Here is a 57,671-nt window from a genome sequence, read left to right as displayed (position 1 = left end):
AGCGGGCCTGCGGGTCCTTCTGGGCCTCGGGGATGTCGGCGAAGGAGGTCACCCTGTAGGGCGCGAGGAGGCCCTGCTGGGCGGCGCTCAGCGCGAACGAGCTCCCCAGGTCGAGGACGTCGGGCGCGCGGTCCTGGCCCTTCCTGGAGGTGACGGCGTTGATCTCGTCCTGGCTGGTGCCGTCCGGGCTCTCGTCGTCGATCTTGATGCCGTACTTCTTGTGGAAGCCGTCGATGAGGGCGCCGTAGTTCGCCCAGTCACGGGGCACCGCGATGATGTGCAGCGCCCCCTCCTTCTTGGCCGCCTTGACCAGGGCGTCCATGCCGCCGAAGTCGGCGGCGGAGGCGGCGGAGGCGGCGCTCTTGCCGTCCTTGGTGGTGGTCGACGCGTTGTCGGGGGCGGCGCCGCAGGCGCTCAGCGCGAGTGCGGCGACGACGGCGATGCAGCCGCCGAGCACGGCGTTTCTCGGCAGGGACACGGTCACGGTCTCTCCAGGGGACGCAGGAGGAGGGTGGAGAACTTGTCTGAACAAGTTGCGTCACAGTACGCCCGCTCACGGTGTCCTGTCCGTAAACGTGAGCGAAACTCTGGGCCCTGCTCGGCTGCACATTCCAGACCGCTGCAGATCACGCTCAGGTCTCGATTAGGCTGGTCACGCTGTGCACAGCGACCTGAGCAGAGGGGAAGCATGACGGCGCGACACGAGGAGATCGCCGATGAGCTGCGGCGGGCGATCGACCGCGAGCAGTACACGGTCGGCAGTCGCCTGCCCTCGGAGTCGGAACTCGCGACGCACTACGGCGTCTCACGCGGCACGGTCCGCCAGGCCGTCGCGGCCCTGACCGCCGAGGGCCTGATCGGCTCCCGGCAGGGCGCCCGGCGCGTCGTGCTCGCCAGCCGCCGCAGCCAGAGCTTCGGGGAACTGCGCAGCTTCGCCCAGTGGGCCCGCGCGATGGGCCGCGAGGCCACGGGCCACGTGGTGACGCAGGAATACCGCCCGGCCACGCCCGAGGACGCCGTACGTCTCCAACTGGCCACGGGCACACCGGTGTTGCACGTACTCCGGGTACGCGGACTGGACGGCGAGCCGGTACTGCTGGAGCGCACGGTGTACGCCGACTGGATCTCCCCCGCGGTCGAGTCGATCGAGCGGGAGTGTCCCTCGGTCACGCAGCGTCTGTACGACGACACCGGTCTGGTTTTCGCCTACGGGGAGCATGTGATCGATGCCGTGGCGGCGGGCGCGCAGGACGCAGAGCTGCTGGGGGTCCGCCGGACGAGTCCGCTGCTGCGGGTGCGGCGCGTGACGACGACGAGGGAAGGGCGGCCGGTGGAGTGGTCGGACGACCGGTACCGGTCGGATGCGGTGAGTTTCAGCGTGCGCAACTCGATCGGAAACAACGCGCTGGCGCGCAAGACGGCTGAATAGGGCTCGGGGCGCCTTGCCGTCTGCCGGCTGCGGGTGCGCCGTGGTTTCTCGCGCGGTTCCCCGCGCCCCTTCCGGCACGTGCGACTGCAGCATGCCCAGGGGCGCGGGGAACTGCGCGACCAGCCACACCCAACCCGCACCCGGCAACGGCGAAGGCGCCCCGAGCCGGAAGCCGCCTACCCCGGCGCCCCGGAGGAAAAGCGCCGCAGCAACGGCGACAGCACCAGCACCGACTTGGTCCGCTCCACGAACGGCTCACCGGCGATACGCTCCAGGACCCGCTCGAAGTGACGCATGTCCGACGCGAAGACCTGGGCGATCGCGTCCGCCTCGCCGGTGACCGTCGACGCGGCCACCACCTCCTGGTAGCGCTCCAGACCCCGCTGGATGGTCTCCGGGGAGGTGTTGCGGCGGCAGTAGATCTCGATGTACCCCTCGGTCTCCCAGCCGAGCGCCGCCGGATCCACCCGCACGGTGAATCCGGTGATCGCTCCGGTGGCCCGCAGCCGGTCCACGCGCCGCTTCACGGCGGGCGCGGACAGGCCGACCATCTGCCCGATGTCCGCGTAGGAGCGGCGGGCGTCCTCGGCGAGGGCGTGCACGATGCGTTCGTCGAGATCGTTCAGCACAGGGGGTGGTTCACTTCTTCGGTTCGGTCACTTCTCTGCCGTCACCGCGAGACCCTCACCGGTCGCGAGACGGGAACGGCGATAGCCGTACACGAAGTAGAACACGAGCCCGACGGCCATCCAGACACCGAACACGATCCAGGTGACGGCCGACAGGCTGCCCATCATCCAGACGCAGAAGGCGAAGCCCAGCGCGGGCAGCACCGGCGACAGCGGGACGCGGAAGGTGCGCTTCATCGTCGGGCGGGTCCGGCGCAGCACGACGACGGCCACGTTGACGAGACCGAAGGCGAACAGCGTGCCGATGCTGGTGGCGTCCGCCAGCTGGCCCAGCGGGATCGCGGCGGCGAGCACACCGCAGAACACCGACACGATGACCGTGTTGGCGCGCGGGGCACCGGTCTTCGGGTGCACCTTGGCGAAGATCTTGGGCACCAGGCCGTCGCGGGACATGGCGAACAGGATGCGGGTCTGGCCGTAGAGCACGGTCAGGACGACGCTCGCGATGGCGATGACGGCGCAGAAGGCCAGCAGGGTGGCCCAGAAGCTCTGACCGGTCACGTCCTTCATGATCTGGGCGAGCGCGGCCTCGGAGTCGTTGAACTGCCGCCACGGCTTGGCACCGACGGCGACGGCCGCCACCAGCACGTACAGGGCGGTGACGATGACCAGCGACAGCATGATCGCGCGGGGCAGGTCACGCTGGGCGTTCTTGGCCTCCTCACCGGCGGTGGAGGCGGCGTCGAAACCGATGTACGAGAAGAACAGCGTGCCGGCGGCGCCGCTGACGCCCGCCATGCCGAGCGGCATGAAGTGCGAGTAGTTGCCGGACTTGAAGCCCATGAAGCCGATCGCGCAGAACAGGACCAGCGCGGCGATCTTGACGCACACCATGATGGTGTTGGCCCGCGCGGACTCCTTGGCGCCGCCGAGCAGGAAGGCCATCGCGAGGAGCACGACGATCAGGGCCGGCAGGTTGAAGATGCCGCCGTCGCCGGGCGGCGCCGACAGGGCCGTCGGGATGGTCACGCCTATGGTGCCGTCCAGCAGCTCGTTGAGGTACTCGCCCCAGCCGACGGCCACGGCGGCGACCGAGACGCCGTACTCCAGCAGCAGACACCAGCCGCAGACCCAGGCGATGAGTTCGCCCATGGTTGCGTACGCGTACGAGTACGAGGAGCCGGAGACCGGGATGGTGCCGGCCAGCTCGGCGTAGGACAGGGCCGAGAACAGCGCGGTCAGTCCGGCGATCACGAAGGAGAGGGTGACGGCCGGGCCCGCCTTCGGCACGGCGTTGCCGAGGACGACGAAGATGCCGGTGCCGAGCGTGGCACCGATGCTGATCATGGTCAGCTGCCACAGTCCGAGGGAGCGCCGAAGCGATCCTCCCTCGCCGTGGCCGCCCTCCGCGACCAGGCGTTCCACGGGCTTGCGCCGCATGAGGCGCGCGGCGACACCCGGGGACGCGGGGGCGGTCGCTGTGCGGTCGTGCGGGGGTGCGCCTTGGTCGAGCACGCGCTGGCTCCTTAAATCCTGCGGTCATTGCGGGCGGGGACCGGTGGCAGCCCTGCGAGGGCGGAAACTCACCGAGCGGGGTCCCCGCCACACCACGTACAGACGAGCACCCTATGAGGCGGGCCTTCACGGGCGTAATGCAGCAACCTTGCGCGTCCCCGGATGATCATTGCGTTCATCGGACCGGAATGACAAATCGTTGCGCGCAGGCTGTCGACCGTTGCACAGCAGCCTCACGGCCACCCTCTGCCCACCCTGCCGGCCTCCGCATACGCCGACGGCCCCCGCCCTTCCCGGTGGGGGAAGGACGGGGGCCGTGCGGGGCGCGGAAGGGTCAGCTCCAGCTGGCGTGCAGCGGCTTGCCCTCGGCGTAGCCGGCCGCGCTCTGGATGCCGACTATGGCCTTCTCGGCGAATTCCTCCAGAGAGCCGGCACCGGCGTAGGTGCAGGAGGAGCGGACGCCCGCGATGATCGAGTCGATCAGGTCCTCGACACCCGGACGGTCCGGGTCGAGGAACATGCGGGACGTGGAGATGCCCTCCTCGAACAGCGCCTTGCGGGCGCGGTCGTACGCGGACTCGTCGGACGTGCGGTTGGCCACGGCGCGCGCGGAGGCCATGCCGAACGACTCCTTGTACGCACGGCCGTTGGCGTCGTGCTGGAGGTCGCCCGGCGACTCGTACGTGCCCGCGAACCAGGAGCCGACCATCACGTTCGACGCGCCGGCCGCGAGCGCCATGGCCACGTCGCGCGGGTGGCGGACACCGCCGTCGGCCCACACGTGCTTGCCGTACTTCTTCGCCTCGGCGGCGCACTCCAGGACCGCGGAGAACTGCGGCCGGCCCACGCCGGTCATCATGCGGGTGGTGCACATGGCGCCGGGGCCGACACCGACCTTGATGATGTCCGCGCCGGCGTCGATCAGGTCCTTGACGCCCTCGGCGGAGACGATGTTGCCCGCGGCGATCGGCACCTGCGGGTCGAGGGCGCGCACCAGCTTGATGGCGCTGATCATCGACTCCTGGTGGCCGTGCGCGGTGTCGATGACGAGCGTGTCCACGCCGGCGTCGAGCAGCTGCTTGGCCTTGCCCGCCACATCGCCGTTGATGCCGACGGCGGCGGCGATGCGCAGCTTGCCGTTCTTGTCGACGGCCGGGGTGTACAGCGTGGCGCGCAGGGCGCCCTTGCGGGTCAGGATGCCGGCCAGCTTGCCGTCCTTGTCGACGGCCGGGGCGTAGCGACGGTTGTGGTGGTCGAGGGTGTTGAAGGCCTCACGCGGGTCGATGTCCGCGTCGAGCAGCAGCAGGTCCTTGGACATGACCACTTCGAGCTGGGTGAAGCGGTCGACGCCGGTCAGGTCCCTGTCGGTGACGACACCGACGGGCCGCTGGTTCTCGTCCACGACCACACCGGCGTTGTGCGCCCGCTTGGGCAGCAGCGCCAGGGCGTCCGCGACGGTCTGGTGCGGGGCCAGCACGATCGGCGTGTCGAGCACCAGGTGGCGGCTCTTCACCCAGGAGACGACGTCGGTGACGACGTCGATCGGGATGTCCTGCGGGATGACCACCAGGCCGCCGCGGCGGGCCACCGTCTCGGCCATGCGGCGGCCGGCGATGGCGGTCATGTTGGCGACGACGAGCGGGATGGTGGTACCCGTCCCGTCCGGCGAGCCGAGGTCCACGCCCTGACGGGAGCCCACCGCGGAGCGGCTCGGCACCATGAACACGTCGTCGTACGTCAGGTCGTACGCGGGCTGGATGTCATTGAGGAAACGCACGTGCTGCACATCCCAGTCGATCAGAGGTGACCCCCGGACGGGTGCGCCAGGGGGAAAGAGCACGTACTTCATTCTCCCATGCCGGGGCCGCGGTCAGGCCCCGACGGAACCTCCAGGGTGCCCAGTGGATCTTCGGAGGATCCACCGAACGCCTCACCGGGGGGCGCGGAGCGCAGCCTCCACCTCGGTGCCGTAGCGGGCGTTGACGACGATCACGACGAGCCGTCCGCCGTGCGTGAGGGACCAGTTACTGGCGCATCACATGACGAGGCCGTCATTCCATCGCGACGGCGACCGTGAGCAGGTCGGTGCGGTCGGCGGCCTCGGTGAACACCTCCCGCGCCACCCGCCACTCCTCCGGGCGGGTGTCCGCGTACGCCCGCCAGCCGGTGACGACGAGGAGGAGCCCGCGGCCCGCCGCCTCCTCGGGCCAGACCGACAGATCGGAGAGACTGTCGAGGAGCGCGTCCCAGTTGCGGCCGAACCAGTGGGGCAGGGCCAGTGTCCGCGCCACGGCGTCCATCAGCCCGGCCTTGTCCGTGACGCCGTGAAGGTCCAGCGTGACCGTCAGGCGACCCGCGAGGTCGTCGCTCATCTCAGCACCGCCCGGAACGATTGATAATGATCATCGGTGTAGTAGATCTCCCCGCCCTGTCCGGTGACAATGCGCCGGGCCCCGCGATCGTGCGAGCCGGGTGTCCTGACCGTGTACTCGTGGTAGTAGCCGCGCTGGTGCTTCGGCAGCCGTCCCTCGAAGTTCCCGAACACGACGCCGTCCCTGGCGTAAGGGAAGGGGCCGCCCTTGTCGATGAGGGCCAGGGTCCGCCGGGCCTCGGCGGGCAGCCGGGACTCCCTGACCGTGCCCATGCCGTGCGCCCACGCCGGGGCGGAGACGCTCGTACCGGCGGGACTCTGCGCCGTACCCGCGCCGGCACCCGACCCCGATCCGGAACCGGAGGAACACCCCGCGAGCAGAACAGCCAGGAGGAGGCCCAGCAGCCCCACGAGCGCGCGGGGCAACACCGGGGACCTTCCGGTCGAGCGGGGCGGCGTCAGGACGCGTCCGGGCGTTCGGGGGGCTGTCAAAGACCGTCTGTGGGTATGGGGGACGAACCGCGGCGACATGCCGACGATGCTGCCACGGCCGCCCCGCCCCGACGCCGCCCCGACCCGACCCCACCCGCTGGTGCGGACGCGGCCTGCCCCGGCCGCCGTTCCCTGCGCGGAGTCGGATTCGCCCGCCGTGACCTCCGACCACCACGGCCGCCATGCCGCCGGAGAGCCGGACTCACCCCTCCGAGGAGCTCGACCCACAGCCCTGCGCGCCCCGTCGACACCGCCCACGCCACCGCCCACGCCCGGCCGGCCCCTGCAAAACCGGGGCCGCTGCCGGAGCCCGTCGCGCCCGGCTGAGCCCTGGCCTCCTGCCTGAGCCCTCACGCCCCGCCTGAGCCTCACGTCCCGCCACAACCGCCACGCAGGACCCGACCCGCCGTAGAGCCGATGGGGAGCCACCGCAGAGCCGATCCGGACCCGGAGCTGGTCTGGACCCACCGCGCAGTCGGTCGTGATCCGCCGCTGAGGCGGCATCGGACCGCCGAGCCACCCGCGGGGGGCGGACTGCGGTGAGCCCGGAGGGCCTCAGTGGCCGTCGGGGTCCGCGCGGCTGAGCGCGGGCTTCGGGGTCGGTCCTGCCGTCATCAGATAGTCCGCGGCGGAGGTGTCCGTGACCAGGCTGGTGACCAGCCCGGACCGCAGGACCGCGTCGATCGCGGCCGCCTTGCGCTGCCCGCCGGCGATGGCCACGACCTCCGGGATACGGCGCAGCTGGTCGGCCTTGACCGTGATGCACCGCTCCCCCAGGTCCCGCCCGATCCGGCGCCCCTCGGCGTCGAAGAGGTGCGCGGCCATCTCGGCGGCGACGCCGAGCGAGGCGTAGTGTGCCCGCTCCTCGTCGCTGAGCATGTCGTGCACGGTCGAGATGCCCGGCTCCCAGGAGCCGATGGAGACGCAGGCGACCGTGACCTTGTCGAAGTACTCGTAGGCCCGGGCGATCCCGGTCTGGTTGCGCAGGGCCGCCGCGGTGGCCGCGTCCGGCAGCAGCATCGGGGCGTAGATGGGGTGGGCGTCGCCGCCGGACACCTGGGCGGCGCGGCGCACGGCCTCGACCGAGCCGCGCTCCGAGGTCCCGGCGTCGTACACGCCCGTCAGCTGTACCACCGTGCACGGCGGCAGCCGGTCGAGCGCCGCCGCCATGTGGATGGTGGACCGTCCCCAGGCCAGGCCCAGTACGTCCCCCTCGTTGACGAGCTCGCCGAGCAGGTCGGCGGCGACCTCGCCGAGGTTCTCGGGGTCGGGCGTCTCCTCGGCCTCGGCCGGGGACTCGACCACGACGGCGTGCCTCAGGCCGTAGCGGGCGCGGAGCGCGTCGGAGCGCTCGGCGTCCAGCTCGGCCGGGACACGGATCTCGATGCGCACGAGATCCCGTTCGAGGGCCGTCTCCAGGACCCGGGCCACCTTGAAGCGGCTGACGCCGAACTCCTCCGCGATCTGGATCTTGGACTTGCCCTCGAGGTAGAAGCGGCGGGCCATGGCCGCCGCCTGCACCAGCTCAGCGGGTCCCATCCGCATGGCTGACCGGCCCGCCGACATACCCGACACGGCGATCTCCTCACTGCTGTTCACACTCTGGATTCGCCGTTCATCCTTGCAGATTCGGCGCGGCTGATCCGCCCTGAAGGGCGGCGTTCACTTAACCGTTCATGTATCTGTGGCTCAGTGGTCGCATGCCCAGGACGCCTTGGCGGTGGCCGCCTCCGCCTGCGTGCGCAGTGCACGGACGGCTTCCGCAGGGTCCTGCGCCCCGTACACGGCCGAACCGGCCACGAACACGTCCGCTCCCGCGTCCGCGCACTGCTCGATCGTCGAGGCCGAGACACCGCCGTCCACCTGGAGCCACAGCTGCAGGCCGTGCTTGCTGATCAGCTCACGGGTGCGGCGGATCTTCGGCAGCATGATGTCGAGGAAGGCCTGGCCGCCGAAGCCGGGCTCGACCGTCATGATCAGCAGCATGTCGAGTTCCGGCAGCAGGTCCTCGAACGGCTCGATCGGCGTCGCGGGCTTGAGCGCCATGGAGGCGCGGGCGCCCTTGGCGCGGATCTCCCGGGCGAGCCGCACGGGCGCGGCGGCCGCCTCCACGTGGAAGGTCACGGAGGAGGCACCCGCCTCGACGTACTGGGGCGCCCAGCGGTCGGGATCCTCGATCATCAGGTGGCAGTCCAGCGGGGTGTCCGTCGCCCGCGCCAGGGACTCCACGACCGGCACGCCGAGGGTGAGGTTCGGGACGAAGTGGTTGTCCATGACGTCGACGTGGAGCCAGTCGGCGCCCTGGACCGCCTTGGCCTCCTCCGCGAGGCGGGCGAAGTCGGCGGACAGGATGCTGGGGTTGATCTGCGCGGCCATGCCCCTAGCCTGCCATGTCGCCGCGCCGGGCCGTAACGGCGGTCCATTTCCGTTGTGGTTTGTCCGCAGGCCGGTGGGGGCCGAGCGCGCAGTTCTCCGCGCCCGCGGGTTGGCCACCGCCGACGGCGTTTCAGGCGGTTCTGCGGATCAGGGCCAGGTACATCGCGTCCGTGCCGTGCAGGTGGGGCCACAGTTGGATGTCGGGGCCCTCGCCCAGCGCCGGGACGCCTGGCAGGAGCGGGCGGGCGTCGATCAGCTCGGCCTCCGGGCGCTGCTTGAGGATGTCGGAGACGACCGCGCGGGTCTCGGCGAGGTGAGGTGAGCAGGTGGCGTAGCCGACGATCCCGCCCACGCGCACGGAGTCCAGTGCGGTGCGCAGCAGGGCGCGCTGGAGCGGTGCGAAGTTGTCCAGGTCGTCCGGGCGCCGCCGCCAGCGGGCCTCGGGACGGCGACGGAGGGCGCCGAGTCCGGTGCAGGGCACGTCCATCAGCACGCGGTCGAAGGTGCCGGGCCGCCACGGCGGCCGGGTGCCGTCGGCGGCGATCACCTGGTACGGCCCCGGGTTGCCGGCCAGCGCCTTGGCGACGAGGCCCGCACGGTGCGGCTGCTTCTCCGAGGCGAGCAGCGTGGCGCCCCGCTCGGCGGCCAGCGCGCCCAGCAGCGCGGCCTTGCCGCCGGGCCCGGCGCACCCGTCCAGCCACTTGCTGTCGGAGCCGTCGAGGGGCGCGTTGGCGAGTGCGAGGGCGACCAGCTGGCTGCCCTCGTCCTGCACTCCGGCCCGTCCCTCGCGCACGGCCTGCACGGCGCCCGGTTCACCGCCCTCGGCGAGCCGCACCGCGTACGGTGACCAGCGCCCCGGGACGGCGGCCTCCTCGCGCAGCAGCTCCTCGGCGGTGGCCCGCCCCGGCCGCGCGACCAGGGTCACCTCGGGCCGCTCGTTGTCGGCCTCCAGGAGGTCCTCGATGCCGGCGCGGCCGCCGCCGAGCGAGTCCCAGAGCGCGGAGACGACCCAGCGGGGGTGCGAGTGCACGACGGCCAGGTGGTCCTCGGGATCCTCGTCGTAGGGCGGCGCGACCTTCTCCAGCCAGCCGTCGAGGTCGTCCTGAGCCACCTTCCGCAGCACGGCGTTGACGAACTTGGCCCGTCCGTCGCCGAGCACCACCCGCGCCAGTTCGACGGAGGCGGACACGGCGGCGTGCGTGGGGATGCGCGTCCCGAGCAGCTGGTGCACACCCAGGCTCAGCACGTCGAGCACCGGCGGGTCGACCTCGCGCAGCGGCCGGTCGACACAGGCGGCGATCACCGCGTCGTACGTCCCCTGCCGACGCAGCGTGCCGTACACCAGCTCGGTGGCGAGAGCGGCGTCCCGCGCGTCGAAGCCGCCCTTCTCGCGCGCCTTCCTGAGCAGCGGGGGCAGCACGAGGTTGGCGTACGCGTCCCGTTCGTCGACCGCGCGCAGCGCCTCGAAGGCCAGGATGCGGACGGGGTCCTTCTGGGGACGGCGGTAGGGCTTGGCGGGCTTGCGGGGCCGCCGGGACTGCTCGCTCACGAAAAGGTGCTCCGGATGTGAAGAAGAGGGTGCGGTGTCCAGCGTACGTCGGCACACCGTCGCCCCCGCCGCCCGGGGCTCAGCCGCCGAGCGTCTCGCTCTCCGCGATGCGCACGCCGCGGGCCCAGTCGGCGGCGCGCATCGGCTTCTTGCCCTGCGCCTGCACCCAGAGCAGCTCGACGGCGTACGAACCGGTGCCGACGTGCACGCTGTTCTTGCCGACCGCCATCCGCCCCGGCGCGAGGTCCGTGCGCTCGGGCGCGGGCGTGACCTGGATGAGCTTGAGCCGCTCGCCGCGGAAGGTGGTCCAGGCGCCGGGCGACGGCGTGCAGCCGCGCACGACCCGGTCGACGCGCAGCGCGGGCGCGGCCCAGTCCACCTGGGCGTCCTCGACGGTGATCTTCGGCGCGACGGTGATGCCCTCGGCCGGCTGCGGTACGGCCTTCAGGGCACCGTCCTCGATGCCGTCCATGGTCGCGGCGAGCAGCCCCGCACCGGCGAAGGCGAGCCGGGTCAGCAGATCGCCGCTGGTGTCCGTGGACCGGATCTCCTCGGTGACCGTGCCGTACACCGGCCCCGAGTCGAGCCCTTCCTCGATGAGGAAGGTGGACGCGCCGGTGATCTCGTCGCCCGCCATGATGGCGTGCTGCACCGGTGCCGCCCCGCGCCAGGCGGGCAGCAGCGAGAAGTGCAGGTTGACCCAGCCGTGGGCCGGGATGTCGAGGGCGGCCTTGGGCAGCAGGGCGCCGTAGGCGACGACCGGGCAGCAGTCCGGGGCGATCTCCTTCAGCCGCTCCAGGAACTCCGGGTCCCGCGGCCTGAGCGGCTTCAGCACCTCGATCCCGGCCTCCTCCGCGCGCTCGGCCACGGGCGACGCGACCAGCCTGCGCCCGCGCCCGGCCGGCGCGTCGGGCCGCGTGACGACGGCGGCCACCTCGTGCCGCCCGGAAGCGATCAGGGCGTCCAGAGCGGGAACGGCGACCTCGGGGGTACCGGCGAAGACGAGCTTCATGGGCGGGATCGGGCCTCTCGGGCGGGGGTTGACGGGCAGCGCACCAGTCTATGACCACGAATCCATGACCACGAACGGCCGAACGACCACGAACGGCCGGCCGCCGACGGCGAGCAACGCCCTGGGCCGTCCAGCCTCTCGGCCGGGCGCACACCCGACCGCCCGGCGTGCGCATATGCCCGTACGCCCCCACCCCGTGACCCGTGGAGCACACACGCGTTGGTCAAGAAAGAGTTGACCACATAGGGCCTTTTCACGGCCCGATTCCTTTCAACGCCGGTTCGAGAGGCTTGTTCATGGCCGACCACGCCACCCACGACGCCCAGGCCCGGGCCAGCCTGCACTTGCTGGTGCGGGACATCGAGCGGGTCCGCCGGCAGGTGGACGCGCTGCGCACGCTCACCGCCCAGCTGGGCAACGTCTACCGCCCGCGCCGCTCCGGCCCTTCCACGGGCTTCGTCGTCTACGGACGCGCTCCCGCCCCGACGGTGCGCCTCGCCCAGGAACTCCGGGACAGTGTCGAAACCCTGGTCACGGCCGCCGTGGACTTCGACCGCTCGCTGGGCTTCTCGTGGGACGCGGTGGGCTCCGCGCTCGGAGTCACCAAGCAGGCGGTGCACCGCCGTTACGGCGCGCGCCGCGCCGCGGCCCAGGCGGCCGCCGAGGCGGAACGGACCCCGGAGCCGTCCGGTACCCGCACGGTCAATGTGAACACCGGCCTGCCCACTGTCCCCGCGGCCCGCTCGATGCCCACGCAGCCGACCGCGGGCAGCCCGGCCCTGCGCGACGAAGCCCGCCCGACGGCTTTCCCGAGCCCGCGCAACGGCTGACCGTCCTGCCCCTGCCCTCCCTGGAGAGAGTCCGGGAGGGCAGACACACATGGGGAGGGCGCAACCGGATGCGGAGGGCGCGACCGGATGCCGAGGGTGCGGCAGGGGCAATCGCTTCCCCCACCGACTCCCCCACCCGATTCCCTCGCCCGATCCCCTCACCCGATGTCCGCCGGATCGATCCGTACCCGTACCGCCTCCCCGCTCCCCCGTGCCATGCGAGCGGCCTGGGCCGCCTTGAGGGCGGAAGCCAGCGCGGCCCCGCTGCCCGGCGGCACGCGCACCAGCGCCCGGTCCCAGTGCTCACCCGGCGGCGGTGCTCCGGGCCTGCGAGGACTGCCGGGCGGCGTCGGCGGCATCGGCACCGGCCCCAACACCTCCGCATCCTGCGGCAGTTCGACCGAGGACAGGAACTCGGCGACGGCCGCGGGCGGCCCCGACACCGCCGCCATCCGGGACACCGGCGGGAAGCCCAGCTCGGCCCGCTCCGCCAGCTCCCGCACCGCGTGCCCGACGGGGTCCCAGCGCACCAGCGCCTGCACGGGCCGCAGGGTCGGCTCGGCCACCACGACCACCGTGCCCCCCTCGCTCTGCGGCCGCACCAGCGATCCCGCCGCGATCCACCGGCGCAGCGCGTCCTCACCGGCCCGCAGGTCGGGGCGTACGAGCATGGCCCAGCCGTCCAGGAGGAGGGCCGCCGCGTAGCCGCCCTCGGCGACCGGTTCGGCACCCGGTGTGCTCACGACCAGCGCGGGCGTGCCCGGCACCGTGTCCAGCACGTGTTCCCGTCCCGAGGTGCGCACCGGGACGGCGGGAAAGGCGCGCCCCAGCTCCTCGGCCGTCCGCCGTGCCCCCACGACCTGGGCCCGCAGCCGGAAGCCGCCGCACTCCGGACAGTGCCAGGCGCTCTCCTCGCGCCCGCACCAGGCGCACCGCAGCACCCCCGCGTCCTGCCCCTGCAGCGGCCCTGCGCAGTGCCGGCACCTGGCGGGCGCCCGGCACTGGGCGCAGGCCATCCGCGGTGCGTAACCGCGTCGGGGCACCTGCACCAGCACCGGACCGTGCCGCAGCCCCTCGCGGGCCGCCTGCCAGGCGAGGGTGGGCAGCCGGGCGGCACGCGCGGCCTCGTCGCGCGCGAGGTCGTCGTCCCCGACCGTGCGGACCAGGGGCACGGCCCGACGCACCTGCTCCCGCCCGGCGACCAGCGGCCGGGCCCAGCCGTTCTCGACGAGCTGGGCGGCCTCGACGGTGCAGGCGAATCCGCCCAGCAGGAAGGCGCACTTGTCCAGCGCGGCGCGCAGCAGCAGCACGTCGCGCGCGTGCGGCTGCGGGGCGTGCTGCTCGCTGTGGCTGTCGTCGCCGTCGTCCCAGATGGCGACGAGGCCGAGGTCCTGTACGGGCGCGAACATGGCCGCCCGCGTCCCGACCACGGCCCGTACGGACCCCCGTCGCACCGCGAGCCACTGTCCGTACCGCTTCTCGGGCCCGGCGTCGGCCGTGAGCAGCGCGTGCCGGCCCGCGCCGAGCAGTGCGGTGAGGGCGGCGTCGACCCGCGCGGCGGCCCGCCCGTCCGGTACGACGACGAGGGCGCCGCGTCCGGAGGCGAGCGTGGCGGCGACGGCGCGGGCCAGTTCCTCGCTCCACAGGGGACCCGGCAGTGCGTTCCAGACCGCCCTGGGCGACCCTCCGGCGGCCAGCGCCTCCAGGAACGCCGGCCCGTGCTCATACCGCAGCCAGGAGGCCGTCTCGGGGGCCTTGGGCGGCGGCAGTGGCGCGGGCGACGGCCGCTGTTCGGCTCGCGCGCTGCGGGGTGGCACGGCCAGCTGGAGCACATCGGCGAGGCTGCCGGCGTATCGGTCGGCCACGGCCCGTGCGAGGCCGAGCAGCTCCTCGCTCAGCACCGGCTCCGGCGAGACGACCTGGGCGAGGGCGGCCAGCGGCCCCGAGTAGTCGGACTCGGCCCGCCGCTCGACGAGGAAGCCGTCGATGAGTCCGCCGCCTTCGCGGCGCCCCTCGCGCACCCGGCCGCGCCCGGCCCCGAACCGCACCCGCACCCGCACGCCGGGCTGCGCCTGCTCGTCCAGCTCCTCGGGCACCGCGTAGTCGAAGTACCGGTCGAGGTGCAGTACGCCCTTGTCGACCAGGACCCGTGCGACCGGCAGCTCCTTGGCGAGCGCGGCTCCCCGCCAGGTCCGCGGCTTGGCGCGGGGCGTCTTGGCCTGGCGCACGCTCTCCCGAATGAGCGCGAGCTGCTCCGGCGGCGCCCCTGCGGCCCCGCCGTCCCCTGCTGCCCGGGACGCCCCGTTCTCGCTGCTCACGCTTGCATTCTTACCAAACGGCACGGACAACGGGGCCTGCCGGCGGATACCTGGCGGGCCTGGGCTCTCGGCCGTGACCGGGCCTGGACCGAAGCCGCTGGAGCCGTTGGGAGCACGCCGAGGCCCGGCCCCCGCGATGGGGAGACCGGGCCTCGGCGAGCAGAGTGGACTGGCTTACAGGCCCACGGCCTGGCGCAGGGCGTCCACGCGGTCCGTGCGCTCCCAGGTGAAGTCGGGCAGCTCGCGGCCGAAGTGGCCGTAGGCCGCCGTCTGGGCGTAGATCGGGCGGAGCAGGTCCAGGTCGCGGATGATCGCGGCCGGACGGAGGTCGAAGACCTCGTCGATCGCCTTCTCGATCTTCTCGGCCTCGACCTTGGCCGTGCCGAAGGTCTCCACGAACAGACCGACCGGCTCGGCCTTGCCGATCGCGTAGGCGACCTGTACCTCACAGCGGGAGGCCAGGCCCGCCGCCACCACGTTCTTGGCGACCCAGCGCATCGCGTACGCGGCGGAGCGGTCGACCTTGGACGGGTCCTTGCCGGAGAAGGCGCCGCCGCCGTGCCGGGCCATGCCACCGTAGGTGTCGATGATGATCTTGCGGCCGGTCAGGCCGGCGTCGCCCATCGGGCCGCCGATCTCGAAGCGGCCGGTCGGGTTGACCAGCAGGCGGTAGCCCTCGGTGTCCAGCTTGATGCCGTCCTCCAGGAGCGCCTTCAGCTCCGGCTCCACGACGAACTCGCGGATGTCGGGGGCGAGCAGCGACTCCAGGTCGATGTCGGAGGCGTGCTGCGAGGAGACGACGACCGTGTCGAGGCGTACGGCCTTGTCGCCGTCGTACTCGATGGTGACCTGCGTCTTGCCGTCCGGGCGCAGGTAGGGGATGGTGCCGTTCTTGCGGACCTCCGACAGGCGCTTCGACAGGCGGTGCGCCAGGAAGATCGGCAGCGGCATCAGGGTCGGTGTCTCGTCGGACGCGTAGCCGAACATCAGGCCCTGGTCGCCGGCGCCCTGCTTGTCCAGCTCGTCGTCGTCGCCCTCGACCCGGGACTCGTACGCCGTGTCGACACCCTGGGCGATGTCCGGGGACTGCGCGCCGATGGACACCGACACGCCGCAGGAAGCTCCGTCGAAGCCCTTCTTGGAGGAGTCGTAGCCGATCTCGAGGATCTTGTTGCGGACCAGGGTCGCGATGTCCGCGTAGGCCTTGGTCGTCACCTCGCCGGCCACGTGCACCAGGCCGGTGGTGATCAGCGTCTCGACGGCGACCCGGGAGGTCGGGTCCTCGCGCAGAAGCGCGTCGAGAATGGTGTCGCTGATCTGGTCAGCGATCTTGTCGGGGTGACCCTCGGTCACGGACTCCGAGGTGAACAGGCGACGGGACACAACGCTCCCTGTGGTTGCAGCGGCTGCTGGCTGATCATTTGCGGCGACGCGCGGGGCTGCGCCCGGCGTCGACCGTGAACAGTTTATCGGTCGCACTCGGCCGATGGGGCACGTGTCTCGCCTCTCGGGAGCGCTGTGACCTGCGGCACGGGCATTCTGCCCAATGCCGGGCGGCGATGGCCAGGTACCGCCGCACCCGATTTGATCGGTCCCCGGGCGCTCCGTCAACCAGGCATCCGGGGTCCGTACGTCACCCGAGCCGCCGTACCACCAGATCCCAGACGATGTCGGCCAGGGCCTCCTTGGGGCCGTGCGGCACCGGTGTCTCGCTGCCGTCGGCGCCCAGCACCACGGCCTCGTTCTCCTCGGAACCGAAGGTCTTGCGCTCCCCCACCTCGTTGACCACGAGCAGGTCACAGCCCTTTCGGGCGAGCTTGGCGCGGCCGTTGGCGAGGACGTCGTCGGTCTCGGCGGCGAAGCCCACGACCACCTGTTCGGGCCGCGCCCGGTCGGCCGAAACCTCCGCGAGAATGTCCGGATTCCGCACCAGGACGATCGGGTCGGGGTCCTGGCCGTCCTTCTTCTTGATCTTGCCGGAGGCGTAGACCGCCGGACGGAAGTCGGCGACCGCGGCGGCCATGACGACCGCGTCGGCGTCCGCCGCCGCCTTCAGCACGGCCTCACGCAGCTGGACGGCCGTGCCGACCGGTACGACGTCCACGCCCGCCGGGTCGGGCAGGCCGGTGTTGGCCGCGATCAGCGTGACCCGGGCGCCGCGCGCGGCGGCGGTGCGGGCGAGGGCGTAGCCCTGCTTGCCGGAGGAGCGGTTGCCGAGGAAGCGGACCGGGTCGAGTGGCTCGCGGGTGCCGCCCGCGGAGACGACGACGTGCCGTCCCTTGAGGTCGGGCTCGGTGACGCCCCGGGCCAGCACCCGGCGGCAGACCTCGAAGATCTCCGCCGGGTCGGGCAGCCGGCCCTTGCCGGTGTCGACGCCGGTGAGGCGGCCGACGGCGGGGTCGATGACGACGGCGCCGCGGCGGCGGAGCGTGGCCACGTTCTCCTGGGTGGCCGGGTGCTCCCACATCTCGGTGTGCATGGCGGGCGCGAAGACGACCGGACATCGGGCGGTGAGCAGCGTGTTGGTGAGCAGGTCGTCGGCGAGGCCGTGGGCGGCCTTGGCGAGCATGTCGGCCGTGGCAGGCGCGACGACCACCAGGTCGGCGTGCTGGCCGATGCGCACGTGCGGGACCTCGTGGACGTCGTCCCAGACCTCCGTCGAGACCGGGTTGCCGGACAGGGCGGACCAGGTCGCGGCCCCGACGAAGTGCAGCGCGGAGGCGGTGGGCACCACGCGGACGTCATGGCCCGACTCGGTGAGCCTTCTCAGCAGCTCACAGGCCTTGTAGGCGGCGATGCCGCCGCTGACCCCCAGAACGACCTTCGGCTTGTCCACCGTCTCTCCCCGGACTCGAAAACCTGGCACACCCATGAGACACCACAGGCCCGGCAGTCGCGCTGCCGGGCCTGTGGACAAATCAACCGCAGTCTGAAAGTACTCCTGCGTGGTGCTACTGGGCGGGGCCCTCGACGGCCTCGGAGGTCAGCAGACCGGCGTTGATCTCGCGCAGGGCGATCGAGAGCGGCTTCTCGTGGACGTGGGTGTCGACGAGCGGACCGACGTACTCGAGGAGGCCCTCGCCGAGCTGCGAGTAGTACGCGTTGATCTGACGGGCCCGCTTGGCGGCGTAGATCACGAGGCTGTACTTCGAATCGGTGGCCTCAAGCAACTCGTCGATCGGCGGGTTGATGATGCCCTCGGGCGCGGTGATGGAAGAGGACACGCTCTACCTTCCGAAAGAGGGAAAAAGATCAGTCACGATCACACAACGTCCATCAAGGCTAGCAGCTCGCGCGCCACGTCCTCGACGGAGGTGTTGACCAAGGTCGTATCGAACTCCGGCTCGGCCGCCAGCTCGGTCCTGGCCGCCTCCAGGCGGCGCTCGATGACCTCGGGCGGCTCGGTGCCCCGGCCGGTCAGCCTGCGCACCAGCTCCTCCCAGGAGGGCGGAGCCAGGAACACCAGACGAGCCTCGGACATCGACTCCCGGACCTGCCGGGCGCCCTGGAGATCGATCTCCAGCAGCACCGGCTCACCCTTCTCCAGCCGCTCCAGCACGGCCGCTCGGGGCGTGCCGTAGCGGTTGCCGGCGAACTCGGCCCACTCCAGCAGCTCGCCGTTGGCGATCAGCTTGTCCATCTCCTCGTCGGTGACGAAGAAGTAGTGGACTCCGTGCTGCTCGCCGGGGCGGGGCGTGCGGGTGGTGGCCGACACCGAGAGCCAGACCTCGGGGTGTTCCTTGCGCATATGGGCGACGACCGTGCTCTTGCCGACCCCCGAGGGGCCGGAGAGCACGGTCAGCCGCGGACGTTCACTCATGCAGCGATTATTCCAGTAATCCCGGAGTGCCCGGGACTCCCGGTCCGGCGCGGGCCCGGACTCAGGAGCCGGTGCTGCCGAACTCACGCTCCAGGGAAGCGATCTGGTTGGAACCGAGACCACGCACGCGGCGGCTCTCGGAGATGCCCAGACGCTCCATGATCTGCTTGGCGCGGACCTTGCCCACGCCCGGCAGGGACTCGAGCAGCGCGGAGACCTTCATCTTGCCGATGACGTCGTTCTCCTGGCCCTGCTTGATGACCTCGTGCAGGGAGGCGCCGGAGTGCTTGAGTCGATTCTTGACCTCGGCCCGCTCCCGGCGAGCCGCGGCGGCCTTTTCGAGCGCGGCTGCGCGCTGTTCGGGGGTAAGGGGCGGAAGAGCCACGCCTACGTCACCTCGGATGTCGAACTGTCGGATACGGACCGGTGAGGAACCTAGTCGCCCCACACCTGGGGAGCCACGAGCAACACGCTTCGCCCGTTCTCCCCCACTACCTAATGGGTGTGGGGGTGTCCCCACAGCTCGGAGACTAGCGGTCAAGTCCGCCAGAGTCAGCGAGAACAGCGGAAAAGTCCTGGTCAGCCTCCGCCAGGCCGGACATTTCCGACATAATGCCCTCGATTTGAGGATGTATTCACACTCAAGTCGCCGGGACACCGCTCGCCGGAGCGCACATCGGAGGACTCAGGCGCCCGCGACGGCGGCCTGGATCTCCTCCGCGAAGCGCTCGGCGGCCGCACGCAGCGCCCCCGCGTCGGGACCCTCCCGCAGCACACCCCGGCTGACGTTCGGCACGACGTTGCGCAGCGCCGACCCGAACACCTTCGGAAGATCGGCCGGCGTCGCGCCCTGCGCGCCGACGCCGGGCGCGAGCAGCGGACCGTTGATGGCCAGGTCGTACGACGACAGGTCACCGACCGTGGCGCCGACGACGGCACCGAAGGAGCCCAGCGGCTCCTCCCCCGCGTTCTCGGCGGCCAGGTGGGCCAGCATGGTCGCGCCCACGGTGCGGCCGTCGGCGCGGACGGCGTGCTGGACCTCGGGGCCCTCCGGGTTCGAGGTGAGCGCCAGCACGAACAGGCCGGCGCCGCTCTCCCGGGCCAGCGCGACGGCCGGGCTGAGCGAGCCGTAGCCCAGGTACGGCGAGACGGTCAGGGCGTCGCAGAACAGCGGGGCGTCCTTGTGCAGGTAGGCCTCGGCGTACCCGGCCATGGTCGAGCCGATGTCGCCGCGCTTGGCGTCCATCAGGACGAGGGTGCCGGCCGCGCGCGCCTCCTGGACGATCGTCTCCAGGACGGCGACACCGCGGGAGCCGAAGCGCTCGAAGAAGGCGCTCTGCGGCTTCAGCACGGCGACCCGGTCGGCCACCGCCTCGACGACCGTGCGGCTGAACCGCTCCAGCCCGGCCACGTCGTCGTTCAGACCCCACTCCGCGAGGAGCGAGGCGTGCGGGTCGATGCCGACGCACAGCGGGCCGCGCTCGTCCATGGCGCGGCGCAGCCGCGCGCCGAAGGGCTCCACCGGGCTCATGCTGGTCATCGGGGCTTCCTCACGTCGGCGCCGACCGCGTCGGCGAGGGTGGCGTACGGACTGGTGCGCAGGCGGGCGGCGAGGCCCTTGTGGATCGCACGGGCCCAGAAGGGGCCCTCGTAGATGAAGGCGCTGTACCCCTGGACCAGCGTGGCGCCCGCCAGGATGCGCTGCCAGGCGTCCTCGGCGGTCTCGATGCCGCCCACCCCCACCAGCGTGATCCGGTCGCCCACGCGGGCGTACAGACGGCGCAGGACCTCCAGGGAACGCGCCTTCAGCGGGGCGCCGGACAGGCCGCCGGTCTCCTTCACCAGCGAAGGTGCCGACTTCAGGCCGAGGCCGTCGCGGGCGATGGTGGTGTTGGTGGCGATGATGCCGTCCAGGCCCAGCTCCACGGCCAGGTCGGCGACGGCGTCGATGTCCTCGTCGGCGAGGTCCGGGGCGATCTTCACCAGCAGCGGGACGCGCCGGTTCGCGACCGTGCGGTCGGCGGCCTCGCGGACGGCGCTCAGCAGCGGGCGCAGGGCCTCGGTGGCCTGCAGGTTGCGCAGGCCGGGCGTGTTCGGCGAGGAGACGTTCACGACCAGGTAGTCCGCGTACGGGGCGAGGCGCTCGGCGGACTTCACGTAGTCGCCGACGGCCTCCGCCTCCGGGACGACCTTCGTCTTGCCGATGTTGACGCCGACGACGGTCTTGAAGACGGGCTCACGGGTCGCGAGGCGGGCGGCGACGGCCAGCGAGCCGTCGTTGTTGAAGCCCATGCGGTTGATCAGCGCGCGGTCCGCGACGAGCCGGAACAGCCGCTTCTTCGGGTTGCCGGGCTGCGGATCGCCGGTGACCGTGCCGATCTCGACGTGGTCGAAGCCCAGCATCGACATCCCGTCGATCGCGACGGCGTTCTTGTCGAAGCCGGCGGCGAGCCCGAAGGGGCCGTGCATGCGCAGCCCGAAGGCCTCCGTGCGCAGCTCCTTGTAGCGGGGCGCGAGGGCGGCCGCGACGAAGGTGCGCAGCACGGGGATGCGGACGGCGAGGCGGATCCAGCGGAAGGCCAGATAGTGGGCCTTCTCGGGGTCCATCCGTTTGAAAACCAGACGGAAGAAAAGCTCGTACATGTCTCTGTGTCCTCATGAAGAGGGGGACACCGTTTCCGGTGTCCCCCTCAAGGGCTGCTAGTCGCGGGCCGCGGTCAGGTGTTCGGCGTGTTCCTGGAGGGAGCGGACGCCGACGTCGCCGTGGTTGAGGGCGTCGATGCCCTGGACCGCCGCGGCGAGCGCCTGAACGGTGGTCAGGCACGGCACGGAGCGGGCGACCGCGGCGGTGCGGATGTCGTAGCCGTCCAGACGGCCGCCGGTGCCGTACGGGGTGTTGACGATCAGGTCGACCTCCCCGTCGTGGATCAGCTGGACGATGGTCTTCTCACCGTTCGGGCCGGTGCCCTCGGACTGCTTGCGCACCACGGCGGCGTGGATGCCGTTGCGCTTGAGGACCTCGGCGGTGCCGGAGGTGGCGAGCAGCTCGAAGCCGTGGGCGACCAGCTCACGCGCCGGGAAGATCATCGAGCGCTTGTCGCGGTTGGCGACCGAGATGAACGCCCGGCCCTTGGTGGGCAGCGGGCCGTAGGCACCCGCCTGCGACTTGGCGTACGCGGTGCCGAAGACGGAGTCGATGCCCATGACCTCACCGGTGGAGCGCATCTCCGGGCCGAGGACCGTGTCGACGCCGCGGCCGTGGATGTCCCGGAACCGGGACCACGGCATGACGGCCTCCTTGACGGAGATCGGCGCGTCCAGCGGAAGCTCGCCGCCGTCGCCGTTCGCCGGAAGCAGGCCCTCGGCACGGAGCTCGGCGATGGTCGCGCCCAGCGAGATCCGGGCGGCGGCCTTCGCGAGCGGCACCGCGGTCGCCTTGGAGGTGAAGGGGACCGTACGGGAGGCGCGCGGGTTGGCCTCCAGGACGTAGAGGATGTCGCCGGCCATCGCGAACTGGATGTTGATCAGGCCGCGCACGCCGACACCGCGGGCGATGGCCTCGGTGGAGGCGCGCAGCCGCTTGATGTCGAAGCCGCCCAGGGTGATCGGGGGCAGGGCGCACGCCGAGTCGCCGGAGTGGATACCGGCCTCCTCGATGTGCTCCATCACGCCGCCGAGGTACAGCTCGGTGCCGTCGTAGAGGGCGTCGACGTCGATCTCGATCGCGTCGTCCAGGAAGCGGTCGACGAGGACCGGCCGGGAGGGGCTGATCTCGGTCGACTCGGCGATGTAGGCGGCCAGCCGGGTCTCGTCGTAGACGATCTCCATGCCGCGCCCGCCCAGCACGTAGGACGGCCGGACGAGGACCGGGTAGCCGATCTCGTCGGCGATGGCCTTGGCCTCGGCGAAGGTGGTGGCCGTGCCGTGCTTCGGGGCCGGCAGGCCCGCCTCCGCCAGCACCCGGCCGAAGGCGCCGCGGTCCTCGGCGGCGTGGATGGCCTCCGGGGAGGTGCCCACGATCGGCACGCCGTTGTCCTTCAGGGCCTGCGACAGACCCAGCGGGGTCTGCCCGCCCAGCTGCACGATCACACCCGCGACCGGGCCGGCCTGCTGCTCGGCGTGGACGATCTCCAGTACGTCCTCCAGCGTCAGCGGCTCGAAGTACAGCCGGTCGGAGGTGTCGTAGTCGGTGGAGACGGTCTCCGGGTTGCAGTTGACCATCACGGTCTCGTACCCGGCGTCGGACAGCGCGAAGGAGGCGTGGACGCAGGAGTAGTCGAACTCGATGCCCTGGCCGATGCGGTTCGGGCCGGAGCCCAGAATGATGACGGCCGGCTTCTGCCGGGGCGCGACCTCCGACTCCTCGTCGTAGGCCGAGTAGAAGTACGGCGTCTTCGCGGCGAACTCTGCGGCGCAGGTGTCGACCGTCTTGTAGACGGGGCGGATGCCCAGGGCGTGCCGGACCTCGCGCACGACGTCCTCGCGCAGGCCGCGGATCTCACCGATCTGCTGGTCGGAGAAGCCGTGCCGCTTGGCCTCGGCGAGCAGGTCGGCGGTCAGCTCCGGGGCCTGGGCCAGCTCGTCCGCGATCTCCTTGATCAGGAAGAGCTGGTCCACGAACCACGGGTCGATCTTCGTGTACTCGAAGATCTCCTCGGGCGTGGCGCCCGCGCGGATCGCCTGCATGACCGTGTTGATCCGGCCGTCGGTGGGCCGTACGGCCTCGCGCAGCAGGGTCTCCTTGTCGCCCGTCTCGCCGACGAAGGTGAACTGGCTGCCCTTCTTCTCCAGCGAGCGCAGCGCCTTCTGGAAGGCCTCGGGGAAGTTGCGGCCGATGGCCATGGCCTCGCCGACCGACTTCATGGTGGTGGTCAGCGTGGAGTCGGCCTGCGGGAACTTCTCGAAGGCGAAGCGCGGGGCCTTGACGACCACGTAGTCGAGCGTGGGCTCGAAGGAGGCCGGGGTCTCCTGGGTGATGTCGTTCGGGATCTCGTCCAGGGTGTAGCCGACGGCCAGCTTCGCGGCGATCTTGGCGATCGGGAAGCCGGTGGCCTTGGAGGCGAGGGCCGAGGAACGCGACACGCGCGGGTTCATCTCGATGACGATCACACGACCGTCCTCGGGGTTCACCGCGAACTGGATGTTGCAGCCGCCGGTGTCGACGCCGACCTCGCGGATGACGGCGATGCCGATGTCGCGCAGGATCTGGTACTCGCGGTCGGTCAGCGTCATCGCGGGCGCGACGGTGATCGAGTCACCGGTGTGGACGCCCATGGGGTCGAAGTTCTCGATGGAGCAGACGACCACGACGTTGTCGTGCTTGTCGCGCATCAGCTCCAGCTCGTACTCCTTCCAGCCGAGGATGGACTCCTCCAGGAGCACCTCGGTGGTCGGGGAGAGCGTGAGGCCCTGGCCGGCGATGCGGCGCAGCTCCTCCTCGTCGTGCGCGAAGCCGGAGCCGGCGCCGCCCATGGTGAAGGACGGGCGGACGACGACCGGGTAGCCGCCGAGGGTCTCGACGCCCTTGAGGACGTCGTCCATGGAGTGACAGATGACCGAGCGGGCGGACTCGCCGTGGCCGATCTTCTTGCGGACCTCCTCCACGACCTCCTTGAACAGGTCGCGGTCCTCGCCCTTGTGGATCGCCTCGGGCTTGGCGCCGATCAGCTCGACGCCGTACTTCTCCAGGACACCGTTCTCGTGCAGCGAGATGGCGGTGTTCAGCGCCGTCTGGCCGCCCAGGGTGGGCAGCAGGGCGTCGGGGCGCTCCTTGGCGATGATCTTCTCGACGAACTCGGGGGTGATCGGCTCGACATAGGTGGCGTCGGCGATCTCCGGGTCGGTCATGATCGTCGCCGGGTTGGAGTTCACCAGGATGACGCGCAGGCCCTCGGCCTTGAGCACGCGGCACGCCTGGGTGCCGGAGTAGTCGAACTCGGCGGCCTGGCCGATGACGATCGGGCCGGAGCCGATGACCAGGACGGACTGGATATCGGTGCGCTTAGGCACGCTGGCCCTCCATCAGGGTGACGAAGCGGTCGAACAGGTAGGCGGCGTCGTGCGGGCCCGCAGCCGCTTCGGGGTGGTACTGGACGGAGAAGGCCGGCTGGTCGAGCAGCTGCAGCCCCTCCACGACGTCGTCGTTCAGGCAGACGTGCGAGACCTCGGCGCGGCCGAACTTGGTCTCGCTGACCTTGTCGAGCGGCGCGTCCACGGCGAACCCGTGGTTGTGCGCGGTGACCTCGACCTTGCCGGTCGTACGGTCCTGGACCGGCTGGTTGATGCCCCGGTGGCCGTACTTCAGCTTGTAGGTGCCGAAGCCGAGCGCACGGCCGAGGATCTGGTTGCCGAAGCAGATGCCGAACAGGGGCGTCTTCCGCTCCAGGACGGCGGTCATGAGCGCGACGGGGCCGTCGGCCGTGGCGGGATCACCGGGGCCGTTGGAGAAGAACACGCCGTCCGGGTCGACCGCGTAGATCTCGTCGGCCGTGGCGGTGGCGGGCAGCACGTGCACCTCGATGCCGCGCTCGGCCATGCGGTGGGGGGTCATGCCCTTGATGCCGAGGTCGATCGCGGCGACGGTGAACTTCTTCTCGCCGACGGCCGGGACGACGTACGCCTCCTTGGTCGCGACCTCCTCGTAGAGGCTCGCACCCTTCATGTGCGGCTGGGCCTGCACACGCGCGAGGAGCTCGGACTCGGGGGCGATCGCCTCACCGGAGAAGACGCCGGCGCGCATGGAACCGCGCTCGCGCAGGTGGCGGGTGAGGGCGCGGGTGTCGATGCCGGAGATGCCGACCACGCCCTGCCGCTCCAGCTCGTCGTCCAGGGAGCGCTTGGCCCGCCAGTTGGACGGCACGCGCGCGGGGTCGCGCACGACGTAGCCGGAGACCCAGATGCGGCTCGACTCGTCGTCCTCGTCGTTCCAGCCCGTGTTGCCGATCTGCGGGGCGGTCGCGACCACGATCTGGCGGTCGTACGACGGGTCGGTCAGGGTCTCCTGGTAGCCGGTCATGCCGGTGGAGAACACGGCCTCGCCGAAGGTCTCCCCCACGGCCCCGTAGGCACGGCCGCGGAAGATGCGGCCGTCCTCCAGGACGAGTACGGCGGGAACCCTGGCAGCTCCCCTTGTGGAGGTCGTCATCGTGCGCCTTCCGTGTCGTTGGTCATGTGGTTCAGGGTGTCGGCCCACTCGGTGTGCTCGGCCGCGTGGTCGGAGCGGAAGCCGGAGTCGATCAGCTTGTCGCCGAGTGCCCAGGTCACCACCAGCAGGCCGCCCTCGGTGAGGACCTTGCCGGCGATGCCCTTGTCCAGCCGGGCGCCGCGCAGCGCGGCGGTCGGGATGAAGAAGTCGCTCGCTCCGGGACGCTCGACCTCCAGCCCTTGGTCGGTCAGGGTGAGCTCGGCCCGGCTGCGGGTGCCCAGGCCGTGGGCCACGATGCGGTCCAGCCACTGCCCGGCGGTGGTGGAGCCGTGGTAGCGGCCGCTCATGCTCAGTCTCACCGGGCCGGTCTCGTCCGGCGCGCTGGGCGGCTTGGGCAGGTCGCCCTGGAGGGTGCCGCGCCACTTCCAGCCCTCGCGCATCAGCCAGTAGACGAGCGCGATGAAGAGCAGGAGTCCGACGAGCCAGCCGATGCGGCCCGGCCAGTCGGTGACCTCGGCCGACCGCTTGGCCTCGGCCAGCAGGATTACAGGTGTCACGTGAGCTTCCCGTCGACGAGCGTGGCCTTGCCCCGCAGCCACGTGTGCGTCACACGGCCCGGCAGCTCACGCCCCTGGTACGGGGTGTTGCGGCTGCGTGAGGCGAAGCCCGCGGGGTCCACCTGGCCACGGTATTCCGTGTCGACGAGGGTGAGGTTGGCGGGCTCACCAGCCGAGACGGGACGGCCGTGCCCGGTGGCCTGTCCGATCTGCGCGGGCTTGAAGGACATGCGGTCGGCGACGCCGGCCCAGTCCAGCAGGCCCGTGTCGACCATGGTCTCCTGGACCACTGACAACGCGGTCTCCAGACCGACCATGCCCATGGCAGCGGCGGCCCACTCGCAGTCCTTGTCCTCGTGCGGGTGCGGGGCGTGGTCGGTGGCGACGATGTCGATGGTGCCGTCGGCGAGGGCGGCGCGCAGGGCGTGCACATCGCGCTCGGTGCGCAGCGGCGGGTTGACCTTGTAGACCGGGTTGTACGTGCGCACCAGCTCGTCGGTGAGGAGCAGGTGGTGCGGGGTGACCTCGGCGGTGACGTCGATGCCGCGGGACTTGGCCCAGCGGACGATCTCGACGCTGCCGGCGGTCGACAGGTGGCAGATGTGGACGCGGGAGCCGACGTGCTCGGCGAGCAGCACGTCCCGGGCGATGATCGACTCCTCGGCGACGGCCGGCCAGCCGCCCAGGCCCAGTTCGGCGGAGACGACGCCCTCGTTCATCTGGGCGCCCTCGGTCAGCCGGGGCTCCTGGGCGTGCTGGGCGACGACGCCGCCGAAGGCCTTCACGTACTCCAGCGCGCGGCGCATGATCACGGCGTCGTCCACGCACTTGCCGTCGTCGGAGAAGACGGTGACGCCGGCGGCCGACTCGTGCATGGCGCCCAGCTCGGCGAGCTTCCTGCCCTCCAGGCCGACGGTGACCGCGCCGATGGGCTGCACGTCGCAGTAGCCGTGCTCCTGGCCGAGCCGGTAGACCTGCTCGACGACACCGGCGGTGTCGGCGACCGGGAAGGTGTTGGCCATGGCGAAGACGGCGGTGTAGCCGCCGCTCGCCGCCGCGCGGGTGCCGGTCAGGACGGTCTCGGAGTCCTCGCGGCCCGGCTCGCGCAGATGGGTGTGCAGGTCGACCAGGCCCGGCAGCAGCACCTTGCCGCCGGCCTCGACGACTTCGGCGCCGTCGGCGGACAGGCCGGTGCCGACCGCCTCGATGACCTCGCCGTTGATCAGCACGTCCTGCGGCTCGCCGCCGAGCACCTTCGCACCACGGATCAGGATCTTGCTCATGGGTCTTACTTCTCCTCAGTGCGGGTCTGGGCGGGCTCGTTGCCACCGAGCAGCAGGTACAGGACGGCCATCCGGATGGAGACGCCGTTGGCGACCTGCTCGACGGCGGTGCAGCGGTCGGAGTCGGCGACCTCGGCGGTGATCTCCATGCCGCGGACCATCGGGCCGGGGTGCATCACGATGGCGTGCTCGGGCAGCCTGGCCATGCGGTCGCCATCGAGGCCGTAGCGGCGGGAGTACTCGCGCTCGGTCGGGAAGAAGGCGGCGTTCATCCGCTCGCGCTGGACGCGGAGCATCATCACCGCGTCGCACTTGGGCAGCGCGCTGTCGAGGTCGTACGACACCTCGCACGGCCATGCCTCGACGCCGACCGGCACCAGGGTGGGCGGGGCGACGAGGGTGACCTCGGCGCCGAGGGTGTGCAGCAGGTCGACGTTGGAGCGGGCGACCCGGCTGTGCAGGACGTCGCCGACCACGGTGATGCGCTTGCCGCTGAGGTCCTGGCCGAGGCCGGCGTCCCGGCCGAGCAGGCGGCGGCGCATGGTGAAGGCGTCCAGCAGAGCCTGGGTGGGGTGCTGGTGGGTGCCGTCACCGGCGTTGATCACGGCCGCGTCGATCCAGCCGGAGTTGGCGAGGCGGTACGGGGCTCCGGAGGCGCCGTGCCGGATGACGACGGCGTCGACGCCCATGGCCTCCAGGGTCTGGGCGGTGTCCTTCAAGGACTCGCCCTTGGACACGCTGGAGCCCTTGGCGGAGAAGTTGATGACGTCCGCGGACAGGCGCTTCTCGGCGGCCTCGAAGGAGATCCGCGTGCGGGTGGAGTCCTCGAAGAAGAGGTTGACGATCGTGCGGCCGCGCAGGGTCGGCAGCTTCTTGATCGGCCGGTCGGCGACCCGGGCCATCTCCTCGGCGGTGTCGAGGATCAGGACGGCGTCGTCGCGGGTGAGGTCGGCGGCCGAGATGAGATGACGCTGCATCTGTCAGGCTCCGTAAAGGCGGTTCATTCAGGAGATGTGGGGCAAATCGGCGCATGTGCAGGCATGCGGAAGCAGCCCGGCGCCGGAGTTGCTACTGGCCGGCCTTCACACCGAGCAGCACGGTGTCGCGACCGTCCTCCTCGGCGAGCTGGACCTTGACCGTCTCCCGCAGCGACGTGGGGAGGTTCTTGCCGACGTAGTCGGCGCGGATCGGCAGTTCGCGGTGGCCGCGGTCGACCAGGACCGCGAGCTGGACCGCACGGGGGCGCCCGATGTCGTTCAGGGCGTCGAGGGCGGCGCGGATCGTGCGGCCGGAGAAGAGCACGTCGTCGACGAGGACGACCAGCTTGCCGTCGATGCCGTCACCGGGGATCTCGGTGCGGGCCAGCGCACGCGGGGGGTGCATGCGCAGGTCGTCGCGGTACATGGTGATGTCGAGCGAGCCGACCGGCACCTTGCGGTCGGTGATCTGCTCCAGCTTGACGGCGAGCCGCTGGGCGAGGAAGACGCCCCGGGTGGGAATGCCGAGGAGCACCACGTCGTCGGCGCCCTTGGCGCGCTCGACGATCTCATGGGCGATACGGGTCAGTACCCGCGCGATGTCGGGGCCTTCGAGCACGGGCCGCGCATCGGACGCCTGCGGATCGGCAGGCGAGTCGTGCTTGTCCATACGAAACGGACCTCCTTCTCCGCCTCACGGGACGGACCTTAAAGGACGTCGGATTTGCGCCATCCACCGTAGCAGGTCTTGGCGAGGGCCCCGATCACCCCCTTGGCGGAACCGGTTGCCACTACCACGGAAGAGTCGGTGTGGACCATTCGGCTTGACGCACGAGAGTCACGCTGCGTAACCTCACAGTGAGTTACCAGCCGCGCGGCGGGAATACCGTCCGGCCGCGTCGACACAGTGTCCGGGGAGCTATATGTCCAGCGAATACGCCAAACAGCTCGGGGCCAAGCTCCGGGCCATCCGCACCCAGCAGGGCCTTTCCCTCCACGGTGTCGAGGAGAAGTCCCAGGGGCGCTGGAAGGCCGTGGTGGTCGGGTCCTACGAGCGTGGCGACCGAGCGGTGACCGTCCAGCGGCTCGCCGAGCTGGCCGATTTCTATGGCGTTCCCGTGCAGGAGCTCCTGCCGGGCACCACGCCGGGCGGCGCGGCCGAGCCGCCGCCGAAGCTGGTTCTCGACCTGGAGCGGCTGGCCACCGTGCCGGCCGAGAAGGCGGGCCCGCTGCAGCGCTACGCGGCGACGATCCAGTCCCAGCGCGGTGACTACAACGGCAAGGTGCTCTCCATCCGCCAGGACGACCTGCGCACGCTCGCCGTCATTTACGACCAGTCCCCCTCGGTCCTCACCGAGCAGCTGATCAGCTGGGGCGTCCTGGACGCCGACGCCCGCCGCGCGGTGGCCACGCACGAAGAGGCGTGACCGCCTGCGGCAGCTGAGCAGAAACGTGCCGCCGGGGTGCCCGGAACCTCATGGTTCCGGGCACCCCGGCGGCTTTTTCACGACGGTGGCGGCGCCTCGGGGGTGCCAGGGGCGCGAACATGCCTGAGGGGCGCGGGGGACTGCGCGAGCAACCACGGACGACCCGCAGGTCACCCGGGCTGCCGCAGTCCCACGGCGCCCCTCGTTTCGACGGCTAATCCCGGCGGAGCGAAGGCTTGAGCTCCTTCAGCCGGCCCAGCAGACCGTTCACGAACGAGGGCGACTCGTCCGTCGAGAACTCCTTGGCCAGCTGCACCATCTCGTCCAGGACGACGGCATCCGGGGTCTCGTCGACCCAGATCAGCTCGTACGCGCCCAGCCGCAGGATGTTGCGGTCCACGACCGGCATCCGGTCGAGCGTCCAGCCGACCGCGTACTGGGCGATCAGCTCGTCGATCCGCCGCGCGTGTTCCGCGTAGCCCTCGACCAGCTGCATCGTGTACTCGCTGACCGGCGGCTGCCGGGTGTCGGACCGGGAGAGCCGGACCCAGTCGGCGAGGACCGTCAGGACGTCGGCGCCGCGCTGGTCGCCCTCGAAGAGGATCTGGAAGGCGCGCTTGCGGGCCGTGTTGCGGGCAGCCACGGTTAGCTGTTCACCCGGCCGAGGTAGTCGCTCGTGCGGGTGTCGACCTTGATCTTCTCACCGGTGGTGATGAAGAGCGGGACCTGGATCTGGTGGCCGGTCTCCAGGGTGGCGGGCTTGGTGCCACCGGTGGAACGGTCGCCCTGGACGCCCGGCTCGGTCTCGGCGATGGTCAGCTCGACCGCAGCGGGCAGGTCGACGAAGAGGACCTCGCCCTCGTGCTGCGCGACGGTGGCGGTGAAGCCCTCGACGAGGAAGTTGGCGGCGTCACCGACGGCCTTGCGGTCGATGTGCAGCTGGTCGTAGGTCTCCATGTCCATGAAGACGAAGTACTCGCCGTCCATGTACGAGAACTGCATGTCGCGCTTGTCGACAGTGGCCGTCTCGACCTTGACGCCGGCGTTGAAGGTCTTGTCGACGACCTTGCCGGAGAGCACGTTCTTGAGCTTGGTGCGCACGAATGCCGGGCCCTTGCCGGGCTTGACGTGCTGGAACTCGACGACGGACCAGAGCTGGCCGCCTTCGAGCTTGAGCACCATGCCGTTCTTGAGGTCGTTCGTGGAAGCCACGGTTGCGGAATCTCCTGGACTGACGTACGACCCCGGGGCATGCGCACAGCGCGAGGCTAGAGCGCGAGCAGCTCCTTGGTCGTGATGGTGAGTAGCTCGGGTCCGCCGTCCGCCTCGGGGCGTACGACGAGCGTGTCATCGATCCGGACGCCGCCCCGGCCCGGGAGGTGGACCCCCGGTTCGACGGTGACCGGCACGCAAGCGTCCAGTTTACCCATGGCCGCGGGCGCCAACTGCGGGTCCTCGTCGATTTCGAGTCCGACGCCGTGTCCGGTGAGCGGTGGCAGGGCCTCCGCATAGCCGGCCGAGTCCAGTACCTGGCGCGCCGCGCGGTCCACGTCACGGTATCCGGCGCCGGGTGCCAGGGACTCGCGTCCGGCGCGCTGGGCGGCGAAGACGAGGTCGTACAGCTCGATCTGCCAGTCGGCGGGCGAGGTGCCGATCACGAAGGTGCGGCCGATCTCGCAGCGGTAGCCGCGGTAGGTCGCCCCCAGGCACACGGTGAGGAAGTCGCCCTCCTCCACGCGCCGGTCGGTGGGGCGGTGGCCGCGGCGGCCGGAGTTCGGCCCGGTGGCCACCGAGGTGGGGAACGCGGGTCCGTCGGCCCCGTGGTCCACCAGACGGCGCTCCAGCTCCAGCGCGAGGTGCCGCTCGGTACGGCCGACCAGGATGGACTCCAGCAGCTCACCGAGGGCCTGGTCGGCGATCTCGGCGCCGATGCGGAGGCAGGAGATCTCCTCCTCGTCCTTGACCACCCTGAGCTGCTCGACGGCTCCGCCGAGGTCGGTGAGGCGGAGACGCGGGGCGACCGAGGCCAGGGCTCTGTGCCGGGCCACGGTGAGGTGGTGTTCCTCCACCGCCAGTGAATCGGCACCCTGGGCTGCGGCGAGGTCGGCCGCCGCGACGGCGGCGTCACCCCCGGCGGGCAGGACGTGCAGGCGCAGGTTCTCGTCCGGCCGGCCCTCGTAGGGGCGGTCGTCGGGCGGGCCGGCGCAGACGAGGAGATCCTCGCCCTTGCCGAGCAGCAGTGCGGAGCCCTGCGGGGCTGCGGCGGCGAGGTAGCGCACGTTGGCCGGGCGGGTGACGAGCGCTGCCGCGGTGCCGGCCGCGGTGAAGTGGTCTCTCAGCCGGGATCGGCGGGTCGCGTACACCTCTGACATGAGATGAGCGTAGGAGTTTTGTGCCGATTGTGCCGATTCGTGGGGGCCGAGTGGGGCTGCGGAGCAGGTGAGGGGTGGTGCGCGTTCTCCCCGCTCACCAGCTCGGTGGGCTCGCTATCGCTCTCGACAGGACCTCGTCCAGGACCCTCGCCGTGCCCGGAACATCGAGCTGGGAGTTGTCGATGATCGGGAGACCCGAGCCGTACCAGCCGGCCATGCGGCCGTGGATGCGCGCGACCTCCTCGTCGGTGAGGCGGCGGTTGCCGGTGCGCTCGGCGTTGCGCTCCAGGACGATGTCCAGGCCCGGCAGGAGGACGACCGGGAGCAGGCCGGGGCCGACGTGCCGTTTCCAGCCGCCGAGGCCGACGACCGGGCGGTCCGGGAAGACGGCGTCGTCGAGGATGCAGGAAATGCCGTTGGCGAGGAAGTTGCGGGCGGCGAAACCGCAGGTGCGGCGGGCCAGGCGGTACTGGGCCTCGGAGTTGTCGTTCCAGCCGGACTGAGGGTCGGCGAAGCCCGAGCGGACCCATTCGCGCACGTCGTCCAGGCTGATGTGCGCGGTGGGCACGCGGCGGTGGTCGGCCCAGTACTTGGCGACGCTGGTCTTGCCCGCGCCGGCCGGGCCGATCAGCAGGACGGCCAGCGTGGTGGTCGCCGGGTCGGGGGCCGCGGCATGAGCCGGCGGCGCCATGGGGACGCCCACGGGGCCGCCCGGCGGCAGCGGGACATGGCCGGTGGTGTCGGGGGCCGGCGGCGCGGCGGGCTGCGGGGCCGGGGACTGGGGCGCGGGAGGTTGCGGGGGCGTCGGCGGGACGGCACCGGCCGGGGCCGGGAAGACCGGCGGCGGAGGAACGGGGGCGGGCCCCTGGGAGGCTCCCGGGCGCGGGCCCGGGTGGTGCGCGGCCGACGCCCAGCCGACATGCGGCATCTGCCCCGGCTGGTGGGGCGGCGGCAGCGGAGACCCCACTGCGTGCTGCATCCGTTGCCACTCCGTCTCGTACAGGCAATTCGTGCTGGTAGCAGAGGTTAACCCGCTGCTTGCCGAACGGTACCGTCCCCGGCCGTCGTTTGGTGAAACGACCGGGGGCGGCTCGAAGTGCCCGTTCCGGAAAGGGAATCGGACGGACGCAACAGTCGGGGACCTACTGCCCGACCTCGCCGTACGCGGCGAGCAGGACGGCCGGGTCGGGGCCTTCCAGGACGGTCGGCTTGGCCAGGCCGTCCAGGACGATGAAGCGCAGCAGGTCGCCGCGGGACTTCTTGTCGACCTTCATCGTCTCCAGCAGCTTGGGCCACTGGTCGTAGCGGTAGTGCAGGGGCAGGCCGACGGATTCGAGGACCGTGCGGTGCCTGTCCGCCGTCGCATCGTCCAAACGGCCCGCCAGGCGGCCCAGTTCGGCGGCGAAGTGCATGCCGACCGCGACCGCGGCGCCGTGCCGCCACTGATAGCGCTCGTTCTTCTCGATGGCGTGGCCAAGCGTGTGACCGTAGTTCAGGATCTCCCGCAGACCCGACTCCTTCAGGTCGCTGGAGACGACCTCGGCCTTCACCCGGATCGAGCGCTCGATCAGCTCCGCCGTGTGCGGGCCCGCCGGGGTGCGGGCCGCCTCCGGGTCCGCCTCGATCAGCTCCAGGATCGCCGGGTCGGCGATGAAGCCGGCCTTGATGATCTCGGCGAGTCCGGAGACGTAGTCGTTGACCGGGAGGGAGTCCAGCGCGGCCAGGTCGCACAGCACACCGGCCGGCGGGTGGAAGGCGCCCACCAGGTTCTTGCCCTCGGCGGTGTTGATGCCGGTCTTGCCGCCGACCGCCGCGTCCACCATCGCGAGGACGGTCGTCGGGATGGCGATCCAGCGCACCCCGCGCAGCCAGGTCGCCGCCACGAACCCGGCCAGGTCCGTCGTCGCGCCGCCGCCCACACCCACGATCGCGTCGGTGCGGGTGAAGTTCGACTGGCCCAGCGCCTTCCAGCAGTAGGCGGCGACCTCGGCGGTCTTGGCCTCCTCGGCGTTCGGCACCTGGATGGCGATCGCCTCGTAGCCCTGCTCGGCCAGCTCCGCGCGGAGCGCGTCACCGGTCTCGGCCAGCGCCTCGGGATGGATCACCGCGACCCGCCTGGCCCTCGGCCCGATCAAGCCGGCCAGCTCACCGAGGAGTTGCCGGCCGACCAGCACCTCGTAGGGGTCGGTGCCCGCCGAACCGGCGACCTGGATCCGAGTGACTGACTCGCTCATGCTTCCTTCAACTCCAGTGCGTCGAGGGCTGCTCGGGTGACCTCTTCGGGGGTACGGCCGTCCGTTGGTACGACGGCGGTGGCGACCTCCTCGTACAGGTGCCGCCGCGCCTCCATCAGTTCGCGCCACTGCTTGCGCGGGTTGACCGCGAGCAGCGGCCGGGCCACGTTCAGACCCGTGCGCTTGACGGCCTCCTCCACGTCCATCGAGAGGTAGACCACCCGGTGCCCGGCGAGCAGGGCGCGCGTGTCGGCGTCCAGGATCGCTCCGCCACCGAGCGCGAGGACGCCCCCGTGCTCGGCGAGCGCGGCATGCACCGCCCGCTTCTCGATCGCCCGGAAGGCGGGCTCGCCCTCGTCGACGAAGATCTCGGCGATGGTGCGCCCCTCGGCGGCCACGATGTCCTCGTCGGTGTCCCGGTAGCCGAGGCCGAGGCGCTCGGCCAGGAGCCGGCCGATGGTGGACTTGCCCACGCCCATCGGTCCGACCAGTACGACCGCAGGCACGGCGCTCACCGGATCTGCAGGTTGTCGAGGTAGGACTGCACGTTGCGGCGGGTCTCGGGCACGGAGTCGCCGCCGAACTTCTCGGCGACCGCGTCCGCGAGGACGAGCGCGACCATGGCCTCGGCGACGATGCCGGCCGCGGGCACGGCGGAGACGTCGGAGCGCTGGTGGTGGGCCTGGGCGGCCTCGCCGGTGGTGACGTCCACGGTCTGCAGGGCCCGCGGCACGGTCGCGATCGGCTTCATGGCCGCCCGCACCCGCAGCAGCTCGCCCGTGCTCAGGCCGCCCTCGGTGCCACCGGCGCGGCCGGAGACGCGCCGGATGCCCTCGGGCGTGTTGACGATCTCGTCGTGCGCCTTGGAGCCGGGCACGCGGGCCAGCCCGAAGCCGTCACCGATCTCGACGCCCTTGATCGCCTGGATGCCCATCAGGGCACCGGCGAGCCGGGCGTCCAGCTTGCGGTCCCAGTGCACATGCGAGCCGAGGCCGACCGGAACGCCGTAGGCCAGCACCTCGACCACGCCGCCGAGCGTGTCGCCGTCCTTGTGAGCCTGGTCGACCTCCGCGACCATCGCCTTCGACGCGTCCGCGTCCAGGCAGCGCAGCGGGTCGGCATCCAGCTTCTCGACGTCGGCGGGCGTGGGGTACACGCCCTGCGGAGCCTTCACGGAGCACAGCTCGACGACGTGCGAGACGATCTCGATACCGGCCGTCTCCTTCAGGTAGGAGCGGGCCACCGCGCCGAGCGCCACCCGGGCCGCCGTCTCCCGCGCGGAGGCGCGCTCCAGGATCGGCCGGGCCTCGTCGAAGCCGTACTTCTGCATGCCCGCCAGGTCGGCATGGCCGGGCCGCGGGCGGGTCAGGGGCGCGTTACGGGCGAGCCCGTCGAGGATCTCCTGGTCGACCGGGTCGGCCGCCATGACCTGCTCCCACTTGGGCCACTCGGTGTTCCCCACCATGATCGCCACCGGGGAACCGAGGGTCAGACCGTGCCGGACACCGCCCAGGAAGGTGACCTCGTCCCGCTCGAACTTCATCCGCGCACCGCGGCCATAACCGAGCCGCCGCCGCGCCAGGTGGTCCGCCACCATCTCCGTGGTGATCGGCACGCCGGCGGGAAGCCCCTCCAGCGTCGCGACAAGTGCCGGACCGTGGGACTCCCCCGCGGTCAGCCAACGCAGCCTGCTCAACGGTGCTCCTCAGTGTTCGCGCCCGGTACTGCCCTGCGTACGCTCATCCACGCGTACGGCGACGGCGCGACCGGGTGCGCGACCCCGGCCCGCCACCTCCGATCCTCCCACGAGCCGGCCCTTGTCAGGCCGCCGGTCCAGTAAACGGACGTACCGGCGGGCGGTCAGTGCGCGGCGAGTGCCTTCTCACCGGCGTGGCGCATGGCCTCCAGGGGCACCGGGGAGCGGCCGGTCATCTGCTCGACCTGAAGGACGGCCTGGTGGATCAGCAGGTCGAGCCCGCTGACCACGGCGCCGCCGAACATGGACCAGCGGGCCGCGAGCTCGGTGGGCCAGGGGTCGTAGAGCACGTCGAAGAGGGTGGCGGGACGCTCGGGTACGGCAGCGGCGAGGGCGTCGGTGGTGCCGGCGGGGGTGGTGGCGACGACCAGCGGGGCACGCAGCGCCTGCGCGGCATCCGCCCAGTCCGCCGTGCGCACCTCGACGTCGAGCCGTTCGCCCCACTGGCGCATCTCGGCGGCGCGGGCCTCGCTGCGGACGTAGGCGACGACCTCCCCGGTGCAGATCCGGGCCAGGGCGGCGAGAGCGGAGGAGGCGGTGGCGCCGGCGCCGAGGATCGCGGCGGAGTCGACCTGCTGGATGCCGTGCTCGCGCAGCGCGGCCACCATGCCGGGTACGTCGGTGTTGTCGCCGATCCGGCGGCCGTCCTCGGTGAAGACGACCGTGTTGACCGCGTCGACGGACGCGGCCGTCTCGCTGATCTCGTCCAGCAGCGGGATGACCGCCCGCTTCAGCGGCATGGTCAGTGACAGTCCCGCCCACTCCGGCCCGAGCTTCTCGAAGAAGCCGGGCAGAGAGGCCTCGTCCATCTCGACGCGGTCGTACGACCACTCGGTGAGCCCCAGCTCGTCGTACGCGGCCCGGTGCAGCACCGGCGAGAGGGAGTGGGCGATGGGCTTACCGAGCACGGCGGCCCGGCGGGCGTCTGCTTCCTTCGATGCCATGGAACCCGTCCTTGAGCTTCTGTGTCCAGGCGAAGACTACCGACCCGACGTCAGCTCTTTTTCCGGGACGCGTTCCACTCGTTGACGAGCTTCTCGTGCTCCTCGAGGGTCTTGGTGAACTTGCTGGTCTTTCCGTCCATCGAGATGAAGTAGTACCAGCCGTCGTGGGTCGGGTCGAGCGCGCCCTTGAGCGCTTCCTCGCCGGGGTTTCCGATGGGGCCGGGCGGCAGCCCCTTGGAGAAGTAGGTGTTGTAGGGGTTGTTGTACTTGCGCAGCTCGGCGATGCTCAGGTCGATCTTGCTCTGGTTCTTCACGTAGTTGTACGTGGAGTCGAACTCCAGCCGCCCGTAGGTCTGCGGGTTGTCGGGTTCGAGGCGGTTGTAGACGACCTCCGCCATCTTGCGGAAATCGTCGTGGCTCGTGCCCTCGGCCTGCACCAGGCTCGCCACGGTGAGCAGCTGCCAGGGGCCGTCGAGGCCGAGCACCTTGGCTTTGTCCTCCAGGCCCAGCTCTTTGTACTTGGCGGTGGCCTGGGACACCATCTCCTTGAGCACGGCCTCGGGCTTCTGGCCCTTGGTGACCGCGTAACTGGAGGGGTAGAGGAACCCTTCCAGCGGATCCTTCAGGTTCGCGTGGTCCAGTGCCCAGGCGGGCAGTCCGAGGCTCTTGTAGTCCTTCTTCGCGACCCTCGCCGTCGTACCGGCCGCCACCCCGACCCGCTTGTCGATCAGGCTGTAGACCGCCGTGTTGCGCAGACCCTCGGCGATGATCAGGTTGCTGCGGCTCTTCGGGCTGAGCATCAGGTCCACCGCGCTCGCGGCGGACATCTGTTTCTCCAGGGTGTACACACCGTCCTGGAGCGACTTGTTCCCCGGGTTCGCCTGCAGTGCGGACACGAACGCGGCGGCGCTCTTGACGACGCCCGCCTCCTGCAGCTTCTGGCCGATGTCCCATCCCCCGGCGCCCTTGGGGATCTCGACCGTCACCTGCTCGCCGTTTCCGGCGCCCGCGTAGTCCGGGGCCGGGGCGAAACGATTTTGGTAGAACTTGTAGCCGAAGTATCCAACGCCGCCGAGGCCTCCGCCGAACACCAGGCAGACCACCAGACAGGCGCAGCCAGTGCGACGTTTCTGGCCCTTCTTGGCGGGTTTCTTCCCTTTGCCGCGCCGGTCACGGCGGCTCTGGAGCTCGTGCTCCTCACCCTCGTCGTCCTCGCCGCCGCCTCCGGCGAAGAAGGGGTGCTCCTCCTCGGCGGGCGCGGTCTCCGGCTCGGGTTCGGCCTCGGTGCGCCTGCGGCCGGGGGGCTGCGGCGGGGGGTAGGCGTCCTCGGTCCCATAGAAGTCGGGCTGCTCCCCGCCGTACGCGACGGGCTGCTGGCCGTACGGGTCACCGGGGTCGGCGGCGTACGGCGCCTGGCCGTGGGTGCCGGTCGCGTCCCAGCCGCCGTGGTGCTGGTACTGCTGCTGGGTGTGGCCGGTGAACTGCTGCTGCCCCTGTTCACCGTAGACCTGGTAGTGCTCGTGGCCGTACCCGGACTGCTGCTCCTGGCTCCAGTCGCCGTACTGCGGCTGCTGCGGGTGGTGCTGCGGCTGGCCGCCGTAGGCAGACTGCTGACCCATGTGGGTCTGCTGCCCTTCCCATCCGCCGTCCCCGAACAACGGGTCCTGCGGATGCCACGGTTGGGAGCCTGGGCTCCGGCCATACTCAGTCATCGATCCCCTAGAGCCGCGAGGCCGACCGGTCACGTGGCCGGTGGGCCTCGCTTCCGTTCCGCCTCTTTGCTGTGCGCCGCTTGTTCGAACACCGGCGCATCGCGCGGAACGTTACCGTATCGCGATCAGATGACCACTTCGACGCCCTCGCCGGGTGCTTTACCTGACACCCGTTCGGATTCGAGAGCCTGCTGCAGGATGATGACGGCGGCGGCCTGGTCGATGACGGCCCGGCCCTTCTTGGATTTCACACCGGAGGCACGCAGTCCCTGACTGGCCGTCACGGTCGTCATCCGCTCGTCCACCAGGCGCACCGGGACCGGCTTGATGCCCTTGGCCAGCTCCTGGGCGAAGGCGCGGACCTTGACGGCGGCCGGGCCCTCACCCCCCTTGAGGGAGCGAGGGAGGCCTACGACGACCTCGATCGGTTCGTATTCCTCCACCAGTTGCCGCAAGCGGCGGTGGGCGGCGGGGATGTCCCGGCCGGGGACGGTCTCCACCGGTGTGGCGAGGATCCCATCGGGGTCGCACGAGGCGACCCCGATACGGGCGTCCCCGACGTCGATCGAAAGTCGACGTCCTCTGCGCATGTCCGGCCGTTTCCTTACTCAGTCGTCACTTGGCGGTTTCGGCGACCAGGCGCTCGACAGCGTCGACGGCCTCGCCTACGGCGGCCGGGTTCTGGCCGCCGCCCTGGGCGACGTCCGGCTTGCCGCCACCGCCGCCACCGAGGGTCTTTGCGGCGGTACGGACCAGGTCACCGGCCTTGAGGCCGCGCTCGCGGGCGGCTTCGTTGGTGGCGATGACCGTGAGCGGCTTGCCGTTGTTGACCGTGAAGAGGGCGACCACGGCGGCCCGGCCGCCCTGGATGCGGCCGCGCACGTCGAGAACCAGCTTGCGCAGGTCGTCCGGGGTCGTACCGTCCGGGACCTGGCCGGTCACCACGGCGACACCGCGGACGTCCTTGGCGGACTCGGCGAGACCGGCGGCGGCCTGGAGGACCTTCTCGGCGCGGAACTTCTCGATCTCCTTCTCGGCGTCCTTCAGCTTGCCGAGCATCGAGGAGACCTTCTCCGGCAGTTCCTCCGGGCGGCCCTTGAGCAGCTCGGTCAGCTGGTTGACGACCGTGTGCTCCCGGGCGAGGAAGTTGTAGGCGTCCACACCGACCAGGGCCTCGATACGACGGACGCCCGAGCCGATGGAGGACTCGCCGAGCAGCTTCACCAGGCCCAGCTGGGCGGTGTTGTGCACGTGCGTGCCGCCGCACAGCTCCTTGGAGAAGTCGCCGATGGTCACGACGCGGACCCGCTCGCCGTACTTCTCGCCGAACTCGGCGATGGCGCCCTGCTTCTTGGCCTCGTCGATGCCCATGACCTCGGCGTGCACGTCGAGGTCGCGGGCCAGCACCTCGTTGATCTTCTGCTCGACGTCGGTCATCACGGCCGTCGGGACGGCGGACGGGGAGCCGAAGTCGAAGCGGAAGCGGCCGGGCTGGTTCTCGGAACCGGCCTGGGCGGCCGTCGGGCCGAGGGCGTCGCGCAGGGCCTGGTGCGTCAGGTGCGTGGCCGAGTGGGCACGGGCGATGGCCTTGCGGCGGCGGGCGTCGATGGAGGCGTGGGCCTTGGCGCCGACGGTCACCTCGCCGACCTGGACGACGCCCTTGTGGACGTACACACCCGGGACCGGCTTCTGGCAGTCGCGGACCTCGATGACGGCACCGGAGTCGGCCTTGATGCGACCGGTGTCGCCGATCTGGCCGCCGCCCTCGGCGTAGAACGGGGTGCGGTCGAGGACGATCTCGACCTCGTCGCCCTCGGTGGCGGCCGGCGAGGAGACGCCGTCGACCAGGATGCCGACGATCGTGGACTCGCCCTCGGTGTCGGAGTAGCCGATGAAGTCGGTCTCGCCGGCGGTGTCGGCGATCTCACGGTAGGCGCCCATGTCGGCGTGGCCGGTCTTCTTGGACTGGGCGTCGGCCTTGGCGCGCTCCCGCTGCTCCTTCATCAGGCGGCGGAAGCCGTCCTCGTCCACGGAGAGGCCCTGCTCGGCGGCCATCTCCAGGGTGAGGTCGATCGGGAAGCCCCACGTGTCGTGGAGCAGGAACGCCTTGTCGCCGGGCAGGACGGTGGAGCCGGCCTGCTTGGTCTCGGTGACGGCGGTGTCGAGGATGTTGGTGCCGGCCTTCAGCGTCTTGAGGAAGGCGTTCTCCTCGGCGAGGGCGACCTTCTCGATCCGCTCGCGGTCGGTGATCAGCTCGGGGTACTGCCGGCCCATCATCTGGATCACGGTGTCGATCAGGTCCTTGACGACCGGACCGGTGGCGCCCAGCAGACGCATGTTGCGGATGGCACGGCGCATGATGCGGCGCAGGACGTAGCCGCGGCCCTCGTTGCCGGGGGTGACGCCGTCGCCGATGAGCATGGTGGCCGTACGCATGTGGTCGGTGACCACACGCAGGGACACGTCCGAGGCGTGGGCGTCGCCGTAGCGGACGCCGGTCAGCTCGGTGGCCTTCTCGATGACGGCCATGGAGGTGTCGATCTCGTACATGTTCTGCACACCCTGCAGAATCATGGCGAGCCGCTCCAGGCCGAGGCCCGTGTCGATGTTCTTGCTCGGCAGGTCCCCGAGGATCTCGAAGTTGTCCTTGCCGATGCCCTCGCCGCGCTCGTACTGCATGAAGACGAGGTTCCAGATCTCCACGTACCGCTCGTCGTTGACGGCGGGGCCGCCCTCGACGCCGAACTCGGGGCCGCGGTCGTAGTTGATCTCGGAGCAGGGGCCGCACGGGCCGGGGACGCCCATGGACCAGTAGTTGTCCTTCATGCCGAGGCGCTGGATGCGCTCCTTCGGCACCCCGACGACCTCGTGCCAGATGCGCTCGGCCTCGTCGTCGTCCTTGTAGACGGTGATCCAGAGCTTCTCCGGCTCCAGGCCGTAACCGCCCTTGTCCTGGGGCGTGGTGAGCAGCTCCCAGGCGAGCTTGATGGCGCCTTCCTTGAAGTAGTCGCCGAAGGAGAAGTTGCCGCACATCTGGAAGAACGTGCCGTGGCGCGTGGTCTTGCCGACCTCTTCGATGTCGGGCGTGCGCACGCACTTCTGCACGCTGGTGGCGCGCGGGAACGGCGGCTTGACCTCACCCAGGAAGTAGGGCTTGAAGGGCACCATGCCGGCGGGGACGAGGAGCAGAGTCGGGTCGTCCGCGATGAGCGACGCCGAAGGGACGACGGTGTGCCCGCGCTCCTCGAAGAAGCTCAGCCAGCGGCGGCGAATCTCGGCCGACTCCATCAGTGGTCCTCATTCCGGTTGTACGAGTACATCGGGGCTTCGATGTACTTCGGGTTGCTGCGGTTGTTGCTGCGGTCGGCCTCGATGGCGGCCTGCCGCCTGGGTGCGGGGAGTTCGGGGTTCTCGTGGATCCCGAGGGCCTCCTCCAGCTCGGCCTCCCGCTGGGCCATGTTGTCGCGGACGTCGAGCGCGAAGCCCACCGCACGGTCCTTGAGCCGCTGACCGGTCTCCAGGGCCTTGTTCGCCGCGGTCGCGGCGAGGCTCTCCGGGGTCAGCTGCTTCAGCTTGCGGTTGACCTTGGTGGTGGCCCACACGCCGGCGGCGACACCGGTGGTGAACCAGAACGTACGGCGGAACATCGCTCGGTCTCAGTCCTTACTTCCGCTTGCGTCGTGCGGCGGGGACCGTGCGGCCCACGATCACCGTACGCCGGGGCGCCTTCGCGGGCACGTCCTCCTTGCGGCCGCCCAGCGCCCGGCGGACGCCGTAGCCGAAGGCCGCGACCTTCACCAGCGGGCCGCCGAAGGTGGAGGCGACCGTGCTCGACAGCGCGGAGGCGTTCGACGTGACCTCCTGGACGTCGGAGGCGATCGCGTCGACGCGGTCGATCTGGGTCTGCGCGGAGCGCACCGCCTGGGAGGCGTCGGCCAGCAGCGGGACGGCCTGGTCGGTCACGTCCGCCACGAGCTTGGTCGTCGCCTTGAGCGTCTGGGCCAGCCTCGCGAGAGCCACCGCGAGGAAGGAGACCAGGATCGCCCAGAAGACGGCCACCAGGATCCCGGCCACCTCTCCACCGGACACTGTGCGCACCCGCTCCCTGAAACGTGCCTCACCATCGAAAAGTCGTGTCCGAGCCTATCGCGCCGGGGGCGGGGCTCCGTACCGGATTACCCGGGCCGCGGGGGCGGAGTTGCGGGAAGCGATTGTACGCAATGAACACACTTCAGTACGCTCCGTGTCCCATGCGAGGTCCTCAGCGCCCAGATCCCTTCCCGGACGGCGATCCGCCCCTGGAACTGACCACGTTCGTCGGGCGCTCGGCCGAACTCGCCGAGCTGACCGCCGCTCTCGGCCGGGCCCGGCTGGTGACCGTCACCGGGGTCGGCGGCGTCGGCAAGTCCCGGCTGGCCGCGCGGGTCGCCGCCGGGTGGGAGTCGGGGTCCGGGCGGGTGGAGCTGGCGCCGGTGCGCGATCCGCAGTTCGTGGAGTACGCGGTCACGGAGGCGCTGGGGCTGACCGACCACACCGCCCGGACGCCCCGGGAGACGCTGCTGGAGCATTTCGCCGGCCGTCCGGCCCTGCTGGTGCTGGACGGGTTCGAGCACCTGGTGGAGGCCTGTGCCGGGCTGACGGCCGACCTGCTGCGGAGGCTGCCGCGGCTGCGGGTGCTGGCCGTGGGCCGGCGCCCGCTGGGACTGGCGGGCGAGCGGCTGCTTCCGCTGGCGCCGCTCGGCGAGGACGAGGCGGTGGAGCTGTTCACCGACCGGGCCCGGGAGCAGGGGCTGGAGCTGTCCGACGGCCCCGAGGTGCGCGAGCTGTGCCGGCGCCTGGAGGGGATCCCGCTGGCGCTGGAGCTGGCGGCCGGGCGGCTGCGGGCGCTGTCCCCGGCGCAGCTGCTGCAGCGGCTGGACGACCGGTTCCGGCTGCTGGCCACCGGTTCCGGAGCGCGCTCCGTCCCCGGGGGACCCCCGGCCCGCCACCAGACACTGCGCACGGCGATCGGCTGGAGCCACGAGCTGTGCACGCCCGCCGAACGGCTGCTGTGGGCGCGTCTTTCGGTGTTCGCGCAGACCTTCGACCTGGAGGCGGCCGAGTACGTCTGCAGCGGGGACGGGCTGCCCGCCGAGGACGTCCTGGACGTGCTGTCGGAACTGCTGGCCCAGTCCGTCGTGACCCGTGAGGAGACCCCGGCCGGCCCCCGCTACCGGATGCTCGACACGGTCCGGGCCTACGGCGCCGAGTGGCTGGAGGGGATCGGGGACGCGGGGCGGCTGCGCAGGCGGCACCGGGACTGGTACCTGGGCCTGGCCACCTCCTGCGAGCTCGACTGGTTCTCGCCCCGGCAGGGCGAGGTCGCCGCGCGGGTCGAAGCGGAGCTGCCCAACCTGCGGGCGGCCATCGAGTGCTGTCTGGCGGAGCCGGAAGGGACCCATCTCGGCCAGTACCTGGCCGGGTCCCTGTGGTTCTGCTGGGTCGGCTGCGGGCGGCTCGCGGAGGGCCGCCGCTGGCTGACCTGCTGCCTGGAGCTGGATTCGGGGTACGAGCAGTCGCGACTGAAGGCGCTGTGGGTGCTCGGGTATGTGGCGATCCTCCAGGGCGACACCGTGCCGGCCCTGGCGGCGCTGCAGGAGTGCCGGGAGCAGGCGGAGCGGACCGCGGATCCGGCGGCGGTGGCGTACGCGGAGCACCGCACCGGCTGTCTGGCCCTGGTCACCGATGACATGGCCCGCGCAGAAACGCTGCTGCGGTCGGCGCTGTGCCGTTATCAGGAGATCGGCGAACTCAACAGCAACGTGCTGATGGGGCAGGTGGAGCTGGCGATGACGCGGGCTTTCCAGGGGGACCTGCCGGAGGCGGTGCGGCTGTGCGAGGACGTGCGCCAGGTGTGCGAGGACCACGGGGAGCGCTGGGCGCGGTCGTACGCGCAGTACGTGCTGGCGTACGCGGCCTGGCAGGACGGCGACCAGGGCAGGGCGCGGGAGCTGCTCGCTGACTGCCTGCGCAACGTCCATGCCTTCCACGACCTGCTCGGCTCGGTGCTGTCCATGGAGTTGCTGGCGCTGGTGACCGTGGCGCAGGGGGACGCGGCCGAGGCGGCGGTGCTCCAGGGGGCGGCGGGCCGGATCTGGCCGTCCGTGGGGCTGCCGTTGTTCGGCTCGGCCTATTTCAACGCCCCGCACGAGCGCTGCGAGGCACTGGCCCGGCAGGCGCTGGGGGACGCGCGGTACGAGGAGTGCGTGCGGGAAGGTTCCCGGCTGGACCGGGCGGAGGCCGTGGCCCGCGCGCTCGGGCACCGCGGTGTACGACCGCTGGACGCACTGCCGGCTCCGCGCGGGCCGGTGCCGCAGGAGGGCGGCGAAGGCGGCCTGGGCGTGGGCTCCGGCGAGGGCGGACAAGCCGCTGACCGGACCTCCGGCTCCGCGCGGGGCGGTGCCGCAGGAGGGCGGGACAACCGGTCCGGGCACGGACGAGGCGCAACGCGGCGCGGTCATTGAGAGAAAAACAAACCCGCCGCCTCGCCCGCCCGGCAGGGCCGGGCGGGGAGACGGCGGGCTGAGGACTTACGCCGTGACCGGGGTCAGCGGGCGTAGTACTCGACGACGAGCTGCTCGTCGCAGATGACCGGAACTTCCTTGCGGTTCGGCTCGCGGTCCAGGCGGAACGCCAGGGCCTTGAGGTTCACCTGCAGGTAGCGCGGGGTCTCACCCTCGGGGGCGAAGCCACCCTCGCGGGCGATCTGGAAGAGCGTCTTGTCCTTGGAGCGGTCGCGGACCTGCACGACGTCGTCCGGGCGGACACGGAAGGACGGCTTGTCGACCTTCTGGCCGTTGACCTGGATGTGGCCGTGGACGACCATCTGACGGGCCTGGTAGATGGTGCGGGCGATGCCCGAACGCAGGACCAGGGCGTCGAGACGGCGCTCGAGCTCCACGATCAGGGCCTCACCGGTCTTGCCCTGGACCTTGGACGCGCGCTCGTAGGCGCGGACCAGCTGGCGCTCGGAGATGTCGTACTGCGCGCGCAGACGCTGCTTCTCCAACAGACGGACCTTGTAGTCCGAGTTCTGCTTGCGGCCACGGCCGTGCTCACCCGGCGGGTAGGGACGGGCCTCGAAGTACTTGACGGCCTTCGGGGTCAGCGCGATGCCGAGGGCACGCGACTTCTTGACCTTGGGGCGGGACTGGTTCGCCACTGTCTTTCGTCTCTTTCGTAGTGTTCGGCTCGTCAGGGTTAGGGAGGTCGCATCCGCAGCCGGGAAAACCCGCCGGGTCCCAAGGGACCTGCCGGGCAGCCGCTTCCCTGGTCTGGGCACATACGTGCAGCACGCGAGTGGCCCACCGACCGGTCCCGTGACTTCGGGTGGTGGTGGGCTGCCCGCGACACCGTTCGACGGTGCGCGACGCTCCTGGAGTCCATCCGGGAAGGATGGGGCTCCGGCTGGCTGTCCCGCTCTGACAGCACGGGACTCAGCACTTCGGGGAATTCTACAGGGCGCTCAGGACCGTCTGCGACCGAGGTGCTTCCTGGTCCACTCCACGGCGTCCGCGTACCGCGCCTCGGCGCCGTGCCGGCTCGGGGTGTAGTACTCGCGGTCCTTCAGGGCGTCCGGTGCGTACTGCTGCTGGGCGATGCCCTCGGGCAGGTCGTGCGGGTACACGTACCCCTGGGCGTGGCCGAGCTTGGCGGCGCCCTGGTAGTGCCCGTCGCGCAGGTGCGGGGGGACCGGGCCGGCCAGGCCCTTGCGTACGTCCTCCATGGCGGCGCCGATCGCGGTGGTCGCCGAGTTGGACTTGGGGGCGAGCGCGAGGGCGATGGTGGCGTGGCTGAGGGTGAGGGCGGCCTCGGGAAAGCCGATCATCGCGACGGCCTGGGCCGCGGCGACGGCGATGGGCAGGGCGTTCGGATCGGCCAGGCCGATGTCCTCGCTGGCGGAGATCATCAGACGGCGGGCGATGAAGCGGGGGTCCTCGCCGGCCTCGATCATGCGGGCCAGGTAGTGCAGGGCCGCGTCGACGTCGGAGCCCCTGATGGACTTGATGAGGGCGCTGGCGACGTCGTAGTGCTGGTCGCCGTCGCGGTCGTACTTCACCGCGGCCCGGTCGACCGTCTGCTCCAGCGTCTGCAGGCTGATCGCGCTCTCGCCCTGGTCCAGGGCGGCTCCGGCGGCGGCCTCCAGGGCGGTCAGGGCCCGGCGGGCGTCACCGCCGGCGATGCGCAGCAGGTGTTCCTCGGTGTCCTCGGGGAGGGTGACGGCGTCCTTCAGACCGCGCTCGTCGGTCAGGGCACGCTTGAGCAGGCCCCGGATGTCGTCGTCGGTGAGCGGTTCGAGGGTCAGCAGGAGCGAACGGGACAGCAGGGGCGAGATCACCGAGAAGTACGGGTTCTCGGTGGTGGCCGCGATCAGGGTCACCCAGCGGTTCTCGACCGCCGGGAGCAGGGAGTCCTGCTGGGCCTTGCTGAAGCGGTGGATCTCGTCCAGGAAGAGGACGGTCTCCTTGCCGAAGCCGCCGGTGGCGCGGCGGGCGCCGTCGATGACCGCGCGGACCTCCTTGACGCCCGCGGTGATCGCGGACAGCTCCACGAACCGCTTGTTCGTCGCCTTGGAGACCACATGGGCGAGGGTGGTCTTGCCGGTGCCGGGCGGGCCCCAGAGGATCACCGAGGACGGTCCGGCGGGACCGCCGGAGCCCTCGCCGACCAGCCGGCGCAGCGGGGACCCGGGCTTCAGCAGATGCTGCTGGCCCACGACCTCGTCGAGGGTGCGCGGGCGCATCCGCACCGCCAGGGGGCTCGCTGCCGGATCCTTCTCCTGGCGTTCTTCTGCCGCGGCGGTGAACAAGTCGGGTTCCACATGGAAGACCCTAAATCACCGCACTGACAACGGGACCGGGCCAGGGGTCAGGCCCACAGATGGCTGCCCCAGCGGGTCAGGATCAGCATGACGATGACGCCGCAGTGGGTGACCGGCACGACCCAGGTGAACTCGGCGAAGAAGGACTTCAGCCAACGCGGGGCCGGCAGGAAGTCGTTGCGGACGTTGAACGAGGTCACGTACCAGAACATGGTGATCGTGGCGGCCCAGGCCAGTGAGCACCACAGGCACAGCGCGTTGATCGAGTACAGGGACTGGTACTGCAGCCAGGTGACGAAGCAGACACCGAAGAGCGTGCCGAAGTTGAAGGTCAGCCAGTACCAGCGGGGGAAGCGGGCGCGGGTCAGCAGGCTCATGGCGACGCAGACGACGATGCCGTAGCAGACCAGGCCGAGCATGGGGTTCGGGAAGCCGAAGACGGCCGCCTGCTTGCTCTCCATGACGCTGCCGCAGGACACGATCGGGTTGACGCTGCACCCCGGGGTGAACGTCTTCCCGACGGCTTTCGCCTCCAGGATCTTGTTCTTGTCGATGGTGATGACCCAGGCGGCCAGCAGTCCGGCCGCGCCGGTGATCAGCAGCAGCAGGGCGAAGGCGCGGCTGCCGCCCGCTGTGCGCGGGCCGTCGGCGGCACGCTCGGGACCGGACTCCGTGGAGACGTCGTTGACTGTCGTCTTGCTCATCACGCCGATTCCGTCATTTGAGAGTTGGACCATCTTCGGGCACAGCTCATTGTGCCGCACACACGCGTGTGTCCACCGTTCGAAGGACATAAGGAGGTACGCACGGTGGTCACGGATCGTTCGGTTCCGGCCGATGCTCGACGTCATGACAGCACACGCGAACGAACTCGCGGTGGACGTCCGGGGGCTGCGCAAGCGGTACGGGGGCGTCACCGCGGTGGACGGCCTCGACCTCGGCATCCGGCGCGGTGAGGTGTTCGGCCTGCTCGGGCCCAACGGCGCGGGCAAGAGCACGACGGTGGAGATCCTTCAGGGCAATCGGTCACGGGACGGGGGCGAGGTGTCCGTCCTCGGCGCGGACCCGGCGACGGGCACGCGCGCGTGGAGGTCCCGTGTCGGAATCGTCTGGCAGGACGAATCGGCGCCCGCCGAGTTGACGGTGCGCGAGACAGTACGGCACTTCGCCCGCTACTACCCCCGCCCGCGCGACCCGCAGGAGGTCATCCGCCTGGTCGGCCTCGACGCGAAGGCGGACAGCCGGGTCAAGGCCCTCTCCGGCGGCCAGCGGCGCCGCCTCGACGTGGCGCTCGGCGTGATCGGCGATCCGGAACTGCTGCTGCTCGACGAGCCGACCACCGGCTTCGACCCGGCCGCCCGGCGCCAGTTCTGGGACCTGATCCGGCTCCTCGCCGGCGACGGCACGACGATCCTGCTCACCACGCACTACCTGGAGGAGGCCGAGACCCTCGCGGACCGGCTCGCGGTCGTCGCCCGAGGCCGGGTCGTCGCCGAGGGCACGCCCGCCGAGCTGCGCCGGCGGTACGGCGGTGAGGCGACCGTGACCTGGACGGAACCCGACGGCTCCCCGGGCGCGGAGCACACCGCCACGCCGACGCGAACCGTCGCCGCGCTCATGCACCGCTTCGACGGCGAGATACCGGCACTCACCGTGACCCGCCCCACCCTGGAGGACGTCTACCTCCGGCTGACCGGACAGGAGGCCGTGCGATGACCACGACCGCCGTACGCGCCACCGACCGCGCCTGGGCCGGATCCCTGCCCGGCGCCTGGTCGCTCGGGCTGCTGCGGGGCGGCCTGGAGATCAGGCAGTTCTTCCGCCGGCGCGAACAGGTGGTCTTCACCTTCGCCTTCCCCGTGGTGTTCCTGTTCCTGTTCGCGTCGATCTTCCACGACGCCGTCCGGGGCGCCGGGATCACCGCCTCCCAGCTGTACGTGCCCGCGATGACGGCGTCCGGGATCATGTCCACGAGCTTCCAGTCGCTCGGCATCTCGATCGCGGTGGAGCGGGACGAGAAGGTGCTGCGGCGGCTGCGCGGCACGCCGATGCCGCCCGCGGCCTACTTCCTGGGCAAGATCTGGCTGGTTCTGTTCACCGGCGTCCTGGAGACCGCGATCCTGCTGACCGTCGGCACGGTGTTCTACGACGTCCACCTGCCCTCGGACGCCGGGCGCTGGTTCGACTTCGCGTGGATCTTCGTACTCGGGCTGACCGGGTGCGCGCTGCTCGGCATCGCCATCAGCTCGGTGCCCCGCTCCGCGAAGAGCGCCAGCAGCGTCGTCGTACTCCCCTTCCTGGTGCTCCAGTTCATCTCCGGGGTGTACATCGCCATCGACACCCTTCCCGGCTGGATGCTCGACATCGGCGCCCTGTTCCCGCTCAAGTGGATGTGCCAGGGGCTGCGAGGTGTGTTCCTGCCGGACTCCGCTCGGGTCCTGGAGCAGGCGGGGAGCTGGGAGTTCGGGCGGATCGCTTTGGTGCTGGGGGCGTGGTGCATCGGAGGATTGGCGCTGTGCTTGCTGACTTTCCGGTGGAAGAACCGGCGCGACGGGTGAGGGGGGACAGGGCGCGCGGTGTCCACGCCTGGGACCGCTCGCTCCTGCTCTGGGACGTGTACTTCGCGGTGGCCTGGGCGGCCACCCAGACCATGCTGCTCGGCGCCGACCATCCCGTGTGGCCGGTCCGTGCCGTGGCGGCCGGGCTGCTCGTACCGCTGGTGCCCTGGTACGTGGCCGTGGGGCGCCGTCTGCTCGGCGAGGACCCGCCAAACGAGCGCCGCGCCCGGTCCTACCTGGCCGTGGCGATGGTCTTCTTCCTGCCGGCCGCGGTACTGGCCGGGGAGACCCGGATACTGGCCTTCGCGCTGATCCCCCAGTGCTTCATGACCCTGCGCATGCGCGCCGCGTTGATCACGGTGACCGTGATCAACGTGGTCCCGGTCGCGGGCTGGGCACTGCTGTGGCGGCCGGGGGCCGAGGACCTGCTCGTCAACACGCTGTCCGCCCTGGTGACCCTGGTGTTCTCGGCGGTCGTCGGCGGCTGGATCATCCGGATCATCGAGCAGAGCCTGGAACGGGCCGAGCTGATCGCGGAACTGGAGGCCAGCCGGCACGAGATCTCGCGGCTGTCGGCGGCGCACGGCGCCCTCGCCGAACGCGAGCGGCTGGCCCGCGAGATCCACGACACCCTCGCCCAGGGCTTCACCAGTCTGCTGATGCTGGTGCAGGCGGTGGAGGCCGAGCTGGACACCGATCCGGCGCAGGCCCGCCGCCATCTCGCCCTGATGGACGAGACGGCCCGCCGGAACCTCACCGAGGCCCGTGCCCTGGTGGCCGGCGGCGCGCCCGCCGATCTGGCGGGGTCGTCGCTGCCGGACGCGCTGGAGCGGCTGGCCGCCCGGCACTCGGCCGCACTCGCGGTGACCGGCCCGGTGCGCGCGCTGCCCGCTGGTGTGGAGGTGGTCGCCCTGCGCGCCTGCCAGGAGGCGCTGACCAACGTCCGGAAACACGCGGGGAGTTCGGCGAACGCCGAGGTGCACGTCGGCTACACCGACGGCACCCTGACCGTCTGCGTCCGCGACGACGGCCACGGCTTCGACCCGCCGTCCGCCACCGGCGGCTACGGTCTTGCGGGGCTGCGTGCCCGCGCCGCCGAAGTGGGCGGCACCGCGGTCGTCCGCAGCGCACCCGGCGACGGTACGACGGTGACCGTACGCCTGCCCGTCCCCGCCGCCGTGGCTTCCGTCCTGAGGAGTGAGACCCCGTGATCCGGATCGTCCTGGCCGACGACCATCCCGTCGTGCGGGAGGGACTGCGCGCCATGCTGAGCGCCGAACCGGACCTGGAGGTGGTCGGCGACGCGGCCTGCGGGCCGCAGGCGGAGGCGCTGGCGGCCGAACTGCGCCCGGACATCGTGCTGATGGATCTGCGCATGCCGGGCGGCTCAGGTGTGGACTCGATCGTGCGGATGACCGCGGCCGGGCTGCCGTGCCGGGTGATCGTCCTGACGACGTACGAGACGGACCGGGACATCCTGCGGGCCGTGGAGGCGGGCGCCGCAGGCTATCTGCTCAAGGATCTTCCACGGCGCGAACTGGCGGACGCGGTACGGGCGGCCGCGCGCGGCGAGACGGTGCTCGCCCCGTCGGTGGCGGCCCGCCTGGTGGACCAGCTGCGGACCAGGCCGGAACGCCCCCGGCTGTCGGAGCGGGAGACGGCGGTACTGCGGCTGGTGGCGGAGGGCTGCACGAACGCGGAGATAGGCCGGCGCCTGTACATCGGGGAGTCGACCGTGAAGACCCATCTGCTGCGGGCCTTCGCCAAGCTGGGAGTCGACGACCGCACAGCGGCCGTGACCCACGCCATGCGGTACGGCCTGCTGGAACAGTGAGAGGGCGCCGGGGTCCTCCCCGGCGCCCTCTCGTTGCCCGACAGCCGCGTTGGCCGACCAGCCGAGTTGGCCGACTAGCCGAGCCGGGACTCCAGTTCCGCCACGATCTCGTTCACGCCGATCGCCGTCTGCTCGCCGGACTCCATGTCCTTGAGCTGGACGACACCCTCGGCGAGGTCGCGTTCGCCGGCGACGATCGCGTACCGGGCGCCCGAACGGTTCGCGTTCTTCATGGCCCCCTTCAGGCCCTTCCCGCCGTACGAGAAGTCCGCCGCGACGCCGAGCTTGCGCAGCTCGGTGACCTTCGCGAACAGGATGCGACGGGCCTCCTCACCGAGCGGGACCGCGAAGACGCTGGTGGTCGAAGGGAGCTCCAGCTCGACACCCTCGGCCTCCAGAGCCAGAACCGTGCGGTCGACGCCCAGGGCCCAGCCGACGGACGGCAGCGCCGGGCCGCCGATCATCTCGGACAGTCCGTCGTAGCGGCCGCCGCCGCCCACCGCGGACTGGGAGCCCAGACCGTCGTGCACGAACTCGAAGGTGGTGCGGGTGTAGTAGTCCAGGCCGCGCACCAGCTTCGGGTCGTCCTCGAAGGACACGCCCGCCGCCGTGATCAGCTCGCGGACCTCCTCGTGGTACGCCTTGCACGCGTCGCACAGGTAGTCGCGCAGCAACGGGACGCCGGCGAGCTGCTTCTGGACCGATTCGCGCTTGTCGTCGAGGACCCGGAGCGGGTTGATGTCGACGCGGCGGCGCGTGTCCTCGTCCAGGTCCAGGCCGAGCAGGAAGTCCTGCAGCGCGGCCCGGTACACCGGCCGGCACTCCTTGTCGCCCAGGCTGTTGAGCAGGATGCGGAAGTTGCGCAGGCCCAGCGAGCGGTACGCCTGGTCGGCCAGGATGATCAGCTCGGCGTCGAGGGCCGGGTCCTCCGCGCCGATCGCCTCGGCGCCGACCTGGGAGAAGTGCCGGTACCGGCCCTTCTGCGGGCGCTCGTAGCGGTACTGCGAGCCCGAGTACCAGACCTTCACCGGGAGGTTGCCCGTCTTGTGCAGGTTGGCCTCCAGCACCGCGCGCAGCACGGGTGCGGTGGTCTCCGGACGCAGGGCCAGCTTGTCGCCGCCCTTCGTCTCGAAGACGTACATCTCCTTCGTCACGATGTCGGTGGACTCACCGACTCCGCGCGCGAACAGCTCCACGTTCTCGAAACCGGGCGTCTCGATGTAGCCGTAGCCGGAGCTCCTGAGCGGCGCGGCGATCGCCTCGCGGACCGCCAGGAACTTGGCGCTGTCCGGCGGCAGCAGGTCGTACGTGCCCTTGGGGGCCTTGAAAGTGCTCACGGAAATTCTCGTCACATTCCTCGTCGGGGAGCGTCGGCGTCCGCTCCCAGGCCGACGGCCACCTGCCGCAGGTACGGATTGGTGGCGCGCTCCTGGCCGATGGTCGTCTGGGGGCCGTGGCCGGACAGCACCACGGTGGAGTCGTCGAGCGGCAGGCACACGCGGGCCAGCGAGTCGAGCATGTCCTCCATGGATCCGCCCGGCAGGTCGGTGCGTCCGATGGAGCCGGCGAACAGCAGATCCCCGGAGAAGAACACCGACGGGATGTCGGCGGTCTCGGGCATCCGGAAGGTCACCGACCCCTTGGTATGGCCCGGCGCGTGCGCGACGGAGAACTCCAGGCCGGCCAGTTCGAGGGTGGTGCCGTGCGTCAGCTCCCGGACGTCGTCCGGCTCGCCCACGGTCAGCTCGCCCATCAGCGGCATGCCGATGGACCGGCCGAGCGCCTTCTCGGGGTCGCTCATCATGTACCGGTCCTCGGGGTGGATCCAGGCCGGTACGTCGTGTGCGCCGCAGACCGGGACGACCGAGGCCACGTGGTCGAGGTGGCCGTGGGTGAGGACGACGGCGACGGGCTTGAGCCGATGCTTCTTCAGTGCTTCCTCGACGCCTTCGGCGGCCTGGTGGCCGGGGTCGATGATCACACACTCCTCACCGGCGGCGGGGGCGACGAGATAGCAGTTCGTCCCCCAGGCCCCGGCGGGGAACCCGGCAATGAGCACGATCGTCCTTCGTTGTGTCGACACGGGTGAGCACAAGCTGTGGTCCAGAGCCTACCGGCGCTGCCGTTTCCTCAGCGAACCCATATACGGTACGGGGCTACACACAGCGGTCGGCTCACGAGGACGCACGCGTACCGGTCGACACACGACACGCATGAGGAGAGAACCCGGTGGTCAGCCAGGAGCAGCGGCGGCGTCAGCTCGCCCGGGAGAAGTTCTTGCGGCAGCAGCAGCGGCGCACCAGCGCGCGGCGCAAGGCCCGTGTGCGCAACTCGGTGATCGCGTCGGTACTGGGCGTGATCGTGATCGGGAGTGTCGCGCTGTACAGCACCGATGTGCTGAAGGGCAGCGACGGCAAGGCCAACGCCGGTGCCGACACCACGCCGAGCGCCTCGCCGACCAGCAAGGCCCCGGACCCGTGCGCGAAGCCCGCGGCCGGTTCGGCGAAGAAGCTGAGCTGGAAGAAGGAGCCGGCGATGACGGTCGACACGTCGGCGAAGTACACGATGAAGCTCGCGACGACGTGCGGTGACATCGACGTCGCGCTGAAGACGGCGGCGGCGCCGCACACCGTGAACTCGTTCGACTTCCTGGCGGGCAAGGGCTACTTCGACCACACCAAGTGCCACCGTCTGACCACGAGCGGTATCTACGTGCTCCAGTGCGGCGACCCGCAGGGCACCGGCATGGGCGGGCCCGGCTACACGCTCCCGGACGAGAACCTGAAGGACAAGAGCCTGAAGGCCAGCACATACCCGGCGGGCACGGTGGCGATGGCCAACACCGGTCAGAAGCACACCGGCGGCAGCCAGTTCTTCCTGGTCTACAAGGACAGCCCGTTGCCGCCCCAGTACACCCCGTTCGGGACGGTCTCGGAGGCGGGCATGAAGGTGCTGCAGAAGATCGCCGCCGCCGGCTCCCAGCCCGCCGACCCGACCACGCAGAACACCGCTCCGAACGCCACCGTGGTGATCAACAAGGCGACGGTGACGAAGTCCTGACCCTGCCCCCGTGCCCAGCGACGGCCGACTGCGGAATTTCGGTCGTGCTGGATGCGGACAGGGAACCCGCTGGTCGCCTATGTTGGCCGTGACGAAACTGTGGACGATGCCCGGGGGTGCTGAGGCCCCCCGCAGGCATCATGTGGAGGAGGCGCTGTGAGCAGCGACCCGTGGGGCCGCGTCGACGAGACGGGGACCGTGTACGTGCGTACGGCCGACGGCGAGCAGGTCGTCGGATCCTGGGCGGCCGGCTCCCCCGAGGAGGCGCTTGCCTACTTCGAGCGCAAGTACGAGGGCCTGGTTGTCGAGATCGGCCTCCTCGAGAAGCGAGTGCAGACCACCGACCTGTCGGCGAAGGACGCCCAGACCGCCATCGACCACCTGCGCGAGCAGGTGGACGCGCATCACGCGGTCGGCGACCTGGACGCCCTGCGCAAGCGGCTGGACAAGCTCGTGGAGACGGTCGAGGCGCGGCGTGAGGAGCGCAAGGCGCAGCGGGCCAGGCAGTCCGACGAGGCCCGCAAGGCCAAGGAGGACCTGGTCGCCGAGGCCGAGCAGCTGGCCCAGTCCGACCAGTGGCGGGCCGCCGGTGAGCGGCTGCGCGCGCTGGTGGACACCTGGAAGGGGCTGCCGCGGCTGGACCGCAAGTCCGACGACGAGCTGTGGCACCGCTTCTCGCACGCCCGGTCGGCGTTCTCCAAGCGGCGCAAGGCGCACTTCGCGCAGCTGGACGCGCAGCGCGAGGAGGCGCGCCGCACCAAGGAGCGGCTGGTCGCCGAGGCCGAGGCGCTGTCGGGTTCGACGGACTGGGGTCCGACGGCGGCCCACTACCGCGAGCTGATGGCGCAGTGGAAGGCCGCGGGCCGCGCCCAGCGCGAGCACGAGGACGACCTGTGGAACCGCTTCCGTGGCGCTCAGGACGTGTTCTTCGCCGCCCGCAGCTCGGTGTTCGCCGAGCGGGACGCGGAGCAGTCGGAGAACCTGAAGCTGAAGGAGGAGCTGGCCGAGGAGGCCGAGAAGCTCCTGCCGATCGGCGACCTGAAGTCCGCGCGGGCCGCCTTCCGTTCGATCAACGAGCGCTGGGAGGCCATCGGCCATGTCCCGCGGGACGCGCGGCCGAAGGTCGAGGGCCGGATGCACGCGGTCGAGCGGGCGATCCAGGAGGCCGAGGAGGCCGAGTGGCGCCGGACGAATCCGGAGGCACGCGCGCGTGCCGAGGGGCTGACCGGTCAGCTGCAGGCCGCCGTGGACAAGCTGAAGGCGCAGATCGAGCAGGCCCGCGGTCAGGGCAACAACGCCAGGGCCGACAAGCTGGAGCGTGAGCTGGAGGGCCGCCAGGCGCTGCTGGACCAGGCTCTGAAGGGCCTGCAGGAGTTCGGCGGCTGACGGACCGGCAGGCGGCGCCGACCGGCCGTATCGGCGGCTGAACGGCCGGCGGTCGCCCTCCTTGTGTCCTCGTCGTGGCGGCCCGGTGGTGGTGTTCCACCCCGGGCCGCCCGGCCGTTTCAGACTGGTTCTTCAGGGGCGTTCACAGCGGTCCGGCCTGCTCGCTGATGTCCAGGGCGTGCTTGAGGACCTCGCAGGCCTGTACATGGTTGCCGGACTCCTGCAGCAGCTCGGCCAGCCGTCGGCAGACGAGCACGGCTTCGGGGCCGTACCCCTTGTGCACCTGGTGGAAGGCCAGCTCCAGCACCTCGATCGCCTCCCGCACCTGGCCGGTCTCCGCGAGCAGCTCGGACAGCTCCAGCTGTACGGCGACCAGGTCGCCCTGCGCCCCCGCGGACTGCTGTTCCTGGAGCGCGAGCCGGAGCACCGGCAGGGCGTCACGGGTGTTGCCGGTGGCGCGCAGCAGCCGGGCGAGGGCGAGGCCGGTGGCGACGATGGCCGCGCGCACCTCGGAAGCCCGGGCCGGGCCGGCGAGGGTCCGGCGGCCGGCGCGGGCCTTGTTGCGGGCCAGCGGGAGCCGTCCGACGCCGTTCTCCTGGGAGCGCTGCGGCAGGGGCCGGTTCTTGCTGCGCAGGCGTTCTTCCAGGACCCGGTAGAGCGTGTCCAGGTCGATCAGCTCCGGTCCCTCGGCGACGCCCTCACGCAGCACACGCAGCAGCTCGGCGGTGAAGGCGGTGTTGCGCTCGCCGTCGGGGGCCAGGGCTATGCGGTCACCGGGCGAGGCGGTCAGGACGTAGGCACCGTCCACGGCGGCCTCGGCGGCGAGCACGTCCCCGCCGCCCAGCGCCCGGGCGGCCCGGCCGCTGAAGCAGCAGTCGAGCACGACGATCTTGCGCCGGGCGCGGGCGGAACGCAGCGCGGTGCGCAGGTGCTGGTAGGCGACCGCTGTGTAGCCCAGGTGTTCGCGGGAGTCGCCCAGCGCGAGATACAGGTCGGCGGAGTCGGCGTCCCGCATTCCGTGGCCGGCGAAGTACACGAGCAGGGTGTCCGTGGCCTCCTCACCGGCCTGGTACACCGGGTCCAGGATGGTCTGCGGGCTGAGCGGGTCGGTGACCACCGTGCAGTGCCGTACGGGCAATCCCCACACGGTCGGGTCGCACAGCTCGGCGGCGAGGTCCACCACGTTGGCCTCGACCGCGGGCAGCTGTGGCAGATGGCGGTAGGAG

Annotated in this window: 53 protein-coding genes (2 of these 53 running past the window's edge); 10 read left to right on the top strand and 43 right to left on the bottom strand. The window is 71.1% G+C overall.

The window, feature by feature from the left end:
- A protein-coding gene (locus ACIGXP_RS24290; RefSeq protein ID WP_399771411.1) for an ABC transporter substrate-binding protein crosses the window boundary here: on the bottom strand, window positions 1-484 show its start. The gene continues 677 nt to the left of window position 1, outside the view; only the first 484 of its 1,161 coding nucleotides appear in the window; the start codon lies at window positions 482-484; its stop codon lies beyond the left edge, outside the window.
- 204 nt (window positions 485-688) lie between these two features.
- Between ACIGXP_RS24290 and ACIGXP_RS24285 the strand changes: the two genes are divergently transcribed.
- Entirely contained in the window at window positions 689-1,429 is a 741-nt protein-coding gene (locus ACIGXP_RS24285) for a GntR family transcriptional regulator (protein WP_363217166.1), read from the top strand.
- A gap of 176 nt (window positions 1,430-1,605) precedes the next feature.
- Here ACIGXP_RS24285 and ACIGXP_RS24280 read toward each other — a convergent pair whose 3' ends face one another.
- From ACIGXP_RS24280 to fmt, 9 genes are all read right to left on the bottom strand, one after another.
- On the bottom strand, window positions 1,606-2,058 hold the full coding sequence (locus ACIGXP_RS24280) for an Lrp/AsnC family transcriptional regulator (protein ID WP_184973120.1): 453 nt from the start codon (window positions 2,056-2,058) through the stop codon (window positions 1,606-1,608).
- Between the two features lie 27 nt (window positions 2,059-2,085).
- Window positions 2,086-3,573, bottom strand: coding sequence for an amino acid permease (locus ACIGXP_RS24275; protein ID WP_363217165.1), 1,488 nt, complete (start codon window positions 3,571-3,573; stop codon window positions 2,086-2,088).
- Window positions 3,574-3,907: 334 nt separating this feature from the next.
- The gene (locus ACIGXP_RS24270) at window positions 3,908-5,350 is read right to left on the bottom strand and encodes a GuaB1 family IMP dehydrogenase-related protein (protein WP_399771586.1); all 1,443 of its coding nucleotides are present in this window, start codon (window positions 5,348-5,350) and stop codon (window positions 3,908-3,910) included.
- A 274-nt stretch (window positions 5,351-5,624) separates the two neighbouring features.
- On the bottom strand, window positions 5,625-5,945 hold the full coding sequence (locus ACIGXP_RS24265; RefSeq protein ID WP_363219919.1) for a barstar family protein: 321 nt from the start codon (window positions 5,943-5,945) through the stop codon (window positions 5,625-5,627).
- Window positions 5,942-6,370 carry a ribonuclease domain-containing protein gene (locus tag ACIGXP_RS24260; protein WP_399771405.1) on the bottom strand — a complete coding sequence of 143 codons (429 nt, stop codon included), beginning with the start codon at window positions 6,368-6,370 and terminating at the stop codon, window positions 5,942-5,944. Before ACIGXP_RS24260 ends, ACIGXP_RS24265 begins: the two co-directional genes overlap by 4 nt.
- Before the next feature lie 621 nt (window positions 6,371-6,991).
- Window positions 6,992-8,035, bottom strand: a complete 1,044-nt coding sequence (locus ACIGXP_RS24255; protein WP_399771402.1) for a sugar-binding transcriptional regulator — start codon at window positions 8,033-8,035, stop codon at window positions 6,992-6,994.
- Between the two features lie 90 nt (window positions 8,036-8,125).
- On the bottom strand, window positions 8,126-8,812 hold the full coding sequence (gene rpe, locus ACIGXP_RS24250; RefSeq protein ID WP_360094982.1) for a ribulose-phosphate 3-epimerase: 687 nt from the start codon (window positions 8,810-8,812) through the stop codon (window positions 8,126-8,128).
- Window positions 8,813-8,942: 130 nt separating this feature from the next.
- The gene (locus tag ACIGXP_RS24245) at window positions 8,943-10,361 is read right to left on the bottom strand and encodes an RsmB/NOP family class I SAM-dependent RNA methyltransferase (protein WP_399771399.1); all 1,419 of its coding nucleotides are present in this window, start codon (window positions 10,359-10,361) and stop codon (window positions 8,943-8,945) included.
- A 79-nt stretch (window positions 10,362-10,440) separates the two neighbouring features.
- Complete coding sequence (gene fmt, locus ACIGXP_RS24240) at window positions 10,441-11,373, bottom strand: methionyl-tRNA formyltransferase (RefSeq protein ID WP_363219924.1); 933 nt, start codon at window positions 11,371-11,373, stop codon at window positions 10,441-10,443.
- A 296-nt stretch (window positions 11,374-11,669) separates the two neighbouring features.
- Here fmt and ACIGXP_RS24235 point away from each other — a divergent pair, with 296 nt between their 5' ends.
- Window positions 11,670-12,203 carry a hypothetical protein gene (locus ACIGXP_RS24235; RefSeq protein ID WP_363219926.1) on the top strand — a complete coding sequence of 178 codons (534 nt, stop codon included), beginning with the start codon at window positions 11,670-11,672 and terminating at the stop codon, window positions 12,201-12,203.
- 158 nt (window positions 12,204-12,361) lie between these two features.
- Here ACIGXP_RS24235 and ACIGXP_RS24230 read toward each other — a convergent pair whose 3' ends face one another.
- The 14 genes from ACIGXP_RS24230 to pyrR all read right to left on the bottom strand — a co-directional run bounded on the left by ACIGXP_RS24230 (window position 12,362) and on the right by pyrR (window position 28,972).
- Entirely contained in the window at window positions 12,362-14,521 is a 2,160-nt protein-coding gene (locus ACIGXP_RS24230) for a primosomal protein N' (RefSeq protein WP_399771395.1), read from the bottom strand.
- Window positions 14,522-14,695: 174 nt separating this feature from the next.
- Window positions 14,696-15,904, bottom strand: a complete 1,209-nt coding sequence (metK, locus tag ACIGXP_RS24225; RefSeq protein ID WP_399771392.1) for a methionine adenosyltransferase — start codon at window positions 15,902-15,904, stop codon at window positions 14,696-14,698.
- A 250-nt stretch (window positions 15,905-16,154) separates the two neighbouring features.
- Window positions 16,155-17,357 carry a bifunctional phosphopantothenoylcysteine decarboxylase/phosphopantothenate--cysteine ligase CoaBC gene (gene coaBC, locus ACIGXP_RS24220; RefSeq protein WP_399771390.1) on the bottom strand — a complete coding sequence of 401 codons (1,203 nt, stop codon included), beginning with the start codon at window positions 17,355-17,357 and terminating at the stop codon, window positions 16,155-16,157.
- Window positions 17,358-17,472: 115 nt separating this feature from the next.
- Window positions 17,473-17,745, bottom strand: a complete 273-nt coding sequence (gene rpoZ, locus ACIGXP_RS24215) for a DNA-directed RNA polymerase subunit omega (protein ID WP_003982715.1) — start codon at window positions 17,743-17,745, stop codon at window positions 17,473-17,475.
- A 38-nt stretch (window positions 17,746-17,783) separates the two neighbouring features.
- On the bottom strand, window positions 17,784-18,341 hold the full coding sequence (gene gmk / locus ACIGXP_RS24210) for a guanylate kinase (RefSeq protein WP_363218919.1): 558 nt from the start codon (window positions 18,339-18,341) through the stop codon (window positions 17,784-17,786).
- 61 nt (window positions 18,342-18,402) lie between these two features.
- Window positions 18,403-18,726 carry an integration host factor gene (locus tag ACIGXP_RS24205; protein ID WP_003977346.1) on the bottom strand — a complete coding sequence of 108 codons (324 nt, stop codon included), beginning with the start codon at window positions 18,724-18,726 and terminating at the stop codon, window positions 18,403-18,405.
- 300 nt (window positions 18,727-19,026) lie between these two features.
- On the bottom strand, window positions 19,027-19,872 hold the full coding sequence (gene pyrF / locus ACIGXP_RS24200; RefSeq protein ID WP_399771583.1) for an orotidine-5'-phosphate decarboxylase: 846 nt from the start codon (window positions 19,870-19,872) through the stop codon (window positions 19,027-19,029).
- Window positions 19,873-19,877: 5 nt separating this feature from the next.
- Entirely contained in the window at window positions 19,878-20,984 is a 1,107-nt protein-coding gene (locus ACIGXP_RS24195; protein ID WP_399771386.1) for a quinone-dependent dihydroorotate dehydrogenase, read from the bottom strand.
- Window positions 20,985-21,041: 57 nt separating this feature from the next.
- Entirely contained in the window at window positions 21,042-24,350 is a 3,309-nt protein-coding gene (gene carB, locus ACIGXP_RS24190) for a carbamoyl-phosphate synthase large subunit (RefSeq protein WP_363218917.1), read from the bottom strand.
- A complete protein-coding gene (gene carA, locus ACIGXP_RS24185) occupies window positions 24,343-25,485 on the bottom strand; it encodes a glutamine-hydrolyzing carbamoyl-phosphate synthase small subunit (RefSeq protein ID WP_399771382.1) in 1,143 nt (380 codons plus the stop codon). Before carA ends, carB begins: the two co-directional genes overlap by 8 nt.
- A complete protein-coding gene (locus ACIGXP_RS24180; RefSeq protein ID WP_363218915.1) occupies window positions 25,482-26,042 on the bottom strand; it encodes a hypothetical protein in 561 nt (186 codons plus the stop codon). Before ACIGXP_RS24180 ends, carA begins: the two co-directional genes overlap by 4 nt.
- A complete protein-coding gene (locus ACIGXP_RS24175) occupies window positions 26,039-27,325 on the bottom strand; it encodes a dihydroorotase (protein ID WP_363218914.1) in 1,287 nt (428 codons plus the stop codon). Before ACIGXP_RS24175 ends, ACIGXP_RS24180 begins: the two co-directional genes overlap by 4 nt.
- A 5-nt stretch (window positions 27,326-27,330) precedes the next feature.
- A complete protein-coding gene (locus ACIGXP_RS24170) occupies window positions 27,331-28,302 on the bottom strand; it encodes an aspartate carbamoyltransferase catalytic subunit (protein ID WP_363218913.1) in 972 nt (323 codons plus the stop codon).
- Between the two features lie 91 nt (window positions 28,303-28,393).
- A complete protein-coding gene (gene pyrR / locus ACIGXP_RS24165; protein WP_363218912.1) occupies window positions 28,394-28,972 on the bottom strand; it encodes a bifunctional pyr operon transcriptional regulator/uracil phosphoribosyltransferase PyrR in 579 nt (192 codons plus the stop codon).
- Between the two features lie 253 nt (window positions 28,973-29,225).
- On the opposite strand from pyrR, the gene bldD reads away from it, so the two are divergent.
- On the top strand, window positions 29,226-29,729 hold the full coding sequence (gene bldD / locus ACIGXP_RS24160; RefSeq protein WP_014671524.1) for a transcriptional regulator BldD: 504 nt from the start codon (window positions 29,226-29,228) through the stop codon (window positions 29,727-29,729).
- Window positions 29,730-29,943: 214 nt separating this feature from the next.
- Here bldD and nusB read toward each other — a convergent pair whose 3' ends face one another.
- The 13 genes from nusB to ACIGXP_RS24095 all read right to left on the bottom strand — a co-directional run bounded on the left by nusB (window position 29,944) and on the right by ACIGXP_RS24095 (window position 42,845).
- Window positions 29,944-30,372, bottom strand: a complete 429-nt coding sequence (nusB, locus tag ACIGXP_RS24155) for a transcription antitermination factor NusB (protein ID WP_399771377.1) — start codon at window positions 30,370-30,372, stop codon at window positions 29,944-29,946.
- A 2-nt stretch (window positions 30,373-30,374) separates the two neighbouring features.
- Window positions 30,375-30,941, bottom strand: a complete 567-nt coding sequence (gene efp / locus ACIGXP_RS24150) for an elongation factor P (RefSeq protein WP_363216411.1) — start codon at window positions 30,939-30,941, stop codon at window positions 30,375-30,377.
- Between the two features lie 56 nt (window positions 30,942-30,997).
- A complete protein-coding gene (locus tag ACIGXP_RS24145) occupies window positions 30,998-32,101 on the bottom strand; it encodes an aminopeptidase P family protein (RefSeq protein ID WP_399771373.1) in 1,104 nt (367 codons plus the stop codon).
- A 94-nt stretch (window positions 32,102-32,195) separates the two neighbouring features.
- A complete protein-coding gene (locus ACIGXP_RS24140; protein WP_363216413.1) occupies window positions 32,196-33,080 on the bottom strand; it encodes a Pro-rich N-terminal domain-containing protein in 885 nt (294 codons plus the stop codon).
- A gap of 163 nt (window positions 33,081-33,243) precedes the next feature.
- On the bottom strand, window positions 33,244-34,335 hold the full coding sequence (gene aroB, locus ACIGXP_RS24135) for a 3-dehydroquinate synthase (protein WP_363216414.1): 1,092 nt from the start codon (window positions 34,333-34,335) through the stop codon (window positions 33,244-33,246).
- Window positions 34,332-34,850, bottom strand: coding sequence for a shikimate kinase (locus tag ACIGXP_RS24130; protein ID WP_363216416.1), 519 nt, complete (start codon window positions 34,848-34,850; stop codon window positions 34,332-34,334). The genes aroB and ACIGXP_RS24130 overlap by 4 nt, the downstream gene beginning before the upstream one ends.
- The gene (gene aroC, locus ACIGXP_RS24125; RefSeq protein ID WP_399771368.1) at window positions 34,847-36,031 is read right to left on the bottom strand and encodes a chorismate synthase; all 1,185 of its coding nucleotides are present in this window, start codon (window positions 36,029-36,031) and stop codon (window positions 34,847-34,849) included. The genes ACIGXP_RS24130 and aroC overlap by 4 nt, the downstream gene beginning before the upstream one ends.
- 164 nt (window positions 36,032-36,195) lie before the next feature.
- Entirely contained in the window at window positions 36,196-37,035 is an 840-nt protein-coding gene (locus tag ACIGXP_RS24120; protein ID WP_399771366.1) for a shikimate dehydrogenase, read from the bottom strand.
- A 50-nt stretch (window positions 37,036-37,085) separates the two neighbouring features.
- A complete protein-coding gene (mltG, locus tag ACIGXP_RS24115) occupies window positions 37,086-38,747 on the bottom strand; it encodes an endolytic transglycosylase MltG (RefSeq protein WP_399771363.1) in 1,662 nt (553 codons plus the stop codon).
- Window positions 38,748-38,872: 125 nt separating this feature from the next.
- Window positions 38,873-39,337: a Holliday junction resolvase RuvX gene (gene ruvX / locus ACIGXP_RS24110; protein ID WP_023552096.1), complete on the bottom strand. Its 465-nt coding sequence runs from the start codon at window positions 39,335-39,337 to the stop codon at window positions 38,873-38,875.
- Between the two features lie 25 nt (window positions 39,338-39,362).
- On the bottom strand, window positions 39,363-42,035 hold the full coding sequence (alaS, locus tag ACIGXP_RS24105) for an alanine--tRNA ligase (RefSeq protein WP_363216420.1): 2,673 nt from the start codon (window positions 42,033-42,035) through the stop codon (window positions 39,363-39,365).
- Window positions 42,035-42,394: a hypothetical protein gene (locus tag ACIGXP_RS24100; protein WP_363216421.1), complete on the bottom strand. Its 360-nt coding sequence runs from the start codon at window positions 42,392-42,394 to the stop codon at window positions 42,035-42,037. Before ACIGXP_RS24100 ends, alaS begins: the two co-directional genes overlap by 1 nt.
- A 16-nt stretch (window positions 42,395-42,410) precedes the next feature.
- Window positions 42,411-42,845: a DUF948 domain-containing protein gene (locus ACIGXP_RS24095; protein ID WP_363216422.1), complete on the bottom strand. Its 435-nt coding sequence runs from the start codon at window positions 42,843-42,845 to the stop codon at window positions 42,411-42,413.
- Window positions 42,846-42,997: 152 nt separating this feature from the next.
- On the opposite strand from ACIGXP_RS24095, the gene ACIGXP_RS24090 reads away from it, so the two are divergent.
- A complete protein-coding gene (locus ACIGXP_RS24090; protein WP_399771358.1) occupies window positions 42,998-45,250 on the top strand; it encodes an ATP-binding protein in 2,253 nt (750 codons plus the stop codon).
- A gap of 83 nt (window positions 45,251-45,333) precedes the next feature.
- On the opposite strand, the gene rpsD is transcribed toward ACIGXP_RS24090, so the two are convergent.
- From rpsD to ACIGXP_RS24075, 3 genes are all read right to left on the bottom strand, one after another.
- A complete protein-coding gene (gene rpsD, locus ACIGXP_RS24085) occupies window positions 45,334-45,948 on the bottom strand; it encodes a 30S ribosomal protein S4 (protein ID WP_228618885.1) in 615 nt (204 codons plus the stop codon).
- 303 nt (window positions 45,949-46,251) lie between these two features.
- Entirely contained in the window at window positions 46,252-47,607 is a 1,356-nt protein-coding gene (locus ACIGXP_RS24080) for a replication-associated recombination protein A (protein WP_399771355.1), read from the bottom strand.
- Between the two features lie 47 nt (window positions 47,608-47,654).
- Entirely contained in the window at window positions 47,655-48,311 is a 657-nt protein-coding gene (locus ACIGXP_RS24075; RefSeq protein ID WP_399771353.1) for a vitamin K epoxide reductase family protein, read from the bottom strand.
- Window positions 48,312-48,456: 145 nt separating this feature from the next.
- On the opposite strand from ACIGXP_RS24075, the gene ACIGXP_RS24070 reads away from it, so the two are divergent.
- From ACIGXP_RS24070 to ACIGXP_RS24055, 4 genes are read left to right on the top strand one after another with little or no spacing between them, the layout of a single operon-like run.
- Window positions 48,457-49,323 (top strand): ABC transporter ATP-binding protein, encoded by an 867-nt coding sequence (locus ACIGXP_RS24070; protein ID WP_399771351.1) that lies wholly within the window; start codon window positions 48,457-48,459, stop codon window positions 49,321-49,323.
- On the top strand, window positions 49,320-50,165 hold the full coding sequence (locus tag ACIGXP_RS24065) for an ABC transporter permease (RefSeq protein WP_399771348.1): 846 nt from the start codon (window positions 49,320-49,322) through the stop codon (window positions 50,163-50,165). Before ACIGXP_RS24070 ends, ACIGXP_RS24065 begins: the two co-directional genes overlap by 4 nt.
- The gene (locus ACIGXP_RS24060; protein WP_399771345.1) at window positions 50,162-51,376 is read left to right on the top strand and encodes a sensor histidine kinase; all 1,215 of its coding nucleotides are present in this window, start codon (window positions 50,162-50,164) and stop codon (window positions 51,374-51,376) included. Before ACIGXP_RS24065 ends, ACIGXP_RS24060 begins: the two co-directional genes overlap by 4 nt.
- Window positions 51,373-51,999: a response regulator gene (locus tag ACIGXP_RS24055; protein ID WP_399771342.1), complete on the top strand. Its 627-nt coding sequence runs from the start codon at window positions 51,373-51,375 to the stop codon at window positions 51,997-51,999. Before ACIGXP_RS24060 ends, ACIGXP_RS24055 begins: the two co-directional genes overlap by 4 nt.
- A 74-nt stretch (window positions 52,000-52,073) precedes the next feature.
- Here ACIGXP_RS24055 and hisS read toward each other — a convergent pair whose 3' ends face one another.
- Together hisS and ACIGXP_RS24045 are read right to left on the bottom strand one after the other, a co-directional pair.
- Window positions 52,074-53,336 carry a histidine--tRNA ligase gene (hisS, locus tag ACIGXP_RS24050; protein ID WP_363216430.1) on the bottom strand — a complete coding sequence of 421 codons (1,263 nt, stop codon included), beginning with the start codon at window positions 53,334-53,336 and terminating at the stop codon, window positions 52,074-52,076.
- Between the two features lie 11 nt (window positions 53,337-53,347).
- Window positions 53,348-54,058, bottom strand: a complete 711-nt coding sequence (locus ACIGXP_RS24045; RefSeq protein ID WP_399771339.1) for an MBL fold metallo-hydrolase — start codon at window positions 54,056-54,058, stop codon at window positions 53,348-53,350.
- A 170-nt stretch (window positions 54,059-54,228) separates the two neighbouring features.
- On the opposite strand from ACIGXP_RS24045, the gene ACIGXP_RS24040 reads away from it, so the two are divergent.
- Together ACIGXP_RS24040 and ACIGXP_RS24035 are read left to right on the top strand one after the other, a co-directional pair.
- A complete protein-coding gene (locus ACIGXP_RS24040; protein WP_399771336.1) occupies window positions 54,229-55,059 on the top strand; it encodes a peptidylprolyl isomerase in 831 nt (276 codons plus the stop codon).
- A 156-nt stretch (window positions 55,060-55,215) separates the two neighbouring features.
- A complete protein-coding gene (locus ACIGXP_RS24035; protein ID WP_363216433.1) occupies window positions 55,216-56,445 on the top strand; it encodes a DUF349 domain-containing protein in 1,230 nt (409 codons plus the stop codon).
- A gap of 142 nt (window positions 56,446-56,587) precedes the next feature.
- On the opposite strand, the gene ACIGXP_RS24030 is transcribed toward ACIGXP_RS24035, so the two are convergent.
- On the bottom strand, window positions 56,588-57,671 hold the 3' portion of the coding sequence (locus ACIGXP_RS24030; RefSeq protein WP_363216434.1) for a caspase family protein. Its footprint extends 53 nt past the window's final position; only the last 1,084 of its 1,137 coding nucleotides appear in the window; its start codon lies off the right edge, out of view; its stop codon occupies window positions 56,588-56,590.

It is taken from the genome of Streptomyces sp. NPDC053069 (genome assembly GCF_044546895.1).
GTDB lineage: Bacteria > Actinomycetota > Actinomycetes > Streptomycetales > Streptomycetaceae > Streptomyces.
Note: the sequence above shows the minus strand (reverse complement) of the source record. Positions and strands in the feature narration are given on the sequence as shown.

Bases quoted from the DNA above. Each gene is read 5' to 3' on its own strand.
- ACIGXP_RS24285 (WP_363217166.1), top strand. From the start codon at position 689: ATGACGGCGCGACACGAGGAGATCGCCGATGAGCTGCGGCGGGCGATC.
- ACIGXP_RS24265 (WP_363219919.1), bottom strand. From the start codon at position 5,945: ATGAGCGACGACCTCGCGGGTCGCCTGACGGTCACGCTGGACCTTCAC.
- rpe (WP_360094982.1), bottom strand. From the start codon at position 8,812: ATGGCCGCGCAGATCAACCCCAGCATCCTGTCCGCCGACTTCGCCCGC.
- fmt (WP_363219924.1), bottom strand. From the start codon at position 11,373: ATGAAGCTCGTCTTCGCCGGTACCCCCGAGGTCGCCGTTCCCGCTCTG.
- ACIGXP_RS24235 (WP_363219926.1), top strand. From the start codon at position 11,670: ATGGCCGACCACGCCACCCACGACGCCCAGGCCCGGGCCAGCCTGCAC.
- gmk (WP_363218919.1), bottom strand. From the start codon at position 18,341: ATGAGTGAACGTCCGCGGCTGACCGTGCTCTCCGGCCCCTCGGGGGTC.
- pyrF (WP_399771583.1), bottom strand. From the start codon at position 19,872: ATGAGCCCGGTGGAGCCCTTCGGCGCGCGGCTGCGCCGCGCCATGGAC.
- ACIGXP_RS24195 (WP_399771386.1), bottom strand. From the start codon at position 20,984: ATGTACGAGCTTTTCTTCCGTCTGGTTTTCAAACGGATGGACCCCGAG.
- carA (WP_399771382.1), bottom strand. From the start codon at position 25,485: ATGACGACCTCCACAAGGGGAGCTGCCAGGGTTCCCGCCGTACTCGTC.
- ACIGXP_RS24175 (WP_363218914.1), bottom strand. From the start codon at position 27,325: ATGAGCAAGATCCTGATCCGTGGTGCGAAGGTGCTCGGCGGCGAGCCG.
- ACIGXP_RS24170 (WP_363218913.1), bottom strand. From the start codon at position 28,302: ATGCAGCGTCATCTCATCTCGGCCGCCGACCTCACCCGCGACGACGCC.
- pyrR (WP_363218912.1), bottom strand. From the start codon at position 28,972: ATGGACAAGCACGACTCGCCTGCCGATCCGCAGGCGTCCGATGCGCGG.
- bldD (WP_014671524.1), top strand. From the start codon at position 29,226: ATGTCCAGCGAATACGCCAAACAGCTCGGGGCCAAGCTCCGGGCCATC.
- ACIGXP_RS24145 (WP_399771373.1), bottom strand. From the start codon at position 32,101: ATGTCAGAGGTGTACGCGACCCGCCGATCCCGGCTGAGAGACCACTTC.
- ACIGXP_RS24140 (WP_363216413.1), bottom strand. From the start codon at position 33,080: ATGCAGCACGCAGTGGGGTCTCCGCTGCCGCCGCCCCACCAGCCGGGG.
- aroB (WP_363216414.1), bottom strand. From the start codon at position 34,335: ATGAGCGAGTCAGTCACTCGGATCCAGGTCGCCGGTTCGGCGGGCACC.
- ACIGXP_RS24120 (WP_399771366.1), bottom strand. From the start codon at position 37,035: ATGGCATCGAAGGAAGCAGACGCCCGCCGGGCCGCCGTGCTCGGTAAG.
- mltG (WP_399771363.1), bottom strand. From the start codon at position 38,747: ATGACTGAGTATGGCCGGAGCCCAGGCTCCCAACCGTGGCATCCGCAG.
- ruvX (WP_023552096.1), bottom strand. From the start codon at position 39,337: ATGCGCAGAGGACGTCGACTTTCGATCGACGTCGGGGACGCCCGTATC.
- alaS (WP_363216420.1), bottom strand. From the start codon at position 42,035: ATGGAGTCGGCCGAGATTCGCCGCCGCTGGCTGAGCTTCTTCGAGGAG.
- ACIGXP_RS24100 (WP_363216421.1), bottom strand. From the start codon at position 42,394: ATGTTCCGCCGTACGTTCTGGTTCACCACCGGTGTCGCCGCCGGCGTG.
- ACIGXP_RS24090 (WP_399771358.1), top strand. From the start codon at position 42,998: ATGCGAGGTCCTCAGCGCCCAGATCCCTTCCCGGACGGCGATCCGCCC.
- ACIGXP_RS24075 (WP_399771353.1), bottom strand. From the start codon at position 48,311: ATGAGCAAGACGACAGTCAACGACGTCTCCACGGAGTCCGGTCCCGAG.
- ACIGXP_RS24070 (WP_399771351.1), top strand. From the start codon at position 48,457: ATGACAGCACACGCGAACGAACTCGCGGTGGACGTCCGGGGGCTGCGC.
- ACIGXP_RS24065 (WP_399771348.1), top strand. From the start codon at position 49,320: ATGACCACGACCGCCGTACGCGCCACCGACCGCGCCTGGGCCGGATCC.